General features: G+C 65.0%; 46 protein-coding genes (1 of these 46 running past the window's edge). 29 read left to right on the plus strand and 17 right to left on the minus strand.

Going from position 1 to position 57,671, the window contains the following annotated elements; all coding sequences use genetic code 11:
- Positions 1 to 117: 117 nt before the first annotated feature.
- Both lpdA and ABH924_RS16480 read right to left on the minus strand, forming a co-directional pair.
- Positions 118 to 1,500 (minus strand): dihydrolipoyl dehydrogenase, encoded by a 1,383-nt coding sequence (lpdA, locus tag ABH924_RS16475; RefSeq protein WP_234750024.1) that lies wholly within the window; start codon positions 1,498 to 1,500, stop codon positions 118 to 120.
- A gap of 234 nt (positions 1,501 to 1,734) precedes the next feature.
- The gene (locus ABH924_RS16480; RefSeq protein ID WP_404500493.1) at positions 1,735 to 3,255 is read right to left on the minus strand and encodes a leucyl aminopeptidase; all 1,521 of its coding nucleotides are present in this window, start codon (positions 3,253 to 3,255) and stop codon (positions 1,735 to 1,737) included.
- Between the two features lie 318 nt (positions 3,256 to 3,573).
- Here ABH924_RS16480 and ABH924_RS16485 point away from each other — a divergent pair, with 318 nt between their 5' ends.
- From ABH924_RS16485 to ABH924_RS16500, 4 genes are all read left to right on the plus strand, one after another.
- The gene (locus ABH924_RS16485; protein ID WP_234750028.1) at positions 3,574 to 4,512 is read left to right on the plus strand and encodes a proteasome assembly chaperone family protein; all 939 of its coding nucleotides are present in this window, start codon (positions 3,574 to 3,576) and stop codon (positions 4,510 to 4,512) included.
- 35 nt (positions 4,513 to 4,547) lie between these two features.
- Complete coding sequence (locus ABH924_RS16490) at positions 4,548 to 5,906, plus strand: nitrate/nitrite transporter (RefSeq protein ID WP_404500495.1); 1,359 nt, start codon at positions 4,548 to 4,550, stop codon at positions 5,904 to 5,906.
- Positions 5,907 to 6,000: 94 nt separating this feature from the next.
- The gene (locus ABH924_RS16495; protein ID WP_404500497.1) at positions 6,001 to 7,260 is read left to right on the plus strand and encodes a DUF4192 domain-containing protein; all 1,260 of its coding nucleotides are present in this window, start codon (positions 6,001 to 6,003) and stop codon (positions 7,258 to 7,260) included.
- A gap of 313 nt (positions 7,261 to 7,573) precedes the next feature.
- Positions 7,574 to 8,872: an RNA polymerase sigma factor gene (locus ABH924_RS16500; protein WP_404500499.1), complete on the plus strand. Its 1,299-nt coding sequence runs from the start codon at positions 7,574 to 7,576 to the stop codon at positions 8,870 to 8,872.
- Between the two features lie 78 nt (positions 8,873 to 8,950).
- Here ABH924_RS16500 and ABH924_RS16505 read toward each other — a convergent pair whose 3' ends face one another.
- On the minus strand, positions 8,951 to 10,363 hold the full coding sequence (locus ABH924_RS16505; protein WP_404500501.1) for a PLP-dependent aminotransferase family protein: 1,413 nt from the start codon (positions 10,361 to 10,363) through the stop codon (positions 8,951 to 8,953).
- Between ABH924_RS16505 and ABH924_RS16510 the strand changes: the two genes are divergently transcribed.
- Positions 10,362 to 11,303: a DMT family transporter gene (locus tag ABH924_RS16510; RefSeq protein WP_404500503.1), complete on the plus strand. Its 942-nt coding sequence runs from the start codon at positions 10,362 to 10,364 to the stop codon at positions 11,301 to 11,303. The genes ABH924_RS16505 and ABH924_RS16510 overlap by 2 nt on opposite strands.
- Before the next feature lie 50 nt (positions 11,304 to 11,353).
- Positions 11,354 to 11,980 carry an FMN-binding negative transcriptional regulator gene (locus ABH924_RS16515; protein WP_404500505.1) on the plus strand — a complete coding sequence of 209 codons (627 nt, stop codon included), beginning with the start codon at positions 11,354 to 11,356 and terminating at the stop codon, positions 11,978 to 11,980.
- An 81-nt stretch (positions 11,981 to 12,061) separates the two neighbouring features.
- Here the strand turns inward: ABH924_RS16515 and ABH924_RS16520 are convergent, their stop codons facing one another.
- The gene (locus ABH924_RS16520; protein WP_234750042.1) at positions 12,062 to 12,283 is read right to left on the minus strand and encodes a hypothetical protein; all 222 of its coding nucleotides are present in this window, start codon (positions 12,281 to 12,283) and stop codon (positions 12,062 to 12,064) included.
- A gap of 222 nt (positions 12,284 to 12,505) precedes the next feature.
- On the opposite strand from ABH924_RS16520, the gene ABH924_RS16525 reads away from it, so the two are divergent.
- Positions 12,506 to 14,614, plus strand: coding sequence for a type IIA DNA topoisomerase subunit B (locus tag ABH924_RS16525; protein ID WP_404500507.1), 2,109 nt, complete (start codon positions 12,506 to 12,508; stop codon positions 14,612 to 14,614).
- 48 nt (positions 14,615 to 14,662) lie between these two features.
- Here the strand turns inward: ABH924_RS16525 and ABH924_RS16530 are convergent, their stop codons facing one another.
- Together ABH924_RS16530 and ABH924_RS16535 are read right to left on the minus strand one after the other, a co-directional pair.
- Positions 14,663 to 15,655 carry a M56 family metallopeptidase gene (locus ABH924_RS16530; protein ID WP_404500509.1) on the minus strand — a complete coding sequence of 331 codons (993 nt, stop codon included), beginning with the start codon at positions 15,653 to 15,655 and terminating at the stop codon, positions 14,663 to 14,665.
- Positions 15,656 to 15,661: 6 nt separating this feature from the next.
- Positions 15,662 to 16,048, minus strand: a complete 387-nt coding sequence (locus tag ABH924_RS16535; protein ID WP_404500511.1) for a BlaI/MecI/CopY family transcriptional regulator — start codon at positions 16,046 to 16,048, stop codon at positions 15,662 to 15,664.
- A gap of 274 nt (positions 16,049 to 16,322) precedes the next feature.
- Between ABH924_RS16535 and ABH924_RS16540 the strand changes: the two genes are divergently transcribed.
- The 3 genes from ABH924_RS16540 to cydD are packed head-to-tail and all read left to right on the plus strand — an operon-like array spanning position 16,323 to position 22,489.
- On the plus strand, positions 16,323 to 17,936 hold the full coding sequence (locus ABH924_RS16540; protein ID WP_404500513.1) for a cytochrome ubiquinol oxidase subunit I: 1,614 nt from the start codon (positions 16,323 to 16,325) through the stop codon (positions 17,934 to 17,936).
- Positions 17,937 to 17,956: 20 nt separating this feature from the next.
- Positions 17,957 to 19,054, plus strand: a complete 1,098-nt coding sequence (gene cydB, locus ABH924_RS16545; RefSeq protein WP_404500515.1) for a cytochrome d ubiquinol oxidase subunit II — start codon at positions 17,957 to 17,959, stop codon at positions 19,052 to 19,054.
- Positions 19,055 to 19,057: 3 nt separating this feature from the next.
- Positions 19,058 to 22,489, plus strand: coding sequence for a thiol reductant ABC exporter subunit CydD (cydD, locus tag ABH924_RS16550; protein ID WP_404500517.1), 3,432 nt, complete (start codon positions 19,058 to 19,060; stop codon positions 22,487 to 22,489).
- Here the strand turns inward: cydD and ABH924_RS16555 are convergent.
- On the minus strand, positions 22,486 to 23,568 hold the full coding sequence (locus ABH924_RS16555; RefSeq protein WP_404500519.1) for an NAD(P)H-dependent flavin oxidoreductase: 1,083 nt from the start codon (positions 23,566 to 23,568) through the stop codon (positions 22,486 to 22,488). The genes cydD and ABH924_RS16555 overlap by 4 nt on opposite strands.
- Before the next feature lie 8 nt (positions 23,569 to 23,576).
- Complete coding sequence (locus ABH924_RS16560; protein ID WP_404500521.1) at positions 23,577 to 24,095, minus strand: DinB family protein; 519 nt, start codon at positions 24,093 to 24,095, stop codon at positions 23,577 to 23,579.
- 125 nt (positions 24,096 to 24,220) lie between these two features.
- Between ABH924_RS16560 and ABH924_RS16565 the strand changes: the two genes are divergently transcribed.
- Positions 24,221 to 24,607: a VOC family protein gene (locus ABH924_RS16565; protein ID WP_234750693.1), complete on the plus strand. Its 387-nt coding sequence runs from the start codon at positions 24,221 to 24,223 to the stop codon at positions 24,605 to 24,607.
- 13 nt (positions 24,608 to 24,620) lie between these two features.
- On the opposite strand, the gene ABH924_RS16570 is transcribed toward ABH924_RS16565, so the two are convergent.
- Positions 24,621 to 27,170: a DNA topoisomerase (ATP-hydrolyzing) subunit A gene (locus ABH924_RS16570; RefSeq protein WP_404500523.1), complete on the minus strand. Its 2,550-nt coding sequence runs from the start codon at positions 27,168 to 27,170 to the stop codon at positions 24,621 to 24,623.
- Positions 27,171 to 27,224: 54 nt separating this feature from the next.
- Here ABH924_RS16570 and ABH924_RS16575 point away from each other — a divergent pair, with 54 nt between their 5' ends.
- The 4 genes from ABH924_RS16575 (at position 27,225) to ABH924_RS16590 (ending at position 32,652) form a co-directional block, all read left to right on the plus strand.
- The gene (locus ABH924_RS16575) at positions 27,225 to 29,918 is read left to right on the plus strand and encodes a GNAT family N-acetyltransferase (protein ID WP_404500525.1); all 2,694 of its coding nucleotides are present in this window, start codon (positions 27,225 to 27,227) and stop codon (positions 29,916 to 29,918) included.
- 67 nt (positions 29,919 to 29,985) lie between these two features.
- Positions 29,986 to 30,714, plus strand: a complete 729-nt coding sequence (locus ABH924_RS16580; RefSeq protein ID WP_236817024.1) for a DUF5998 family protein — start codon at positions 29,986 to 29,988, stop codon at positions 30,712 to 30,714.
- Positions 30,714 to 31,943: an alkaline phosphatase family protein gene (locus ABH924_RS16585; RefSeq protein ID WP_404500527.1), complete on the plus strand. Its 1,230-nt coding sequence runs from the start codon at positions 30,714 to 30,716 to the stop codon at positions 31,941 to 31,943. Before ABH924_RS16580 ends, ABH924_RS16585 begins: the two co-directional genes overlap by 1 nt.
- On the plus strand, positions 31,936 to 32,652 hold the full coding sequence (locus ABH924_RS16590) for a thymidine kinase (RefSeq protein WP_234750082.1): 717 nt from the start codon (positions 31,936 to 31,938) through the stop codon (positions 32,650 to 32,652). Before ABH924_RS16585 ends, ABH924_RS16590 begins: the two co-directional genes overlap by 8 nt.
- A 23-nt stretch (positions 32,653 to 32,675) precedes the next feature.
- On the opposite strand, the gene sepH is transcribed toward ABH924_RS16590, so the two are convergent.
- Positions 32,676 to 34,046, minus strand: coding sequence for a septation protein SepH (sepH, locus tag ABH924_RS16595; RefSeq protein ID WP_404500529.1), 1,371 nt, complete (start codon positions 34,044 to 34,046; stop codon positions 32,676 to 32,678).
- Between the two features lie 283 nt (positions 34,047 to 34,329).
- Here sepH and ABH924_RS16600 point away from each other — a divergent pair, with 283 nt between their 5' ends.
- Positions 34,330 to 34,629, plus strand: a complete 300-nt coding sequence (locus tag ABH924_RS16600; RefSeq protein WP_078105507.1) for a DUF4193 domain-containing protein — start codon at positions 34,330 to 34,332, stop codon at positions 34,627 to 34,629.
- Here the strand turns inward: ABH924_RS16600 and ABH924_RS16605 are convergent.
- A complete protein-coding gene (locus tag ABH924_RS16605) occupies positions 34,626 to 35,126 on the minus strand; it encodes a DUF3093 domain-containing protein (RefSeq protein WP_404500531.1) in 501 nt (166 codons plus the stop codon). The genes ABH924_RS16600 and ABH924_RS16605 overlap by 4 nt on opposite strands.
- Before the next feature lie 111 nt (positions 35,127 to 35,237).
- Here ABH924_RS16605 and dut point away from each other — a divergent pair, with 111 nt between their 5' ends.
- The 4 genes from dut to ABH924_RS16625 all read left to right on the plus strand — a co-directional run bounded on the left by dut (position 35,238) and on the right by ABH924_RS16625 (position 37,745).
- Positions 35,238 to 35,750: a dUTP diphosphatase gene (dut, locus tag ABH924_RS16610; protein WP_234750095.1), complete on the plus strand. Its 513-nt coding sequence runs from the start codon at positions 35,238 to 35,240 to the stop codon at positions 35,748 to 35,750.
- Between the two features lie 111 nt (positions 35,751 to 35,861).
- Positions 35,862 to 36,611 carry a DUF3710 domain-containing protein gene (locus ABH924_RS16615; RefSeq protein ID WP_404500533.1) on the plus strand — a complete coding sequence of 250 codons (750 nt, stop codon included), beginning with the start codon at positions 35,862 to 35,864 and terminating at the stop codon, positions 36,609 to 36,611.
- A complete protein-coding gene (locus tag ABH924_RS16620; RefSeq protein WP_404500535.1) occupies positions 36,604 to 36,957 on the plus strand; it encodes a hypothetical protein in 354 nt (117 codons plus the stop codon). The genes ABH924_RS16615 and ABH924_RS16620 overlap by 8 nt, the downstream gene beginning before the upstream one ends.
- Positions 36,954 to 37,745 carry a DUF3159 domain-containing protein gene (locus ABH924_RS16625; RefSeq protein ID WP_404500537.1) on the plus strand — a complete coding sequence of 264 codons (792 nt, stop codon included), beginning with the start codon at positions 36,954 to 36,956 and terminating at the stop codon, positions 37,743 to 37,745. Before ABH924_RS16620 ends, ABH924_RS16625 begins: the two co-directional genes overlap by 4 nt.
- Here ABH924_RS16625 and ABH924_RS16630 read toward each other — a convergent pair.
- Positions 37,715 to 38,446 (minus strand): NAD-binding protein, encoded by a 732-nt coding sequence (locus ABH924_RS16630; protein WP_234750113.1) that lies wholly within the window; start codon positions 38,444 to 38,446, stop codon positions 37,715 to 37,717. The genes ABH924_RS16625 and ABH924_RS16630 overlap by 31 nt on opposite strands.
- Positions 38,443 to 39,117, minus strand: coding sequence for a TrkA family potassium uptake protein (locus ABH924_RS16635; RefSeq protein ID WP_059389103.1), 675 nt, complete (start codon positions 39,115 to 39,117; stop codon positions 38,443 to 38,445). The genes ABH924_RS16630 and ABH924_RS16635 overlap by 4 nt, the downstream gene beginning before the upstream one ends.
- A 110-nt stretch (positions 39,118 to 39,227) precedes the next feature.
- Here ABH924_RS16635 and ABH924_RS16640 point away from each other — a divergent pair, with 110 nt between their 5' ends.
- From ABH924_RS16640 to ABH924_RS16680, 9 genes are all read left to right on the plus strand, one after another.
- Positions 39,228 to 41,201: an APC family permease gene (locus ABH924_RS16640; RefSeq protein WP_404500539.1), complete on the plus strand. Its 1,974-nt coding sequence runs from the start codon at positions 39,228 to 39,230 to the stop codon at positions 41,199 to 41,201.
- Positions 41,201 to 42,598, plus strand: coding sequence for a class I SAM-dependent RNA methyltransferase (locus ABH924_RS16645; protein WP_404500541.1), 1,398 nt, complete (start codon positions 41,201 to 41,203; stop codon positions 42,596 to 42,598). The genes ABH924_RS16640 and ABH924_RS16645 overlap by 1 nt, the downstream gene beginning before the upstream one ends.
- Positions 42,599 to 42,737: 139 nt before the next feature.
- Complete coding sequence (locus tag ABH924_RS16650; protein ID WP_404500543.1) at positions 42,738 to 45,566, plus strand: aconitate hydratase; 2,829 nt, start codon at positions 42,738 to 42,740, stop codon at positions 45,564 to 45,566.
- Positions 45,567 to 45,783: 217 nt separating this feature from the next.
- The gene (dxs, locus tag ABH924_RS16655) at positions 45,784 to 47,757 is read left to right on the plus strand and encodes a 1-deoxy-D-xylulose-5-phosphate synthase (protein ID WP_404500545.1); all 1,974 of its coding nucleotides are present in this window, start codon (positions 45,784 to 45,786) and stop codon (positions 47,755 to 47,757) included.
- 93 nt (positions 47,758 to 47,850) lie between these two features.
- Complete coding sequence (locus ABH924_RS16660) at positions 47,851 to 48,411, plus strand: hypothetical protein (protein ID WP_404500547.1); 561 nt, start codon at positions 47,851 to 47,853, stop codon at positions 48,409 to 48,411.
- A gap of 30 nt (positions 48,412 to 48,441) precedes the next feature.
- Entirely contained in the window at positions 48,442 to 48,657 is a 216-nt protein-coding gene (locus ABH924_RS16665) for a hypothetical protein (protein ID WP_234750124.1), read from the plus strand.
- 39 nt (positions 48,658 to 48,696) lie between these two features.
- Entirely contained in the window at positions 48,697 to 49,674 is a 978-nt protein-coding gene (locus ABH924_RS16670) for an aldo/keto reductase (RefSeq protein WP_404500549.1), read from the plus strand.
- A 10-nt stretch (positions 49,675 to 49,684) separates the two neighbouring features.
- A complete protein-coding gene (locus ABH924_RS16675) occupies positions 49,685 to 50,773 on the plus strand; it encodes a nucleoside hydrolase (protein ID WP_404500551.1) in 1,089 nt (362 codons plus the stop codon).
- Positions 50,774 to 50,786: 13 nt separating this feature from the next.
- Positions 50,787 to 51,890 carry an FUSC family protein gene (locus ABH924_RS16680; protein ID WP_404500553.1) on the plus strand — a complete coding sequence of 368 codons (1,104 nt, stop codon included), beginning with the start codon at positions 50,787 to 50,789 and terminating at the stop codon, positions 51,888 to 51,890.
- A gap of 54 nt (positions 51,891 to 51,944) precedes the next feature.
- Here ABH924_RS16680 and ABH924_RS16685 read toward each other — a convergent pair whose 3' ends face one another.
- The 4 genes from ABH924_RS16685 to ABH924_RS16700 all read right to left on the minus strand — a co-directional run.
- Complete coding sequence (locus tag ABH924_RS16685; protein ID WP_404500555.1) at positions 51,945 to 54,095, minus strand: 3-hydroxyacyl-CoA dehydrogenase NAD-binding domain-containing protein; 2,151 nt, start codon at positions 54,093 to 54,095, stop codon at positions 51,945 to 51,947.
- A complete protein-coding gene (locus ABH924_RS16690) occupies positions 54,092 to 55,375 on the minus strand; it encodes a thiolase family protein (RefSeq protein ID WP_404500557.1) in 1,284 nt (427 codons plus the stop codon). The genes ABH924_RS16685 and ABH924_RS16690 overlap by 4 nt, the downstream gene beginning before the upstream one ends.
- A gap of 291 nt (positions 55,376 to 55,666) precedes the next feature.
- Positions 55,667 to 57,019 carry an HRDC domain-containing protein gene (locus ABH924_RS16695; RefSeq protein WP_404500559.1) on the minus strand — a complete coding sequence of 451 codons (1,353 nt, stop codon included), beginning with the start codon at positions 57,017 to 57,019 and terminating at the stop codon, positions 55,667 to 55,669.
- A 69-nt stretch (positions 57,020 to 57,088) separates the two neighbouring features.
- Positions 57,089 to 57,671, minus strand: partial view of a DUF3000 domain-containing protein gene (locus tag ABH924_RS16700; RefSeq protein WP_404500561.1) — the 3' portion only. The gene runs 83 nt beyond the window's last position; the window shows 583 of its 666 coding nt (coding positions 84-666); its start codon lies beyond the right edge, outside the window; its stop codon occupies positions 57,089 to 57,091.

A 57,671-nucleotide genomic window follows, 5' to 3' on the forward strand; every position in this document is an offset into this window, starting at 1 on the left:
TCCCCCCCGCGGCCGCCCCGGGCCTTTTGGTTCGGTTGTGGGGGTGTTGCGTGCGGCGGGGGGGGGCCCGGCCCCCGCGGGGGGGGGGCCCCCAGGACCGGGTGTCTTGCTAAAGACTTAGCCGTGGAGCGGCTTGCCTGCCAGTGCGAGGTGGACTTCGCCCAGGGTCTCGTTCTGCGTCGGGTGAGCGTGGATGAACTGCGCCACGTCCTCCGGGTGTGCTTCCCAGTTGACGATCAGCTGTGCTTCGCCGATCTGCTCGCCCATGCGGGAACCGATCATGTGGATACCGACGACCGGGCCGTCCTTCTGGCGGACGACCTTCACGATGCCGCCCGTGCCGAGGATGGAGCTCTTGCCGTTGCCGGCCAGGTTGTATTCTTGGGTCTGGACCTGATCCTCGCCGAACTTCTCCTTGGCGCCCTTTTCGGTGTAGCCAACAGTGGCGATTTCAGGTTCGCAGAAGGTGACCTTCGGGACGTTCACGTCTTCGACGACCACCGGGTTCAGGCCCGCGATCTCTTCGGCGACGAAGATGCCCTGCTGGTACCCGCGGTGGGCCAACTGGACGCCGGGGACGATGTCGCCGACGGCGTAGACGTTGCCGACGCCGGTGTGCAGGCGTTCGTTGGTGATGACGAAGCCGCGGTCGAGGGTGACGCCTGCCTCTTCGTAACCAAGGTTGGCAGTGACGGGGCCGCGGCCCACGGCAACCAGGAGGAGATCGGCCTCGAAGGTCTGCCCGTCAACCAGGGTGACCTTGACGCCGTTGTCATTCTGCTCGACGCCCTGGAAGAAGACGCCGGTGCTGAACTTGATGCCGCGCTTCTTGAAGGCGCGCTCAAGGTTCTTGACGATGGCGGTGTCTTCGTTGGGAACGAGGGAGGGGAGGCCTTCAACGATCGTGACGTCGACGCCGAAGGACTTCCACACGGAAGCGAATTCGACGCCGATGACGCCGCCGCCGAGCACGATGACGCTCTTGGGGATGTAGTCCATGGTCAGCGCTTCATCGGACGTGATGACGCGGCCGCCGATTTCCAGGCCGGGCAGGGAACGGGAGTAGGAACCCGTGGCAAGGACGATGTTCTTGCCCTTGTAGGCTGTGCCGTTCACGACGACGGTGTCGGTGCCCTGCAGCTTGCCTTCGCCTTCGATGACCGTGATGCCCTTGGACTTGATGAGTCCCTGCAGGCCCTTGTACTTACCGGCGACGATTCCGTCCTTGTAAGCGTTCACGGCAGTGATGTCGATGCTGTCCAACGTGACATTGACGCCGTACTTGGCGGAATCGCGTGCGTGGTCCGCCAGTTCGGCCGAGTGCAGCAGGGCCTTGGTGGGGATACACCCGTTGTGCAGGCAGGTTCCGCCGAGCTTTGCCTTCTCGACGAGACCAACGGTGAAACCAAGCTGAACGGCACGCAGAGCCGTGGCGTAGCCGCCGCTGCCGCCACCGAGTACCAGGATGTCGAATTCTTGCGCAGTTGCCTGATCGGCCACTAGGACGCTCCTCGCGTGAGCGATGACACGCGACTACGCGTCATCTGGTCTTGGAACTTGTACTGCCGCGATTATGCCAGCACCGAAGTTCTCTTGCATTTGTGACTACCGTGGTTCACCTTAGCGAACCACTTATCCATGCTCCACCCTGCCGAGGCTTTTGTGGGGCGCTTGTGGCCAGACTCACGTCGGGCCGTGGGGCCGGTCAAAAACCGGCCCCACTTGGGGACCGGCTTAGGCCGTGGCCAGCACGTCTTCGACGTAGGCGAGCAGCGTCCTGACGGTGCAGCCGGTGCCTTGCTTGGGCGTGTAGCCGTAGGGGCTGCCGTTGTTGAAGGACGGGCCGGCGATGTCGACGTGCGCCCAGGGGATCTGCTTGCCCTCGGCGTCGTTGCCGACGAACTCGCGCAGGAACACGGCCGCGGTCATCATTCCGCCGTGGCGTTCGCCGATGTTGGCGATGTCCGCCACCTGCGAGTCGAGGCTGGCCCGCAGTTCTTCCGGCAGCGGCATCGGCCAGACAAGTTCGCCCGCGCGGTCCGCCGCGGACTTGAGGGCGCCCGTGACGGCGTCGGAACCCATGAGGCCGGCGGTGCGGTTGCCGAGGGCGATCAGCTGGGCACCAGTCAGTGTCGCGACGTCGATGATGACGTCCGGCTGCTCGAGGCTGGCCGCGACGATTCCGTCCGCCATGACCAGGCGTCCCTCGGCGTCGGTGTTGAGGACCTCGACCGTCTTGCCGCCGTACACGGTGAGGACGTCAGCCGGGCGCTGTGCAGCGCCGGAGGGCATGTTCTCGGCGATGCAGAGCCACGCGGTCACCTTGACGGGCAACCCGAGCCCCGCGACGGCCAGGACGGCATTAAGTACCACGGCGGCGCCCGCCATGTCGCTCTTCATGTCGCCCATGCCGAGGGCCGGCTTGATGGAAATGCCGCCTGTGTCAAAAGTGATGCCTTTGCCGACAAGCGCGATCTTCTTGGTGGCCTTCGCCGGACTGTACTCCACCTTGACGAGGCGCGGCTGGCGGGTTGAACCCTTTCCGACGCCCAGGATTCCGCCGAAACCGTCCTTTTCGAGGCGCTTTTCGTCCCACACGGTGACCTTGACGGGCAGTCCCTTGGAGAGTTCCTTGGCTGCTTCGGCAAAGGACTCCGGGTAAAGGTGGCTCGGAGGCTGGTTGACCAGGGTGCGGGTGGCGTTGACCGCGCGTCCCACGAGCAATGCCCGATCGAGCGCGGGCTGGACATCCTTGCCGTCAAACGCCGTGTGGATCAGGACCTTGCCGACCGGATCCTTGAGGCCGTCCTTGCTGGAGCGGTGCTCTGTATAGGAATAGGAACCCAGCACGGCGCCTTCGGCGACAGCCGCGACGTCGGCGAGGGACGCCGTCGGGAGGGCCAGGGTGACGGAGGACAGACCGGCCAGTTGGCGGACGGCGGATCCTGCAGCCCGGCGCAGGGTTTCCTCGGCGAGGAGGGCGTCGTCGGCGACCTTGCCGACACCTGCCAGGACGAGGACGCCCGAACCGGTCTCCGGAAGACCCGGCAGACGGTGTACCTGATCGGCTGCTCCCGTGATGCCGAGCAGGCTCAATGAAGCAGCGAGGGTTTCCGCGGCCTTCGCCCCCAGCGGGTTCCCGAGCAGTACCGGCCCGTCTTCCCCCTGACCGACGGCTATCACGAGTGCGTCGCTGGGCGCCTTCTTCAGGTCCTTGGCGATAGTGCCAAGGGTGATGTCTGTAGTCTTCACCACGAGGATTTGTCCTCATCTCTCTCTGCATGGCTTGGCCGGGCTGCATGTTAGGCGCCCGGCCCTGGTACCCCTCGGTTGTCCGCTTGTGACAACGTCGGTAGTTGCTTGGGTCCGCACACGGCGGCACGTCTCGATCGTAGTCTGTCTGTTGCGCGGGAAAGCAATCAAATGAGAGTTGCGGCACATTGGCCGGCAGGAATGCGCGACCGGTCCGGGGCGTTGTACCAATACATGGAGCGTGGCCGGCCGCCGAGGCGTCTGCTGCGGTGTGCAGCCGCCCGCTCCTCCAAGAACTTGAAACTGCGAAAGGAACATGCCGTGTTTGAACGGATTTCCGGCTCACTCCTTGACCCTGAGTCGCTCTACGCGAGCAACATCGAGCTCTTCCACAGCCCGGATATCAGGGGCCTCAATATGCTGATGGGCTTCACCGGATTCGCTGATGCCGGACACGTGGTCCAGCAGATCAACCGGGAACTGCTGGATAAGCTCGAAGTCGAAACCGTGGCTGTGTTCGACGCTGACCAGCTCATCGACTACCGCGCGCGCCGTCCGCACATCAGCTTTGTCGAAGACCATCTGGAGGACTACAAAGCCCCCCAACTGGCGCTTTACAAGCTGAACGACGGCTTGGGCGAGCCGTTCCTCCTGCTTGCCGGTTTTGAACCGGACCTGCAGTGGGAGCGTTTCGCGCGCGCCGTCGTCGGGATCGTGGAAAAACTGGACGTCAACCTGGTGACTTGGATCCACTCTATTCCCATGCCTGTTCCGCACACCCGGCCGGTTGGCGTGACGGTGCACGGAAACCGCCCGGAACTCATCGAGGGCATTTCCACATGGAGGCCGACTGTCGAGGTTCCTTCGGCCATCGGCCACATCCTGGAATTGCGGTTGACCGAAGCCGCGCGGAAAGTGGCTGGGTACGTCATCCACGTTCCGCATTACCTCGCTGATGCCGAGTACCCGCCGGCAGCGGTGGCGGGACTGGAATACCTGGGGGCTGCCACGTCCCTGATGCTGCCGACGGACCGCCTTCGCGAGGCCGGCAGGGAAGTGGGCAGGCAGATCGCCGAACAAGTGGAAGCATCCGAGGACGTCCAGCAGGTGGTTTCAAAGCTGGAGTCCCGCTATGACGACAAGGCCGAGGGAACGGTCCGCCGTTCCCTGCTCGCCGACGAGAACGACGAACTGCCCAACGCCGAGGACCTGGGGGCGGCGGTTGAGGCGTATCTCGCACGTAAAGATGCGCGCCCATAAAGCAGCTTTAATACAGCCCCGGGCATAATGGAAGGGTGAACGCACCCCGCGCCTGGCTCATTTGGACGATAGGGGTGCTCGCCTACCTTGTGGCAGTCGCCCAGCGCACATCCTTCGGTGTGTCCGGACTGGAGGCTACCGAACGGTTCCATGCCAGCGCGGCGGCGATTTCGTTCTTCACGGTGCTTCAACTGCTGGTTTACGCCGGCCTCCAGATACCGGTCGGGCTCCTGGTTGACCGCTTCGGCTCGCGCGCCATGATTGCCAGCGGGGCCGTGCTCATGGGTCTCGGCCAACTCCAGCTGGCTTATGCCGACGCTGTTACGGCAGGCGTGCTCGGCCGGGTCCTCGTCGGCGCCGGTGACGCCATGACTTTCGTCTCCGTGATCCGCCTCGTGCCGATCTGGTTCGCGCCGGCACGCGTTCCGCTCGTCACCCAGCTGACGGGAATGTCGGGCCAGCTAGGCCAGCTCATCAGTGTGGTGCCGTTCGCGCTGGTGCTTCATTCGGCGGGCTGGAATACGGCCTTCCTGGCGTTGAGTTCGTTGTCCGCACTCGCCGTCGTCCTTGTCCTCGCCTTGCTCAGGGACGTTCCGCCGGGTCACCCGCCCCGGGAGAGCGCCCAGGGGCTACGCGCCACGGGTGTGACCCTGGCCCGTGCCTGGCGGCAGCCCGGGACGCGTTTGGGACTCTGGTGCCACTTCACTGTCCAGTTCAGCGGCAACGTCTTCGCCATGTCCTGGGGCTACCCGTTCCTGGTATCGGCGCAGGGCCTGAACCCGGCCACCGTGTCCGCCTTGATGGGACTCTTCGTAGTCACCAGCATTCTCGTGGGGCCACTGTTTGGAACCTTCGTGGCCCGGCACCCGATGCGGCGCTCGGCCATGGTCCTCCTGATCACGGCGGCTACCGCACTTGCCTGGGCTGCGGTCCTGCTGTTGCCGAGCAGGGCGCCCCTATGGCTGCTTGCCGTGCTGGTGGTCGCCCTGGCCATCGGCGGCCCCGGGTCCATGATCGGCTTCGATTTTGCCCGGACATTCAATCCTTCCCACAGGATCGGCACCGCCACAGGCATCGTCAACGTGGGCGGCTTCGTTGCGGCGCTCCTGACGATCTACTTGGTGGGGCTCATCCTCGATCTTCTCCACACCGGCGGCTTCTCGGGCGGGGAACTGTACGGGCTGCCGTCCTTCCGCATCGCATTGAGCGTGCAGTTCCTGTTCCTGCTTGTGGGTACGGTCTTGATCCTCATGACCCGTCGCAAAGTGCGCCGCCAGATGGCCGCCCAGGGCGTACACGTCCCGCCGCTCCTCGTGTCGTTGGCGAACCAGCGCCGGCGCCGCGTGGAATTGCGCCGGGAACGGCTCGCGAAGCAGCGGAGCTCCACGCCGTAGCCTCGGTGTTCCTCCACAGGCGCTGACGGACACCTTTGTCCACATAGGGCAATTGAGGCCTGCAGCCACCCATTATTTTGCCGATGCTGGATTCATGACAGCAGACAACCGTGTGACCATCTCCCGGCCCGAGGACATCCTCGGCTTCATTCCGCATGCCTTGGGACTCTGGCCCAAGGAGAGCCTCGTTGCGATCACGCTGCGCGGGCAGACACTCGGCGCCACCCTCCGCGTGGACCTTCCACCCGGGAGATCTGAACGCGTGCTTGCCGCGTACTCACGGAGGATCGGTGAGTATCTGGAGGCGGACCATGACGCCGACGGCGTGCTTTTGGCATTCTTCAGCGACGACGGTTGGGACCATGGGGGCGTTGTGCAACACAAGCTGCGCCTGCTGGAAGCCCTGGAACCCGTCCTGGCCCACCGTGGCCTGGCGCTGCGGGATGCCTGGTTCATTGGTTCCGACTACTGGCGAAGCGCATTCTGCACCGATCTCGAGTGCTGTCCTCTTCCCGGCCGTCCCGTGGACCAGATCCTGGACAGCCGGCTCAACGCGGAAATGGTATTCAGGGGGAGCAACGTCAGGGAATCGCCCGGGTTGGTGGACCCGGCAGACCAGCCTGTCCTTGATCCGGAGTTCATGAGTGCGGAAGGCGCCATGCTTGAAGAGTTGCTCGGGCGGTGGCGGAGCCGGAAGGCGTTCGAAGAAATGCTCGATGTGTGGACGAAGGTCCTCGATTCCAGCCGTCCAGAGGAATTCGACGGCGAGGCCGCGGCGTTCCTGCGGGCGAGCCTGAGGGTTCCTGCGTGGCGCGACGCCGTGGTGGTCCTGGCGGCTGCAGGGAAAGACGTCGCCTGCGGCGGTGCAGAGGCCTTCGGCTTCTTTGGCCATGAGGACGATGAAGAGGATGCCTTGGTCATTCCGCCCGGGCTCCGTTCCCTGGCGCCAGCAGCCGCCAGGCCGCCAGGAGGGAAGGGGTCCGCCGGTAGCAAGGAAGCTCCGCGGACTTCGGCCACGGACGTCAGTGTCCTGCGCTATGGAGACGTGCTGCTGGGCCTCTACCCGGAGAACCCCGACTGGAACCGGTTGACGAGCCTGGATCAGGTTCTGGCGATGCTCTCCCGGCACAGTGGTGGGGAGGCGCGGGCTGCAACGCTCACGATCCGGGGGTGGATCCAGTGGTGCCGGGGGAGCGGTTCATTCGCCCACGAGCTTCTTTCGCAGGCTGACGCTGAACAACAGGGCTATCGGCTTGCGGAACTACTCGCCGAGGTGGTGAGGCGCGGAACGGTGTGCGGTTGGGCCAAAAGCAAGTCGTCCGCGTGGCGGAAGTTCGGTGGGGCGGCGGCATGACCCCAGGCCCTGGGGCGACTCCAGGAGCGCGTCATTGAGGGAAATCCGTGCGGCACGTAATTGTCTGCACGGTAGCGGATATCGACCCCCGGAATCCAAAACCGTGAGACAATGGTTGCCGAGACCCGGTTGGGTCCGTGTTTCAAGTGCCGTAAATGTCCCCTGAACTCAGGGAACATTAAGGCGCCGTCGGGAGTTTTACCTAAAGACTCTGCAGTCGGCGATGGCACTTGATGTTGATCACGGACTTGACAGGGTCATAGTGGTGTTGCCCCCATGGTGATTCCACAGACCGCCGCTAGAAAGGTTTTCTGTGACCCCGTCTTCCGCCGAGAAGGAACCCGCCGCCCTGGCCGAACTGTCCGCCGAAGAAAAGAAGGCGGCTACAGCTGCGAAGCGAGCGGCAACGCGCGCTGCCAATGCTTCGACTGCAGGTGCAGAGAAGCCGGCACCCAAGAAGCGCGGGCCCAAGCCCGGCGCGAAGGCCGCTGCCGAAGCAGCCAACAAGTCCGCCGGCACCGACGAGGACTCCGAAGAAGAAGCCGAGGATTTTGACGCCGTGGTTCCCGACGAAGCAGAGCTCACGGAGGACGTCGAAGAAGGCGAAGAGGGAAAGAAGCCTGCCACGACCGGTTCCGGCTTTGTTTACTCGGATGCCGACGACGACGATGCGCCTGTCCAGCAGGTCATGTCAGCCGGCGCCACGGCCGACCCCGTCAAGGACTATCTGAAGCAGATCGGCAAGGTTGCCCTGCTGAATGCGGAGCAGGAAGTCGACCTTGCACTCCGCATTGAAGCCGGCCTCTTCGCCGAAGAGAAGATCAACGCCGACGACGGTTCCATGGACCCGAAGCTCAAGCGTGAGCTCGAGTTCATCATCCACGACGGCAAGAGGGCCAAGAACCACCTCCTCGAGGCCAACCTGCGCCTCGTGGTCTCCCTGGCCAAGCGCTACACCGGCCGCGGCATGCTGTTCCTGGACCTCATCCAGGAAGGCAACCTGGGCTTGATCCGTGCAGTGGAGAAGTTCGACTACACGAAGGGCTTCAAGTTCTCCACCTACGCCACCTGGTGGATCCGCCAGGCCATCACCCGCGCCATGGCTGACCAGGCTCGAACCATCCGCATCCCGGTGCACATGGTGGAAGTCATCAACAAGCTGGCACGCGTCCAGCGCCAGATGCTGCAGGACCTTGGACGCGAACCTACGCCTGAGGAACTGGCCCTCGAACTGGACATGACTCCCGAGAAGGTCGTTGAAGTCCAGAAGTACGGCCGTGAGCCCATCTCGCTGCACACCCCGCTTGGCGAAGACGGCGATTCAGAATTCGGCGACCTCATCGAGGACTCCGAAGCCGTTGTGCCGGCGGACGCCGTGAGCTTCACCCTGCTCCAGGAGCAGTTGCATTCGGTGCTCGATACCCTGTCCGAGCGTGAAGCAGGCGTTGTTGCGATGCGTTTCGGCCTTACCGATGGCCAGCCGAAGACTTTAGACGAAATCGGCAAGGTCTATGGAGTCACCCGCGAACGCATTCGTCAAATCGAATCGAAGACGATGTCCAAGCTGCGCCACCCCTCGCGGTCGCAGGTTCTGCGCGACTACCTTGACTAAAGCAACGGACGCCTTGCCTTAACCGGCACAGCCCGTCAAAAAGTGGACCCCCGGATTCCAGGGGTCCACTTTTTGCGTCTAGGGGCTGTTCCGTTCGAGTGCCTGGCCGAGGATGCGGGCGCCTTCCGGGAAGGCGGAGGGGTTGGGTCCTGCGTAGTTGAGCCGGATGAACGGTCCCGCCGGTTCGGCCGGGAACCATTCCGTGCCGACCGCGATCATCACCCCGGCACTCTCGCAGTCACGGGTCAACCTTTCGAGATCCGTCCCGTCGGGCAGGCGTGCCCAAAGGTTCAGCCCTCCCTTGGGGATGAGGCTGAGATGGGCCTGGGGGGCGTGCTCGCGCAGGCTTGAGACAAGGAGGTCGCGGCGTGACTGGAGCTGATGGCGGAGGCTGCGCAGATGCGTCTGCCAGGCCGGCTGGGTGACGACATCGAGTGCCGCAGCCTGCAGCAACCCGCTGACATACATCGACTCGGCCGCGCGGTCCGCGAGGATACGTTCGCGGGCGGGGCCGCGCGCGATGACGGCGGCAACGCGGATGGCGGGTGAAACGCTTTTCGTAAGGGAGCGTAGATAGACCACGTGGCCGGAGTCGTCACGTGCGGCGAGGGGTACCGGCGTCGACGTGATGCCGAAATCGTGGGCCCAGTCGTCCTCGACGAGGAACGCACCGTACTGTCGAACGACGTCCAGGACTTCTTCGCCCCGACGGGTGGACCATTGCGCTCCAGTGGGGTTGGCGTAGTTCGGTTGGGCGTAGAACAACCGTGCGCCCGTCTCCTCAAAGGCCCTGGCCAGTTCTTCGGGGTCCGGCCCATCGGGTCCGCTGGGCACCGGGACGATGCGGACTCCGGCTTGCGTGGCGGCCAGGATGGCTCCCCAGTAGCTCGGAGATTCCATGAGCAGCGGCTGCCCGTGGCCCACCAATGCAGTGAAGATGGAGCTGAGGCCGCCTTGGCTTCCAGGCAGCACGATGACGTCACTCGGTGTTGGCGGGGTGAGGCCGGCCGGCGTCGCGGTGCCGAGTTCGTGCGCGAACCAGGACTGCAACTCGGGAAGGCCAGGCGCCGGAGGCCGGGACAAAGCAGCGTCGCCGCGGGCCACGCGGGCGAGAGCGGCCCGCACAAGCCGCTCCGGCAAGAGTTCCCGGTCCGGGTATCCGGAGTGGAAGGCAATAGTAGCGTTCGAGGTGTCACGCATCGTGGTGGAGGCTGAGCGCGGAGGCGACTGCGGTGCGCGCAGTGCTGCAGTTTGCCAGCCGTAATCCGAGGGGCGTGCTGTCCGGACGGCCCGCACGAAGGTGCCGACACCGGGCCGGCTCTCGATCAAGCCCTGGGAAGTGAGCGCTCGCAAGGCTTTCTGCACCGTCACAGGGCTGGCCTGGTACTCGGCAACCAGTGACCGGCTGGACGGCAGCCGGGATCCCGGCGCGGCCCCGGCGATCCATTCGCGTAGTCGCGCCACAATCCTCGAACTGCTATCGTTGTTCATGAGAGACAATAGTAGCGCTACTACGATAATTCGCCCAGTGATACCGTCCCGCTCGGCAACGGGCCTGTGGTGGGGCCTCCTTGGAGTAGCGGCGTTCTCGTTCACCGTTCCCTTCACCCGGATGGCGGTTGGTGGCCTGTCGCCCCTGTTCATCGGCTCCGGCCGTGCCGTCGTCGCGGCGATACTCGCGGCATTCGCCCTCTCGCTCACGAGGCAGCGCCTTCCTCGAGGCAGGCAATGGGCGCGCCTTGCCGTGGTTGCCGCCGGGATTGTTGTCGGTTTCCCCTTGCTCACCTCGTTCGCACTCACGACGGCGCCGGCCAGCCACGGTGCCGTCGTCATCGCCCTGTTGCCGGCAGCAACGGCAACAGCCGCAGTGCTCCGCGGACGCGAACATCCGCCTGTCGCCTTCTGGCTGGTCACAGCCGTAGGCGCCGTTGCGGCCATCGCATTCGCATTCGCGCAGTCCGGTGGGTTCGGGCAACTTGACCGGGCGGATTTGCTGCTCCTCGGAGCTGTCATTGCTGCGGCAATCGGTTACGCAGAAGGCGGCCTGCTCGCCCGCGAACTCGGCGCATGGCAGACCGTATCGTGGGCGCTCGTCCTGGCATTGCCGCTGATGGCAGGCCTGGCTGCGCTCTCCTTGGCCCAGCAGCCGCCGTCAGCCTCACCGGGCCAGTGGGCTGCTTTTGCATACCTCGGAGTCGTCAGCATGTTCTTTGGCTTCTTCGCCTGGTACCGGGGCCTCGCCATTGGACCCATGGCCAAGGTCAGCCAGGTACAACTCATCCAGCCCGTGCTGAGCATTTGCTGGGCAGGGCTGCTGCTCGGCGAATCCCTGGGCTGGACCACGATTGTCGGTGGGCTGGCCGTCATCATCTGCGCCGGCGTCGCCGTCCGGGTCCGGCTCAATCCGCAGCGCCCGGAACCGGGCCGCTGAAGACCAACAGAACACCAAGACTGCCGTCCCAAGACAGGAAGAATAGAACCATGTACATCCCAGCGCATTTCGCGGCCGGTCCCGACGTAATCCACGACCTCCTGACGCGGCCAAGTGCGGCGAATCTGGTCACCATGACGTCGCACGGCCTGCTGGCGACCTTCCTGCCGCTCATCTACGATCCCTCGATCGGCGAACACGGCGCGCTCCACGGACACCTCGCCCGAACCAACTCCCAATGGTCGGAGCCGGCGATCGGAGAGTCACTCGTGATCATCCAGGGCGCGGACGCCTACATTTCGCCCTCCTGGTACGCATCGAAGGCAGAGCACGGGCGCGTCGTCCCGACGTGGAACTACTCCACCGCGCACGTCTACGGCAAGCTTGCCGTCCATGACGATGCCGCGTGGCTTGGGAACCATGTCAGGCAGCTGACCAAGCTCAACGAAGCCCGCTACAAGCGGCCGTGGTCCGTGGACGACGCGCCGGAGCGCTACGTTTCCGGCCAGTTGCGTGCGATCGTTGGCGTCGAGCTGGTCATCACCCGTATCGAAGCGAAGGCCAAACTGAGCCAGAACCGGCCTGACAAGGACATTGACGGGGTCGTGGCCGGGCTTGATGCCCAAGGGCACAGGGAGATTGCTGCCGATGTAGCCCGGGCCAGGCAGGGAAGTTAACGCAGAGGCCCCCTCCGTCCGGAGGGGGCCTCTGTCTCTATGAAATTTTGTCAGCCGGGCCGCTGGGCCAGCCGTTGATGGCTAGTCGGCCAGGACGGGTTCCTTCTCCTGAAGGCGAGCCGTCTCGTCATGCCAGTCCGAGCTCATCGGCCGCAGCGTGGCCTCTACTGCACGTGCGTGGTGGCCGCAGAAGAGCAGCTCACCGCCGGAGGACTCGAGTACAACGCGGACATATGCCTGGGCCCCGCAACGGTCGCACCGGTCGAGTGCATTGAGTGTGCGGTCTGCAACTGCTGTTGTCATGTTCGGCCTCCTTAGTAGTTCTGTGTATCCATATAACCAGCATTCGAAGCAAAACCATGGCAAGGATGGGTCACGTTCGCTGTCCGCGTATCACATGTGCGTAACACCGGAAAGTGGCGTCCAGCACGATTGGGAGTGGCAGCTCTCGTCCGGGCTCCGGGGCGGCTAGCCTAGGAGAAGTGTTTTTTGCCTCTGTTATACCCCCGAAGGAGCGCCCCGCCCGTGGCACCGAGTTCTGAATACAACGCCCGGCACCTTTCCGTTTTGGAAGGCCTGGAGGCGGTCCGCAAACGTCCGGGTATGTACATCGGCTCCACCGACTCACGCGGCCTCATGCACTGCCTGTGGGAGATCATCGACAACTCTGTGGACGAAGCGCTGGCGGGCTTCGGGCATGACATCCAGATCATCCTGCACGCGGACAACTCGGTGGAAATCCACGACGACGGCCGCGGCATCCCCGTGGACCTGGAACCCAAGACCGGGCTCACCGGGGTCGAAGTCGTCTTCACCAAACTGCATGCAGGCGGAAAGTTCGGTGGCGGCTCCTATACGGCGTCCGGCGGGTTGCACGGCGTCGGCGCGTCCGTAGTGAACGCGCTTTCTGCCCGTCTTGACGTGCAGGTGGACCGCGGCGGCAAGACGTACCAGATGTCATTCCGCCGCGGCGAGCCCGGACGATTCAAGGACACCGGCTCGAAGCCCAGCCCGACGTCGGTCTTCGAACCGTTCGTCGAGAACTCGGTGCTCGACGTCGTGGGCAAAGCCAAGCGGGGTGTCACCGGCACCCGCATCCGCTACTGGGCAGACCGGCAGATCTTCACCCCGGACGCGAAGTTCTCCCTCGAGGATCTTGCGGCGCGCGCCCGCCAAACGTCATTCCTGGTTCCGGGCCTCAAGCTCACGGTGCGCGACGAGCGCCGGCTCCCCGGTACCCCCGGCGAGAATGGCCCGCACCAAGAGGTCTTCCATCACGACGGCGGCATTTCCGAGTTCGTCGACTTCCTCGCCGCGGATTCGGGCGTCACTGATGTTTGGCGGCTCCACGGTGCGGGCAAGTTCAAGGAAACCGTTCCGGTCCTTGACGAAAACGGGCACAGCAAGATCGCCGAAGTGGAACGCGACTGTGAAGTGGACATCGCGCTGCGCTGGGGGATCGGCTACGAAACCAGCATGCGGAGCTTCGTCAACATCATCGCGACGCCCAAGGGCGGCACGCACCAGGCAGGTTTCGAGCAGGCACTCCTGAAGACCTTCCGCAAGGCCGTCGAAACGAACGCACGCAAGCTCAAAGCGGGCAACGACAAGATTGAGAAGGACGACATCCTGGCCGGCCTGACGGCGGTGCTGACGGTCCGCTTGGCAGAGCCGCAATTCGAGGGCCAGACCAAGGAAATCCTGGGCACCTCGGCCGTCAAGGCGATCGTTGCCAAGGTGGTCGAGGAAGAAATCACTGCGCGCCTGAACTCGGCGAACCGCAACGACAAGGCCCAGTCCGCACTGCTGCTCGAGAAGATCGTCAGCGAGATGAAGTCCCGCATCTCGGCCCGCGTCCACAAGGAAACGCAGCGCCGGAAGAATGCGCTGGAAACGTCGTCGATGCCCACCAAGCTGGCAGATTGCCGGACGGACGACGTCGGACGCTCCGAGCTGTTCATCGTGGAAGGTGACTCTGCGCTCGGCACCGCCAAGCTGGCGCGGTCCTCGGACTTCCAAGCGTTGTTGCCGATTCGTGGCAAGATCCTGAACGTGCAGAAGGCCTCGGTGGGGGACATGCTCTCCAACGCGGAGTGCGCAGCCCTTATCCAGGTAGTGGGTGCCGGTTCGGGCCGGAGCTTCGACATCGGCGCCGCCAGGTACGGCAAGGTGATCCTGATGACCGATGCAGACGTCGACGGCGCGCACATCCGTACGCTGCTGCTCACCTTGTTCTTCCGGTACATGCGTCCGATGATCGACGAGGGCCGGGTATACGCGGCAGTGCCGCCGCTGCACCGGGTGGAAGTCATCAACGCGGGCCAGAAGGCCAACGAGATGATCTACACGTACTCGGAAGCCGAACTGCACGTCCTGCTGGCCAGGCTCGCCAAGGAAGGCAAGCGCTACAAGGAACCGATCCAGCGCTACAAGGGCCTGGGTGAAATGGACGCCGAGCAGCTCGCCGAGACCACCATGGATCCGCGCCACCGCACCCTGCGCAAGGTGGGGATTGAGAACGCCAAGATGGCGGAGGACACCTTTGACCTGCTGATGGGATCGGACGTCGCCCCGCGCAAGGACTTCATTATTGCCGGCGCAGCGGACCTGGACCGGGAACGCATCGACGCCTGATCAAGTGTTGGTGCGGTCAGCGGGCCCATCAGGCCTATCCAACCCCGCTCAGCCCAGCAAACCCGGCACAATCAGCAGGCCTGTCGGCACCGCGAGCAACATGGCCGATGCCGCGAGCACCAAAGCGCGCTGAGCTGCCGGAAGTGGCGGCTTGGGTGAGAGCAGCCGGCTGACGCGCGACGCCGTCGTACGCGGTGAGTCGGCACCGCCGGTCCCGCTCAAGGTGCTGTCTTCGGGGGAAGAGTCCCGCTCGCTTGTTCCGGAAGGGGCGAATTGCTCCACAGGACGGGCGGAGCCGCTGGCCACGATCGCGATCGCCTTGATGAGCGTTCCCTTGCTCTCGCTACGCAGGGCCACATCGTCGGCCAGCATTTCGATCAGGGAGTTGACCGCAACCTGGGCGAGTCGCGTGGTGGGGAACCAGGGCAGTGCCTGGCGCCATGCCGCGAAGGCCCATAAGAGAAGGTCGTGGCGCTGGGAGAGATGGGCATTTTCGTGGATGAGGACGGCCCTCAACTCGGCCGGCTCCAGGGCGGCCATGAGGCCGTCGGACAGGACGGTCACTGACCTTGCGCCGCCCGGTAAGCAGTATGCAACGGGCGAGTCGTGGTTGATGACCACGGTGCCAGGGCCGTCGTTGGACGGTGAGGCCAGAAGTGCGAGGAGTTCGCGGTGCCTCCGCCGCTGCCGTTCGATCTTGACGTAGGTAATCAGCAGGGTAAAGACGAGATGGGCGCTCAGCAGCGCCGCGGCGGACAAAGCGAACAAGTGCCAGAAGCCCAGTGCCGTGGTGGGCTCGTTGTGAAGCACCATGCCGGCCAAGGAGCGCAGACCCGCAATGAGGTTGTCTCCGATGGGCTCAAGCCCGTAGACGAGCATGGCCCCGATCATGGACAAGCCACCGGCTAGTGCGATGGCTTGCCAGAGGACCATGGCCATGAACGGCGCGCGTGACGGCCATTCGGCGCGCGAAAGGAGGACAGGAACCGGCCAGGCCAGCACCAAAGCAAGGACCGCCAGAAAATATGAGGTCCAGAACATGGGTGCTTAGTTTTTGCCGAGCAGCTTGCGCAGCGTGGCAGCTTCACTCTCGCTCACGGAACCAATGAACCGCGCCAGCACGGCTTCGCGGTCCGGGGCAGAGCCCAGGGCCTCATGCATGAGGTCCGCCGTGTGGTCTGCGCGGCTCGAAACAGCCTGGTAGCGGTGCGGGCGGGTGCCGCGTTCGCGCTCCACGAGGCCCTTCTTCTCAAGGCGGGACAAGACTGTCAGCACCGTAGTGACTGCGAGGTCCTTGCCCTGGTGTCCTGCAATGCCATCCGTGGCGGCAGAATCCTGCGCCAGCAGATCACGAAGTCTGTTGGCTGTCGCAGCCTCCTGGCCCGCCCAAAGGAGATCCATGACCGCCCGTTCCAGTTCGCCAAGACTTGCCATCAATGCATCCCTACTTTCCGCACTTCCCTGCCCGCCGCATGGGCCGGGGGGAAGTGCGATGATCCAACATTCCACCATCAATCTACCGCTTTTCAGGCGGCGATTCTACGTGAGGTAGAACATGCGGCGCGGCGTGTCCTTGCGGCACTGTGACGCCACTGGAAGAGTGGTGAGCAGATCGCAGGGGTTTGTTCTACACTGTGTAGAAGAAGTCAGTTCTACGCAACGTAGAAAAAGGACGCCGCAAGCGGGCGTCGGGACAATAAGGACAGCCATGGACGCCTTGGAAATCGCACGCTGGCAATTTGGAATCACCACGGTCTACCACTTCATGATGGTGCCGCTGACCATCGGGCTGGGGCTTGTCGTGGCCGTCATCCAGACCCTCTGGTACCGTACGGGCAAAGTTGAATACCTGCGGATGACCAAGTTCTGGGGCAAGCTCTTCCTCATCAACTTCATCATGGGCGTGGCCACGGGTATCGTGCAGGAATTCCAATTCGGCATGGCCTGGAGCGAATACAGCCGATTCGTCGGCGACGTGTTCGGCGCGCCGCTGGCTTTGGAAGCGCTTCTGGCGTTCTTCGTGGAATCGACCTTCCTGGGGCTCTGGATCTTCGGCTGGAAGCAACTCAAGCGCGGCGTCCACCTCGCGTGCCTCTGGATCGCCGTGATCGGCTCGGTCTTCTCGGCCTACTTCATCATCGTTGCCAACTCCTGGATGCAGCACCCCGTCGGCGTCACGATGGTCAACGGGCGTCCCGTCATGACCGACGCCTGGGCAGTCTTCACCAACAACACCGCCATGGTGGCCGTACCCCACACGCTCTTCGGCGCGCTGGCCGTCGCCGGTGCGTTCCTTCTGGGCATCGCCTGGTACCACCTCTGGCGCCGCCGCCACGATGGCATTGACACCGTCGGAGCCGACGGCCGGGCCATCGCCGGCGAAGCCGACATCCCCGGGCGGGACAAGGCCGACTACATGGTGTGGATCAACTCCCTGCGGATCGGCGCCGTCGTCGCCATGATCTCTTTCGCCGGCACCGCCTTCACGGGCGATTTGCAGGGCAAACTGATGTTCGAACAACAGCCCATGAAGATGGCCGCGGCTGAGGCCGCCTGCCACGACGGCACCGGATTCTCCGTGCTGAGCGTCGGCAACCTCGGGTCCAAGAGCTGCAACGACATCGTGGCCGTGATCGAGGTCCCCGGCATCCTCTCCTTCCTGGCCAAGGGCGATTTCAACACGGAAGTGAAGGGCGTCAACAGCCTCCTCGACGAGTACAAGGCCAAGTACGGCACCCACTTGCCGAACAATCCCCTGTACGGCGATCGGGCAGGCCAGGAAATCCAGTACGTACCCGTCATGGAAGTGACCTACTGGGGCTTCCGCATGATGATCGGCTTCGGCGGGATCGCTGCCTTTGCCGCATTGCTTGCTCTATGGGTCACGCGCAAGGGCATGGTCCCGCAATCCCGCTGGATCATGCGCCTGGCAGTGTTCGGCATCCTGGCTCCCTTCGGCGCCAACGCCGCCGGCTGGATCTTCACCGAAATGGGCCGCCAACCGTTCGTCGTCGCGCCCAATCCTGATGCCAGCGGCGTCGACCAAGTGTTCATGTTCACGGCCGCGGCCGTCTCACCAGGCGTCTCTGCCGCCGAGCTCATCACCTCGCTTGTCGTATTGGCCTCCATCTACGCGGTTCTGCTGGTGGTGGAAGTCCGGCTGCTGGTCAAATACGCCCGCGGCGGTGTGGTGTCCGCGATGCCGGAGCTCGCCGAAGCCCGCCACGGCGAGAAAAAAGAAAAGAAGGACGACGACGGCGGGACCCCGGGCGCCCCGGGCCAGCCCGGCGACAGCGACGACGTCCTGGCATTCGCCTACTAGGAAGCAAAGGGATCTTTCGAATGGAACTGTTGCCTACCGTCTGGTTCGTGGCCATCGCCGTGCTGTGGACGGGATACCTCTTCCTGGAGGGCTTCGACCTCGGCGTCGGAATGCTCATGAAGCTCTTCGCCCGGAACAACACCGACCGCCGGGTGCTGCTCAACACGGTCGGCCCGGTGTGGGACGGGAACGAAGTGTGGCTGCTGACCGCGGCCGGTGCCACCTTCGCGGCCTTCCCGCTGTGGTACGCCTCGCTGTTTTCGGCGCTTTACCTGCCGCTCCTGATTGTCCTGGTGGCCCTGATCTTCCGGGCTGTGGCTTTCGAGTACCGGGGCAAAGTGGACAGAGCGCGCTGGCGGACCGTCTGGGACTGGGCGATTGCCTTGGGCTCGTTCACGGCCGCGTTCGGCATCGGCGCCGCGCTGGCGTTGACCACCACCGGGCTGCCGATTGACTCGAATGGCGACCGCCAGGGCGGCCCCTTTGCCTGGTTCAGCGGATACGCCGTGCTGGGCGGTTTCGCCGTCGTCGCGTTCGCCCTGGTGCACGCCCTGGCGTTCCTGGCCCTGAAGACCGACGGCGAGGTGCGCCACCGTGCGCGCCGCTGGTTTGTGCGGCTCGCTCCTCTCGCATTGCTGCCGATGCTGGCATGGATGGTGTCCCTCCAGCTGCTCAGCGGCAAGCCGTTGACGTGGATTCTGGTGATCCTCGGAGTCCTGGCTGCCGCGGGAGCCTGGGTCCTTGCCCGCAAGGGAGCTGAGGGCAAGGCCTTCGGGGCCCTGGGTGCTTTCCTGGTGTGCGCCACCGCCTCGATCTTCGGTGCGGCGTTCCCCGTGGTCATTCCCTCCACCCTGAACCCCGCCTTCAACCTCACCATTTCCAACGCCTCCTCGTCCGCCTACACCCTGGGGTTGATGAGTATCGTGGCCGCCGTCGGGCTGCCCCTCGTCATCGCCTACCAGGCCTGGACCTACTGGGTGTTCCGCCGCCGCGTGAGCGCAGCACATATTCCCGCCGCACATGGCTTCCTGCCGGCCATCGCGGCCAAGGTCCTGGTCGGCCATGCGGCGCCGGGCGGACCAACTGCCAAACACGCACCCCACGACGCCGGCGAGTAACGGATGAAGCCCCAGCTGCCCGCAGGACCTGCCACCCGATCCGCTTTGTACTTCCTTGGTCTGCTGTCCTCACTCAAGGCTCTGTCCCTGATCCTGATTGCACAGGCGATCGCCGGGATGTTGTCCGGACTTGCTGGGGGCGGCCTGGGATGGCGCGAAGGACTCCTCTGGGGTGCCGCCGGTGCGGTCCTGCGGTCGCTGACTGTCTGGGGCCAGGGAGTCGCGGCGCGCCGGGCGGCCCTCGGGGTCAAGGAAGAGCTGAGGTCCAGGCTGCTGGGGCGCGCCCTCGGCGCCGGGGCTGCGGGACGGGTCGGCGAAGTGAACGACGGCGGGCTCGCCGTGCTCGCGACCCGCGGACTTGATGCACTGGACAACTACTACACCCAGTTCCTGCCCGCCTTGGTCAATTGCGCCGCGTTGCCCCTGCTCCTCGGCGCGAGGATCCTCTTCGCGGATTGGGTCAGTGCTGTGGTTGTGGTGCTGACCTTGCCGCTGGTCCCGCTGTTCATGGTGCTGATCGGCCGCCACACCGAGGACCGGGTCCACGAAGCCCAATCCACGCTGCGGAGGCTCTCGGGGCACATCCTGGAGTTGGCCAAGGGACTTCCCGTGCTGGTGGGACTGGGCCGCGCGGGCGAACAACGCGCAGCCCTTGAGGACCTCTCGGAGGAATACCGCTCGCGCACCATGGGAACACTGCGGACTGCCTTCTTGTCCGCCCTCGCCCTGGAGCTGATAGCCACCATCTCCGTCGCGGTGGTGGCCGTCTTCATCGGCGTGCGACTCGTGGCGGGCGACATGGGCCTGGAAGCCGGCCTGCTGGCCCTCATCCTCGCCCCCGATTGCTATCTTCCCCTGCGCGAGCTGGGCACGGCCCACCACGCCAGCGACGACGGGCGTGAGGCGTTGGCCGCAGCCAACGCCGTGCTGGAGTCGCCGGCGGGCCTTCCGCTGAATGATGGGTACGACGGCGGGGCGCCAGCCAGCAACAGGGCGCCCGGCGGCGTCGCGGTCACCGGACTGACGGTGAGGTATGCGGGAAGGGCGGTTGCCGCCGTCGGACCCATCGACTTCAAGGCGCCGGCCGGACAGATCACCGCCCTTGATGGCCGCAGCGGTTCGGGCAAGAGCACCATCCTGGGTGTCCTCGCCGGAACGATCGGCGACGGGCCGCTGGCAGCCATTGAAGGATCGGTTACTGGATTGGATGCCGGCGCGGTGGCTTGGGTACCGCAGCATCCCGTCATGGTGGCCGGTACGGTGCTGGACGAGATCGTCCTCTACCTGGACGGCGGGTACCAAGACGTTTCGTCGATGGACCCCGGGTCCACGCCGGACGCGGACATCGCGAGGGCGATGCGTTGCCTGGAGCGGGCTGCCGCGGAGCATCTCGCGTTCAAACATCCTTCCGAGTTGAGCCCTGGCGAGGTGCGGCGGGTGGCCGTCGCCCGCGGTTTGGCGCGCCTCAACGCGGGAGCCACGGTCCTGCTGCTCGACGAACCCACCGCGCATCTCGACGTCGCGTCCGCGGACGCGATCCGTTCGGCCATCGCGGGGCTGCGTGGGGCCGCGACTGTCATCCTGGTGGCCCACGACGCCGCGACCCGGAAACTTGCGGACAACGTGGTGAAGGTCGGCGGCGGGGCGGTCGACGGCGGGACAGCGCAGGAGCAAGCCGGTCCCGTGATCCTGGAATCCGCCGCATCCGCTGCATCCGCGCCAGCTCCGGTCGAGCGGGACACGAATCCCGGAGCCGCACCGGGCGGGGGAATTGAACCCCCCACCGCCGTCTCCACACTCAGGGCCCTCGCGCGTATCCTGGCGCCTGTCCGTTACAAGTTCGCCGGTGCCGTGCTGCTCGCGGCGCTCGCCGCCTTGTTTGCCGTGGCGTTGTCCGGACTCTCCGGGTGGCTCATCATCCGGGCCAGCGAACAACCGCCTATCCTATACTTGCTCGGCGCCATCGTGGGCGTTCGGTTCTTCGGCATAGGCCGGGCGGTCCTGCGGTATTCCGAGCGGCTCGTCGTCCACGACACGGTCTTCGCGGCGATGACGAGGCTCCGGGGCGCGCTCTGGGCGAGCCTCAGCGCAAGGGCACTGTCCTTGCGACGGCTCCTGCAGGGCGGCAATGTGCTCGCAGCGGTGGTGGACGACGTCGATACGCTGCGCGACGTGTTGCCGCGCGTCGTCCTTCCACCCCTTTCCGCCCTTGCCGTCGCAGCATCGGCGATGGTCGCCTCGGCCCTGCTGGTTCCCGCCACTGTGCCGGCGGTTGTCGCGAGCGCCGTGGTTGGCCTTGTGCTGGCTCCTCTTCTCGCTCTGGCGGCGGACCGCAACGCGGCCCGTTCTGAGCAGCAACTGCGCTCACTTGTGCTGCTTGATGTTGCCGCAGCCCTCGACGCCCGCGCGGAGCTCAGCGCCAACGGCGTGGCCGGCACAGTCCTGTCGTCCTTGACCCAGAGGGACAACGCGGCCACCGCTGCCGCCCAGCGTTCCGCCTGGGCTGACGGCATAGGCCAGGGATTGACCGTGCTGGCCTGCACCCTGGGAGCGCTGGGGGCGGGCATTCTCGCGGCACCGTCGGTGCAATCCGGAACTGTTGCGCCGGCCGTGCTCGCCGTCGTCGTCCTCGTTCAGCTGGCGCTCGCGGAGCCCTACGGGGCGGTAGTGTCTGCCGTGCGGCAGGGTCCGGCGTTGGCCGCGGTGCTGCGGCGGATCGCCCAGTCAGGGGCCTTTGACGCCCCAGAAGCCGACGGCGGTGTGCTCACGTTGCCGGAGCGACCCGACGGCTCTGCGGGGCTGCTGCTGGATGGACTCGAAGCGTCATGGCCCGGCCGCGCGCCCGTGTTCAGCGGGCTCAGCGCCGAAGCGGCCCCCGGGCATTTGCTCGCGGTCACGGGCCCCTCCGGCTCGGGGAAGTCCACGCTGCTCTCCGTACTGCTTGGCTTCCTGCCCGTATCATCCGGAAGGGCCTACGTCAGCGGGAATGCTGCTTGGTGTCCCCAGGAGGCCCACCTCTTCGACTCCACGATCCGAGGCAACCTGCTGCTCGCCCGCCCGGCGGCCCGCAAGCCTACCGAAGCGGACATGGACAAGGCCTTGGACGCCGTCGGGCTTTCCGGACTGGTGTCCGGGCTTCCCGGGGGCCTTGACAGCCGCATAGGCCCCTCGGGTTCGTTCCTGAGCGGCGGCGAACGCCAACGGCTCGCCATGGCCCGTACACTCCTCACCGGCGCAGCTGTCCTCCTTCTGGACGAGCCAACCGCCCATCTCGACGCCGAGGCCGGGCGCCTCATGATGGCGGAGCTGCGCGCCGGGCTGAAGGACGTCACCGTGGTCCTGGTGACCCACAACCCGGCCGACATCGCCGGGGGAGACTCCCGGTTGGATCTGGGCTCGCCGTCGGCGCTCCCGGCGCTCGTGCGCGGAAACTAGCCGAGGAGCCGCCCGAAGGTGGCGTCCACGGACTCGACGATGTTGTCCACGAGTTTCCGCGCGTCGTCCTCCCTGATGAGCGGCGTCGATTGGCCTGCCCACAGGGACATCAGGTCCGGGATTCCCTGTGCCGCCGCAGCGGGCCGGAACTTGCCGGTCAGCCAGTTCTGGATCGGGAACGGGGCATGCGTGGCGGGATCGGAGAGCTCGGCGATAATCCGGTTGGGGATACCGCGCGCCAAGCGACCGCTGAGGGCGCGGGTCAGGACAGTGTGGGCGGCGTCGGGTCCGCGCATCGCGGCCAGGTGCGCCGGACTGATGGCTGATTGCCGCGTGGCCAGGAAGGCTGAACCGATCTGGACCGCGTCCGCGCCAAGCGCAAAGGCGGCAGCGACTCCACGGCCATCAGAGATACCGCCCGCGGCGATGACCGGAACCGGGACGGCATCCACCACCTGGGGCACGAGGGCCATGGTCCCGACGAGCGAGTCCTCCGGGGCGCGGAGGAAGGAAACCCGGTGTCCACCGGCCTCCATCCCTGTGGCGACGATCGCGTCTACGCCGCCGGCAGCCAGGGCCACGGCTTCGTCAATAGTGGTTGCAGTACCCACCACTACGATGCCGTTCCGGTGGGCCTCCTCGATGACAGCCTCGGACGGAACACCGAACACGAAGCTCAGCACGGCCGGTTGGGCATCGAAGGCCGCCTGGATCTGTTCCTGCAGATCGGGAAGGTAGGTGTCCGGTTGCGTGGGTGGTTCCATGCCCACCAGCTCGAAATACGGCCGGAGGATGTGCACGTAGGTGGCGAACTGCCGGGCGTCCGGGGTCGGCGGCTCTTCGCCCTCGATGGGGAGCCAAAGATTCAGCGCGAAAGGTTTCCCGGTGGCTTCCCTGAGTTCGCGGGCCGTGGCGGCAATCCGCTCCGCATCGTATCCGTAGAGGCCGTAGGAACCGAGCCCGCCGGCCTCGCTGACCGTGGCCGACAGTTCCACCGATGACAAGCCACCGAACGGACCGAGGACAATGGGCAGGTCAATATTGAAGAGGCGGGTTGCCCGCGTGTCTTTCCACGACATCGCAGCGCCTAGCCGTCCACGTCGTGCAGGTGATGGACGACGTCGTGCAGGAAGTACTGGGCAAAGGTCAGCACGGTGAACGTGGAGCCGTTGCTGCGGACCCCCGTGCGTGGCCAGTCATCTTCGTGGACAGCGGCAAAGGAGTTGGCAATTTGTTTGCCCTCGGCGGCCAGCTGTGCAGCGACTTCCGCGGGGTCCGCATTGGCGTAGTCGCCGTCGATCGCGGCCTTGTCCTGGTCCCAGTTGGCGAAGCGGGCGTCGTCCTCCCGTAGCATCAGGTTGAGGCGCTGGTCGAAGAGGCTGAAGACATCCCGCACGTGGCAGGCATATTCCAAGGGCGACCACGTGTGTTCGTCCGGGCGGGTAGAGGCGTCTTCCCGGCGCAGCACGGCCCGCCAACGCGGCAGCATGTTCAGGACTGTCCCCGGGACGGTGGACGGGGTCACAGTGGCGGCGTCGAAGCCGCATTCGGGACAGGGCGTGGACAGGACCCAGGTCCAGTCCTTGTCATCGGGAATGATCGGCATGGCAGTAGTCTAGGGCGCGGATTCCTGATCCGGTCACACAGCCCGGAGAGCGGCCCGCCCCAGCTCTGATCCGCCCGATCAGGAGTAAAGTTATGAGCTGGGGAAGCCTGGAAAGTGAAATTGCCATGCTTAAGGATCTAAGCGTCGCCGCGGTGCTCCCTGCCAGCGACATAGCCCGCGCACGTGACTTCTACAAGGACAAGCTAGGCCTCGAACCGAACAACCCGGAGGCCACTGACAATCTGGTCTACAAGTGCGGAAACGGCACTTCGTTCCTGCTCTATTCGACGCCCAACGCCGGAAGCGCCAAGAACACTCAGATGGGTTGGGATAGCACTGACCTGGATCAAGACATGGCCGATCTCAGGGCACGCGGAGTTGTCTTCGAAGAGTACGACTTCCCGGGCCTGAAGACCGAGAACGGCGTTGCCACCTTGCCGGATGGTGAAAGGGGAGCCTGGTTCCTCGATTCGGAAGGAAACATCCTCAGCATCGCTACCGTGCCCGTCTAAGCGAGCGGAAAGGTCAGCCTTCAGCGGCGGTTTCCGGCCCGCTTCCTTCTTCCCACGCCATGCTCGCACCAATCGCATCCACGGGCTGGGAGAGGGGAACACCGGAGCCGTCGCGGCGGCCGTGCTCTTGTGGGAGGGCACGGGCAACGCCGGCGCTGGATGACGCCTTCGCCGGGCCGTGACCCGCCCACCCGAGCAGCAGCGTGTCTTCACCCTTGAGGAAACGGTGGGCCCGTACGCCTCCCGTCGCCCGGCCCTTGGCCGGGTATTCCTCGAACGGGGTGATCTTCGCCGTGCCCGGAGCAGTCCCCGGCAGCGCGCCGTTGCTGCCCGCGATCGTCACGACGACGGCGGCAGGGTCGTTGGCGCGCACAGTGCCGAAATGGATGACATCGTCGCCGTCCCCAAGCTTGATGCCCGCCATGCCGCCCGCGGTACGGCCCTGCGGCCGAACGGCAGAGGCGCTGAAACGCAGGAGCTGCGCAAGCCGGGTCACGAAGACGAGGTCGACGTCGTCGTCGGGGGCGGGCTCCACGCCCACCACAGTGTCCTTGTCCTTGAGGGCAATGATTTCCCAGTCTTCCCGGTTCAACGGGTAGTCCGGCTGGACGCGCTTGACCACGCCCTGGACCGTTCCGATGGCCAACACGGCATCCAGCGGCACGAACGCCACGAGCGCTTCGCCCTTGAGCAGGGTGATGAAGTCTTTTGCCGCGACGCCCCCGGCAAGATTGGGCAGGCCGGACATGGGCGGCAGCGCCGGCATGTCCATGACCTGCACCCGCAGCATGCGGCCCTGGGAGGTGACTGCGCCGATTTCGCCGCGCGCGGTCGTCTTGACCACGGAGCGGTAGACATCATGCTTGCTCCGCGGGCCTGATTCGGCCAGCGGCTCCTGGTTGGAGGTCCGTGCGATCTGGCCGGAGGCGCTCAGGAGTGCCCAGCAAGGGTCGTCGGGGATCTCAAGCGGGAGTGCGGCGGCCTTGCCCTTGCCTGCCGGGACGTCTGCTGCGAGCGCCGCGGCGACGGTGGGGGAGACAGCCTCGGACTCGAGGAGAACCGTGCGTCGCGGGGTGCCGTACTTCTCGGCCACTTCGGCCAATTCTCCGGACACCAGCCCGCGCAGGAGCACGTCGGACGCCAGGATCGCTTCGAGTTCGGCGATCTCCCGGCGCAGTTCTTCCTGCTCTTTCTCGAGTTCGATGCGCGAGTACTTTGTCAGCTGGCGCAGGCGGAGTTCCAGGATGTAGTTCGCCTGGATCTCGGACAGATCGTAGATGGACATCAGCCGTTCGCGGGCCGCAGATGCCTCGTCCGAGGAGCGGATGATCTGGATGACCTCGTCGATGTCCACGATCGCGATCAAGAGGCCCTCCACCAGGTGGAGGCGGTCCTTCTTCTTTCCCAAGCGGAAGGCCGTGCGACGGCGTACGACCGATATGCGGTGGCCGACGTACACCTGCAGGAGCTGGAGCAAGCCCAAGGTCTGCGGCTGCCCATCCACCAGGGTCACGTTGTTGATGCCGAAGGAGTCTTCCATCGGGGTGAACCGGTAGAGCTGCTGCAGCACGGCGTTGGGGTTGAAGCCGTTCTTGATCTCGATCACGAGCCGCAGTCCGTGCTTGCGGTCAGTGAGGTCCATGACATCGCTGATGCCCGTCAGCTTTTTGGCGTTGACGGCATCCTTGATCTTCTCGATGACTTTCTCCGGACCCACCATGTAGGGGAGTTCGGTCACCACCAGGCCGGTGCGGCGCGCGGTCAGCTGTTCGATCTCCACCTTGGCGCGGGTCTTAAACGATCCGCGTCCCGTGGCATAGGCATCACGGATCCCGTCCAGACCCACGATCCTGCCGCCTGTGGGCAAGTCCGGGCCGGGTACGAACCGCATGACGTCTTCCAGCGTGGCGTCTGGATTGGCGATGAGGTGCCGGGCGGCCGCGATGACTTCCACAAGGTTGTGGGGAGCCATATTTGTGGCCATGCCGACTGCAATGCCCGTGGTGCCGTTGACCAGCAAATTGGGGAAGGCCGCGGGCAGGACATCCGGCTGGGTGAGCTGGTTGTCGTAGTTGGGGACGAAATCCACCACGTCTTCGTCGAGGTTCTCGGTCATCGTCATCGCAGCCGCGGCGAGCCGGGCTTCGGTGTAACGCGGTGCTGCCGGGCCGTCGTCGAGCGAACCGAAGTTGCCGTGCCCGTCAATCAGGGGCAAGCGCAGCGAGAAGTCCTGTGCCATGCGCACCATGGCGTCATAGATGGCGGTATCGCCGTGGGGGTGCAGCTTTCCCATGACTTCGCCCACCACGCGGGCGCTCTTCACGTGCCCACGGTCCGGGCGCAGGCCCATGTCGCTCATCATGTACAGGATGCGTCGCTGAACGGGTTTGAGGCCGTCGCGCGCATCGGGGAGTGCGCGGGAATAGATCACCGAATACGCGTACTCCAGGAAGGAGCCTTCCATTTCGGAAGTGACGTCGATATCGATGATGTTCTCGGTGAAGTCCCCGTCGACGGCGGCCGAGGCCGCGTTTGCGCGGGAGGGACTTTGGCTTCGTGCCATGGAGTCGGTGGATCCTTAAACGTGTACTGCGGAAGACTTAGCTAGGCTAAGCCTATGGTGGATCAGCCCGGCGCCGGCGTATATCCGGAATATTGGGAGGCCGATGTCGTGCTTCGCGACGGCGGAACGGCCCATTTGAGACCTATTTCACCCGAAGATGCCGACGCGCTCCAGGCCTTCCACACGGCGCAGTCCGAGACTTCCATCTACATGCGGTTCTTCTCGTTCAAATCGAGGCTCTCCAGCAAGGAACTTCGCCGCTTCACCGAGGTGGACCACAAGGACAGGGTGGCGTTCGTCATCACCATCGGCGGAGAGATCGTGGGCGTCGGCCGGTACGACCGGCTTGATGATCCCACCGAAGCCGAAGTGGCCTTCAATATTTCCGATGTCCAGCAAGGCCGGGGCATCGGCTCCATCCTGCTCGAGCACTTGGCTGCGGCTGCCCGGGAGAACGGCATCCGCCGCTTCACGGCCGAGGTCCTGCCCGAGAACCGCAAAATGCTCCGGGTCTTCGCTGATGCCGGCTACGAGCTTGTGCGCAAATTCGACGACGGCGTCGTCAGCGTCGAATTCAACATCGACCCCACCGCAAAATCCCTGGCCGTCATGGAATCGCGGGAACACCGCGCCGAGGCCCGCAGCGTACGGGACTTGCTGGCGCCGTCGTCGATCGCGGTAGTGGGCGCCAGCCGCCGGTGGGGGACCGTCGGGCACCAGTTGCTTGAACACATCCTGGAGGGTGGCTTCACCGGCACGGTCTATGCGGTCAACCCTGAAGCATTCGAACTGGCCGGCATGAAGTCCTTCGCCCGGATCGCCGACGTCCCCGGACCGGTGCTGCTCGCCATCATCGCGGTCCCTTACGAGGAAGTGCCGAAAGTCGTGGACGAGTGCGGGGTGGCCGGGGTCAAAGGCCTGGTGGTCGCCACAGCCGGCTACGCGGACGACGGCGAGCGGGGGCTGCGGAAGCAGCGCGAGCTGGTGCGCCAGGCCAGGTCCTATGGGATGCGCGTGATCGGCCCGGAGTCCCTGGGGATCGTGAACACGAATCCGGAGGTTTCACTCAACGCGTCGATGGCCCCGAGCCTTCCCCGGCGCGGGGGATTGGGGCTGTTTTCGCAATCCGCCGCCATTGGGGTTTCCGTCTACGCCGCGGCGAGCCGCCGGGGACTGGGCCTTTCCTCGTTCCTGTCCGCCGGGAACCGCGCCGATATCTCCGGAAACGACGTCATGCAGTTCTGGGAAGACGATCCCGATACCGTCGCCGTCGGGCTCTACTTGGAGTCGATCGGCAATCCCCGCAAGTTCTCCCGCCTGGCCCGCCGTTTGTCGCGGAGCAAACCGGTCATCGTTGCCAAATCGGATGTCACCGGGCTGCGCCTTCCGCCGGGGCATGTCGTCAGGACCACGCTGGCGCCTGTGGCGGCCCTGGACGCGATGATGCGCCAAGCCGGGGTCATCGCCGTCGAAACGATCGAACAGCTCATGGATGTGGCGCAGATCGTTTCCAGCCAGCCCCTGCCCAAGGGCCCGGCGCTCGCCGTCTACAGCAATTCCGCGGCCTTCGGGAAGGTCGTGGCGGACAACGCGGCGCCCCACGGACTCGTCGTCGACAGGATCGTCACCGACGTGGACCTGGACGCGGGGACGTCCGCATCGCGGGAAGGGCTGCAGCGCAGCCTCCGGACGAATCTTGCGGACGATTCCGTGCATGCGGTGGTGGCGGCCATGGTGCCGTCCCGCAGCCTCACGATGGAAGCGATCGCGGGAGTGCTCGCCGAATGCGCGGCTGAGGCTGGCAAGCCGGTCGTGGCTGCCTTCACAGGGATCCTCGATACTTCCGTGCAGCTGGATGGATTGCTCGCCCCAAACGGAGAATCCGGGCCGTCCCTTCCTTGCTACTCCAGCGCGGGCAGCGCGGTGGCGGCCTTGGCGGCAGTGGTCCGTTACGCGAAGTGGCTGGACCGGGACCAGGGCATGTTCGTGGAGCCTGCGGGTTGCGACCGCGAGGGTACCCGCGAACACATCGAACGGCTCCTGTCTTCTGTCCCGGGGGAACAATTGCTCCGGCTCGACGACGGCGAATCGGCCGCGCTGCTGTCCCGCTACGGCATCCCGGTGGTGCCCTCAGCTGTGTTCGAGAGCGACGACGATGCGGTCGCCGCTGCCGAACGGCTCGGCTGGCCCGTGGTGCTCAAGACCACGGATCCTGCCCTCCGGCATCGCTTGGACCTGGGAGGCGTGCGGCTGGACATCGAGGACGCGGACTCGCTGCGGCGCAACATCGCGCAGATGCGTCGCGCCCTCGAGCCCTACGGTTCATCGGCCATAGAGGTGCAGGCCATGGTTTCCGTGGGGCAGGCCTGCACGTTCCGGGCCATCGAGGATCCTCTCCTGGGGCCCGTGGTGTCCTTCGGTTTGGCGGGAGACGCCGTGAACCTCCTGGACGACTGGGCGCACCGGGTGCCTCCCTTGTCTTCCACCGATCTCCACGACTTCATCAGGGCACCCCGGGCTTCCCTGAAACTGTTCGGCTACGAAGGGCTGCCTGCGGTGGATGTGGCGGCCCTCGAAGACCTGGGAGCACGGCTGGTCCGCCTCAAGGATGAACACCCCGAGATTGCCCTGGTGGAGTTCAATCCCGTCCTGGCCGGGACCCGGGGCGCGAAAATCCTTGCCGCCGAGGTGTGGATCGGGAACGCCGCACAGCGTACGGACAGCGCCCGCCGTGCGATGCTCGGCTGAGCTGACGGTTGGCCGCCGTAGGGCCGGACGGTTATGAAGTCCCCAGCCGATCTGTGAAAATGGGGGAATGAGCTCGAAGTCCCCGACGCCTCCGTCCGGTCCGGCTACCACCGGGCACCATGCAGCACACAACCACAGCTCGCAGGGGCAGAGCCTGGACCAGGCACTTCAACGGGCGGGTTTCTATCCTGTCCTTGTTGCCGATGTTGTGGCCGATGCCTTGGACGGGCGCGACTGCCTTGCGCACCTGGTGCATTTGGAAACGCATTTCGACCGTGCCGAGGTCCGGCGGCACATCACGGTCCTGGTCCTCACCGAGGACATGCTGGTGATCACCCACGTCGACGACCAGCAGCTTGACGAAGCGGGCGAGCAGATCGTCGCCCAGATTTCCACGGAGTCCGTGCCCGTGGCACAAATCCGCTCGGTGGTCCTGAGCTACATGTATGCGCAGCCGCAGAACTACACTCCAAGCGACCCCGTCAGGGAGCTGACCCTGTCCATTGCCTGGTCAGGAGGCCAGCGCCTGGATGTGGGACCCGCCAGTTGCGGCGATCCCCAGTGCGAAGCCGACCATGGATACACGGGCACCATCTCCCAGGAGGACATCGTGCTGCGGATCAGTTCCGAGGCCGACGGACCCAGGGCTGTCCAGGACGCGAAGGTCTTCGCCCGCGCGCTGCGGGCTGTGAACACGGGCGCTCCCGGGCCCTCAGTCCACCCGGGCACCATCTCCGCTCCACGACTCCGCTCGGGCGTCTTCGGCAACAGGCTGAGCCGCGGGCACCAGCGCTGATGGCGACTTCGGAACCCGTCGCCCAGGAAACCGTCCCCGTTTCGAGCGCCGTCCCTGAGCTTCCCGGCGCGCCGCTGTATGGCAGCAAATCGATCGCCGAGGTCTTCACCAGCGCTGCAGCGAGCATGGGCCTGCCCGGCTTCGAAAACAAACTGCAATTGCCTGCATCGCAACGCGTGTGCGTGGTTCTCGCTGATGGCCTGGGGCGCAATCTTCTGAAGCAGAAGGCCGCTCACACTCCGTTTCTGAGGTCAATTGCGAATTCGGGACAGGGAGCCGTCCCGGTGTGGCTTGATTCGGCGTTTCCTTCCACCACGGCATCGTCCTTGGCCAGCCTTGGAACCGGCCGTACGCCCGGCGAACACGGCATGGTGGGCTATGACGTCCTGGATCCTGACCAGGACAAGGTAGTCAACCTGCTCGGCAATTGGGACGCTGGAGTCGACCCCCTGCGCTGGCAGCCCTTCCCGACAATTTTCGAACGCGTGGCTGCTGACGCCGACGTCGTCACAGTGAGCCTGCCCCAGTTCGGTGCGTCACCGATGACGCGCGCGGCGCTCCGGGGAAGCCGGTTCGTGGGCGGCAGCTCGCTCCATGCCCGGACGGCCGCGGCGGGGGAGGAAATGGCCGCGGGAACCGCCTCGCTCATGTACTTCTACGTCAATGAACTGGACAAAGCCGGGCACCGCTACGGCTGCCAGTCCGATCGCTGGGAGCACCAGCTCGAAGAAATCGATTCAACGGTCAAGAGGCTCTCTGCCGCACTGCCCGCGGGGACAACCATCCTGCTCACCGGCGACCATGGAATGCTCGACGTCCCCGAGTCACAGCGCATCGACTACTCCGCCGATCCCGCCCTTATCGCCGGGGTCCGGCACACGGCAGGCGAGCCGCGCATGGTCCACCTGTACCTCGAACCCGACGCCGGATCGCGTCACCGGGAAGCCCTGTTGGATGCCTGGCGCGCCCGCTTCGGCGAGCGGATCTGGGCCTTCACCCGCGAGCAGGCCCTTGACGCCGGACTCTTCGGGGTCTTCCGAGCAGAGGTTTCCCCCCGGATCGGGGACGTCATGATTGCCGCCCGGGACACTTTGGCGCTCTACGACGTCCGCCGCGTCCGTCCGACTGCTTTGGAGGTGGTGGGGCAGCATGGTTCGCTGACCAAGGCGGAGCGCGAAGTTCCGCTGCTTTGCTTCCAAGCCGGAGGTCCCGAGGGCCGCCGTGGCTGAGCTTATTTTCTTCTCCGGAACCATGGACTGCGGCAAGTCCACCCTTGCTTTGCAGATGGACTACAACCACCGTGCACGCGGCCGGGGCGGGGTGCGCTTCAGTTGCAACGACCGCGCCGGTGGCTCCGTCATCTCCAGCCGGCTCGGGCTCCAGACGGACGCCGTGGAAGTCATTGACACCACCGATTTCTGGGACGAAGTTGTCCGACGCCGGACCACGGGCCTCAAGGTGGACTACCTGATCTGTGATGAAGCCCAGTTCTACTCACCCGGGCAAGTGGAACAGCTGGCGCGCGTGGTTGATGAGATGGGGGTCGACGTGTTCGCTTTCGGAATCACGTCCGACTTCCGCACCCGGCTGTTCCCCGGATCCCAGCGTTTTGTGGAGCTCGCTGACAGGGTCCAGGTCCTGCAGGTCGAAGCCCTTTGTTGGTGCGGCCGCCGGGCAACACACAATGCGCGGACCGTGGACGGCATTATGGTGGTCGAAGGCGAGCAGGTCGTGGTGGGAGACGTTGCCAGGGATGCCGACCGGGCGGAAGCTACCCCGGAGCAAGTCGACGCGTCGCACCCGGTCGTCGGATACGAGACCCTGTGCCGCAGGCACTACATGCGCCGGGTCACGGCACACGGGGCCAACCTCATGGCGAGCCGGGATCAGTTGCTGCCGTTCGACGTCGACGCTTGCCTTTGGCACGGCGCTAGCTGAAGCCGCAATGAACTGAAAGCTGCCTAGTCTCCGCGCGTCCCGAAGACGATTTCATCCCAGCTGGGAATACTGGAGCGCTTGGGCCGTGACGGCTGGCGCTCGGCCGCCCCCGCGTCGGAAGATTCTTCATCCTTCTGCCCGGCACGGCTGGGCTTCGGCTCTTCGCGTTCCCGCCGGGGAGCGCCGCCGAGCAGTTCGTCCAGGCCCGCCCGCGGTGATGCTGCTCCCGGGGTTCGTGCCTCGTCCTGGCCGGTCTGCGTGTCGTTGTCGTTCCTGCCGCGCAACATGGTCACGGGGCGCAGGGCACCGGGGATCACCGTGATTTCACGGGTGTCCGTGCTGACGCCGTCGTGAAGATGGAGGGAGTCGTCTTCCTTGTCGTCATGCTTCGGGGCCAGGCTCAGCCGCGACAGCATGGATGCACGCGCGTCACGGCGGCTGGGGGCGGGTTCGGCTTCAAGCTGCTGGTCCGTGTCTGTGTCGGCTGGCTCTTGGTCGCCTGTTTCGCTGTCCGCAAGTCCGTCTTCGATGTCGCCGGGCCGCGGATGCGCAGCCGGAACGCCGCTGCTCAGAAGCAGCGCCAAAGCGTCGTCACTGTCTTCGTCAAGTCCCAGTCTCTGTCCGCGACGCGAGCGCAACATGTCAAGGAGCCCATCGGCTTCCTTCGTCGCAGCGGCAGCCGCCGCACGGGCGGCGGTCCCGGCGTCGGCCTCGAAGTCAAAGGGCCGGTCGGAGACGGCCGCGAGCCGCCGGGCCGGTACAGGTCCATCAAGGGGTTCCAGTTCGCTGAGCTGCTGGGCCCAGCGGTTGGCATTCTGGATGGATTTGCGGGCGGGATGGAAGGTCCACATCGCGGGTGGCTCTTCGCCGATGCTTTCCAGGCTGCCTGGCTTGGTTTCGAAGCGTGCGACGACCGTCCACGTGCCATCGATCCTGCGCCAGGAATCCCATTCCACCGTAGAGGAATCGATCCCGTGGGCCCTGAGCCGGTGTGCAACCATTTCGCCCAGGCTTGCGGGTTCGTCGCCGAACGCCGCGCGGTAGGTGTCCTGGCCGGGGGCCGGGGCAGCGACTTCGACTTTGCGGGCCTGCTGGGCGATGTACTCGCGCTCGGCAAGCACCGGACCCTCATAGCGCTGCACGTTCGCGAGCGGCAGGCCTGACAGCTCCGCCACTTCCGCGGCTGTAGCTCCGCTGCGGATACGTGACTGAATGTCACGGGGGGACATGGCGACGGGCGTAATGGAAGCGCGTGCGGCCACCTGGGCAGGTGTCCGGCTCGCTGCAACCCGCAACGCCTCATCAATCGGAAGCTGGAACATCTCGCCGCCGGTACCGCTCAACAGGAGATGTCCGCCGTCGTCGTGGACGCCAACCAGCCGTAGATCCCGCATAAAATCCTCCACCATGGCCTATCTGACATTCGAAACTCTGCCACCCGCTACGGCCTTTTCCTACTAGGACAAAGGGCGCGCCGCGATATTCCGCGATTTCCGGCATTCTCTGGGCAGGCGATCGGAACCAGGGTATGGACATCCGAGTCTGCCGGGAGGACAATCTGCCCGGTATCGGGCACAAAAAAGCGGCCTGCCGCGTTACATCCTTAGACCGGAGCAGGCTCTGGTCGACAGGACCGCAAGCCCTGCGTGAAGTACAAGGGAGAACGAAGAAGGGACCATGGCAACGGACTACGATGCCCCTCGGAAGACGGAAGAAGACACCGAGGACTCGATCGAGGAACTCAAGTCGCATCGCACCGAGAAGCAGTCATCATCGGCTGTTGACATCGATGAGACTGACCTGGCAGATGCCTACGAGCTCCCCGGGGCGGACTTGTCCGGCGAAGAGCTGCTGGTCCGGGTCCTGCCTCCGCAGGCGGACGAATTTACCTGTTTCAATTGCTTCCTGGTCAAACACCGCTCCCAGATTGCGCGGGAGAAGGACGGGCATCTGTACTGCAAGGAATGCGAAAGCTAGCCTCGGGAGGCCTGCTTGGACAGTGCTGCCAGAAGTTCTTCGGGGCGGCGCGTGGATGTCAGCCAGTACGGGGTGCGGTCGGCCGGGTCGGTGATTTCAATGCGCACCACGGGATCTATCCAGCCGCGGAGGCACAGGAACGCCAGTCCGTGGAGCCGGGTGCCGCGCTCCGCGGTGGCTTCGTCCTTGCGGTATGCGGTGACGGCCCCGACAAACTCGCGCTGGATAGTGGCGCGTCCCACTTGGACGGTGTCCCGGTCCACCACAATCGCGGGGGTGGACAACACCAGCATGGTGGTCATGATCGCGAAGAGAACCAGCGCGGCGATAATTCCCGCGGTGATGCTGATCGGCGCGAACATCAGGATGCCCGCGGCGGACAAGCCGACCACGATAATCCAAATCCAGGGGGACGGCCAGAGCTTTTCCGTAAACAGGACGCCCGTTCCACTCGAGGAATGGTGCGGCACGGGTACGGAGGCAGTCGATTCAGGCATGCCACCAGCTTATCGGGACTGTGACCCCTGGAATTAACGCTCCTTTATGCTTTGGGACTGGCCTGCGGCCGCAACCGCGGGAGTATTCCGTGGGCGATAGAATATGTGACTGTGAGCCACGAGACAGCAGTAGCCAACCCAGCCGACACCTCCGCCGAATACGGTGCGCCGACCCTTCAGGTCCAACTGAAAATGCTCGACGCCGGTTTGGAAGCGCCGTCGTACGCCCACCCCGGTGACGCCGGCGCGGACTTGCGGGCCCGGGCGGACGTATCCCTCGCCCCGGGAGAGCGGAAGCTCGTTCCCACGGGCGTCTCAATCGCGCTGCCGAACGGCTTTGTGGCACTGATCCACCCGCGGTCAGGGCTGGCAACCAAGCACGGGCTCACTCTGGTGAACGCTCCCGGGACGGTTGATGCCGGCTACCGAGGTGAAATTTCCGTGACGCTTTTGAATACCGACCAAAACCACGCAATCGAACTCAAGCGCGGCGATAGAATTGCTCAAATGGTGATCCAGCGCGTCGAGTATGCGCAGTTCGTTTCCGTGGAGGAGTTGTCCGACACCTCGCGCGGCACCGGCGGCTTTGGATCCACCGGAGGCTTCGCGCCGGCCGTGAGCTAGCAACAACCCTCGACAATCGGCGCTGCAAGGAGCTGATTGCCATGCTGCCCGCGAGTTGACGGGCAGTCTGCGGTTTACTGGGGGATAGACCACTACTAAGGAGACAACCCGATGCTTTTTGGGCGCGGAAAGAAGTCCAAGGCTGAGCAGCCGAAAGACGACGGTACTGAGCAGGCCAATGCCGCGACGACGCGGCAGGACGCCGGCCCGGTAGCCGGTGGAGCCGCCAAGGGCGACTTCCGCCTGTCCAAGGGGCCATTGGATGCCAGCGAAATTGATAGCCAGGATGGCTACGTGGATCTTGGCGCCCTGCTGATCGAACCTTCCGAAGGCCTTCAATTGCGCCTCGAAGTAGAAGAGGCAACTCAGCGGGTAGTGGCGGTCACCATGGACCTCGATGGCTCGAGCCTCCAGCTCCAGGCGTTTGCCGCTCCACGTTCCGAAGGGTTGTGGGACGAGATCCGCGAACAAATCGGCCAGTCCGTGTCCAGCCAAGGAGGCGAAGTGGAGGAGATCATCGGCACCTTCGGCACGGAACTCATCGCCAAACTTCCTACAGAATCCGCAGACGGCGGACGTGGCTTCCGGGCTGCCCGGTTCATGGGCGTGGATGGGCCCCGGTGGTTCCTTCGTGGCGTCATCGGCGGCAACGCGGCTTTGGACAGGAAAGCGGCCGAAGGACTGGAGAACCTCTTCCGCAAGGTTGTGGTCATTCGCGGAGACAACCCGATGCCGCCCCGTGAGCTGCTTCAGCTGAAGCTGCCCAAGGACGCTGTAGCCCCCGGGCAGCACGGTGCTCCCCATGAAACGCCGGAGCTTCAGCGACCCGAACGCGGCCCGGAGATCACCCAGATTGGCTGACAATGCGGCGCGTGCCGCTGCCGCCCAAGGCAGCCCGGCGTCCCTGCCCCTCTCTGAGCTCCCCGTCCGGGGCCGGGTCGACTGCACGGGTTTCATCGAGTCGGTGACCTACCAGCCCGCCAACGAGCAAGCACACTTTTCGGCGATCGTCGTCGACCGGATAGCGCACAGGGGAGACACGGGTCCGTTGACCCGACTGCGCGTCATCTGGCTCGGGCGCCGCAAAGTGCCCGGTATCGAACCCGGGACTGTCCTGCGGCTCGAAGGCATGGTCACGCCGCGGGACGGGATGCCCACCATGTTCAATCCGCGCTATGAAATCCTCTCCCGGCAGGAGCACCAATGACCGTCGCCAACGGATCCGGCCCCCACGAAAAACCAGCGCAGGAAAAGCCTGGCTCGGAGGAGGAGCCCCTGCAGGTCACCCAAGGGCCGAGCATTGCGGACATCGCTGCCGGCTACGCAGAAAAAGCGGGACTCCAACGCAACAGCCACGGGCACGTGGACATCCTCAAATCGGCCGGGGGTGTTCAGGGGATAGCCGAGAGCATCGTGCCCGGCCTCGTCTTCCTGATCGCTTTCATGGTCACCCGTGACCTTCCGGCGTCCCTGATTGCCTCCCTCGCGGCGGCAGCCGTCTTCACCGTGGTCCGGCTGGTCCAACGGCGCCCGTTGACCCAGGCGCTTGCCGGGATCGCCGGCGTCGCCATCTCCGCTTGGCTCGCGAACACCACCGGCAAGGCCGAGGATTTCTACGTCCTGGGTTTCTACACGAATATCGCCTACATCGTGGGAATGGTGCTGTCGATCCTGCTCAAGTGGCCGATCGCCGGCCTGCTGTTCGGATTCGTCCGCAACGAGGGCTTCGAATGGCGGAAGAACCCGGAGCGCTTGCGGGCATACGCCATCGGCACATGGGTGGTCATTGCCGTGCTCGCACTACGGCTCGTGGTCCAGGTGCCCCTGTATTTCATGGGCGAACCCGGCCTGGCCGCGCTCGCTACCATGAGGCTGATCATGGGCGCTCCGCTGTATATCCTGGGTCTCTGGATTGCCTGGCTCCTGACCCGGCCGGCGCCGGCCCAGAAGCCGAACCGCGACCCTCAGCCGTCGAAACCGTCGTCGTCGGACTGATCCGAAAACTCTTCCTCGACGTCAACCGAGCCGTGGTCCGCGGCGGACGGGGAGAGCAAGGCCCTGAGGCCGTCTTCGGCAACAATGGTCGTGACGAAGAACAGTTCGTCGCCGCCGTCGATCACGTCGTCGCGGCTTGGTGTGATGGGCGCATGGTCCCGGAGGATCGCCACCAGGGTGGCGTCGTCGGGCCATTCGATGCCGCCCACGGTGCTCCCGATGATGTGCGAGTCGTGGGGAACCGTGAATTCGACGAGCGAGGACACGCCCGTCTGCAAGGTCAGCAAGCGGACGAGGTCACCGATTTCCACGGCCTCTTCCACGAGCGCCGTCATGAGCTGCGGGGTGTTGACTGCGACGTCGACGCCCCAGGAATCGTTGAACATCCAGTCGTTCTTGGGATTATTGACCCGGCCCACCGTGCGGCCCACACCGAATTCGGTCTTGGCCAGCAAGGACACCACAAGGTTGACTTTGTCGTCGCCGGTCGCGGACACGACGACGTCGGCCCCTTCCAATTTCGCTTCCTGCAGCGTGCTCAATTCGCACGCATCGCCCACCAGCCAGCGGGCCCCTCGGAGCCCGCTGCGCCCGATGACCTCCGGTTTGAGGTCGATCAGCATGATCTCGTGTTTGTGGGCAAGCAATTCCCGCGCGATCGATGAACCGACGCTGCCTGCGCCGACAATAACGACTTTCACTCAGACTCCTTGGCGGGTGCGCTGGAAAGGATGCGCGCCACCTCGGCGCTGCGGTCCAGATTCAACATGGCGTGCACGGTGTCGCCCTCCTGGTACGCCGTTCCGGCCTGGGGCAGGACGCCTTCGCCAAAGCGGGTAAGGAAAGCGACACGGATTCCGGATGCCGCCTCGATGGCAGTCAACGGGTGCCCGATCCAGCCTTGGTCAAGGTCGACTTCGGACAAAACCAGCCGACCCGAGGGTTCGCGGTAATCGCCTGCCAAGTGCTGCTCGGGCAGGATCCGGCGCAGTACCTGGTCCGCGCTCCAACGTACGGCGGCTACCGTGGGGATGCCCAAACGCTGGTAGATTTCGGCGCGGCCGGGATCGTAGATGCGGGCAACAACATGCGAAACATGGAAAGTCTCCCGGGCTACCCGGGTGGCGAGGATATTGGAATTGTCACCGCTGGAGACGGCGGCGAAGGCGTACGCCTCCTCGCAACCTGCCTGCTTAAGGGTGTCCCGGTCGAATCCGACGCCCGTGACTTTCCTACCGGTGAATCCGCTGCGCAAGCGGCGGAAGGCACGGTCGTCCTGGTCGATGATTGCCACCGAATGGCCGGCGTCTTCCAAGGTGTGCGCCAACGTTGCGCCAACTCGTCCGCAACCCATGATCACAAAGTGAGCCACGGTTTCTCCTTCACTCTTATGCTTGCCGCTCGGTAAGACTCTACCGGGGCAAGTCGCGGAAGCCAGTCCGCCGTCATGACATCGCGTTCGATTCAGAGTAGCTTTGCGGAGTGCTGACAATTCTCAACGCCGCGAAGCGGGTGTTGGTGGGGCGGCCGTTCCGGAACGACCGCCTGGCCCACACCCTGCTTCCCAAGCGCATCGCGCTGCCGATTTTCGCTTCGGATGCCCTGTCCTCCGTGGCGTACGCCCCTGACGAAATCCTGCTGACGCTGGCCCTCGCGGGCGTGAGTGCCGTGGCCATTTCGCCGCTCGTAGGCCTCGCAGTCATGGTGGTCTTGCTCACGGTTGTTGCCTCGTACCGGCAGAACGTGCACGCCTACCCTTCAGGTGGCGGCGACTACGAAATCGCCAACGTCAATCTGGGGAAGTTCGCGGGCCTGACGGTCGCCGCGGCTTTGTTGGTGGACTACGTCCTCACCGTCGCCGTGTCGATGTCCTCCGCGGCGGCGTACCTGACCACGGCGATCCCTTCGCTGCATGGGCAGCAGGCGCTCATCGCCACAGTGGGCGTCATAGTCCTGGCACTCGTGAACCTGCGCGGAATCAAGGAAGCCGGCAGTGTCTTCGCGGTTCCCACCTACATCTTCATGTTCTCCATCCTGGGCATGACGGCCGTCGGTATCTTCCAGGCGGCCACAGGCCAACTCGGCCAGGCTCCCTCGGCAGCCTTCACGATCGTCCCGCAAGAGGGATTCGACCAGGGACTCGTGGGCCTGGCAGGTGCGTTCCTGCTCCTGCGGGCCTTCTCCTCCGGCGCGGCCGCCCTGACCGGTGTGGAGGCCATCAGCAACGGCGTGCCGAACTTCAAGAAGCCCAAGAGCAAGAACGCGGCCACCACGCTCTTGCTGCTCGGAGTCATCGCCTCGGCCATGCTCGCGGGCATCATCTACCTTGCGAATGCCACCAAGGTCCACATCGTGCTGGATCCGGCCAAGGAATTCCTCCTGCATGGCCAACCGCCCCCGGACGACTACATCCAGAACCCTGCCATCAGCCAGATTGCACAGACGATCTTCGGCGCCGGGTCCATCCCGTTCTACGTTGTTGTCGCCGCCACCGGCGTCATCCTCGTCTTCGCCTCCAACACGGCGTTCAACGGATTCCCGGTCCTGGGGTCCATCCTCGCCCAGGACGGCTACCTTCCCCGCCAGCTTCGGACCCGCGGAGACCGCCTGGCCTTCAGCAACGGCGTCCTGGCCCTTGCGGCCGGGGCCTTGGTCCTCATCATTTCCTTCAACGCCGATGTCACCAAGCTCATCCAGCTGTACATCGTTGGCGTCTTCATTTCCTTCACGATGAGCCAGCTAGGCATGGTGCGGCACTGGGGCCGGGAACTCAAACTTGCGCAGGACAAAGCCGTCCGCCGCAGGATCGTGAAGTCCCGCACCATCAACGGACTGGGTTTCGCCATGACGGCGCTGGTACTGACCATCGTGCTGATCACCAAGTTCGGGCAGGGCGCCTGGATCGCCCTCCTGGCGATGTTCATCCTGTTCCTCATCATGTGGAGCATCCGCGCCCACTACGACAATGTGGCCAAGGAACTGGCCGTTGACGAGGATTCTTCCCCGCGTGCATTGCCTACCCGGGTCCACGCCGTGCTGCTGGTGTCCCATGTCCGCAAACCGGTGCTGCGCGCCCTCGCCTACGCCCGGGCATCGAGGCCGTCCCGGCTGGACGCCATCATCGTCGACATCGACCACGAGGAAACGGCTCACACGGTCGAGGCCTGGGACAAGCTGGACATGCCTGTCCCGTTGACCGTTTTGGCGAGCCCGTACCGGGAAACCGTCACGCCCATCCTGGACTACGTCAAGAACATGCGCCGCGATTCCCCGCGCGACCTGATCGTCGTCTACATCCCGGAGTACGTCGTCGGCAAGTGGTGGGAACAGCTCGTCCACAACCAGACCGCCCTCCGCATCAAGGCCCGGCTCCATTTTGAACCCGGCGTCATGGTGGCCAGCGTTCCCTGGCAATTGAAGTCCTCCGAAGAAGCAAAGGCATTGCAGGATACCTGATGACCCACCCCAGCAACCCCGAATCCAGCTCGCCCACGGCCCAGGACGGAGCTGCCACGGAGCTGGTGGTGGACGTCGGCCCCATCGCCCACGGCGGCCACTTTGTCGCACGGCACGAAGGCCGGGTCATTTTTGTCCGGCACGGCATCCCGGGGGAGAAGGTCCGGGTCCGGCTGACCGACGCGGGTGAGTCTTCCCGTTTCTGGCGTGCCGACGTCGTCGACGTCCTGGAAGCATCAGAGGACCGGACACGCCATTTCTGGCCGCTCGCCGACTCGCTTGCCGCCTGGCGCAAGGGCGGTCCGCCCGTGGGCGGGGCCGAACTCGGGCACGTAACACTGGAACGGCAGCGCTTTCTCAAAGCCGAAGTCCTCGCCGAGCAGCTCAAGCGGCTCGCCGGCGTCGAACTCGATGTCGAAGTGGAGCCGGCGGCCGCCGGTGATTCGGGCTCCGCCGGCGATACAGGGTCCGACGGCGATACCGGGCTCGGCTGGCGGACCCGTACCAGCTTTGCTGTCACCCCAGGTGGCCGGCTCGGGATGCATGCCCACCGCTCCGACGTCGTGATTCCGGTCCACGAGATGCCCTTGGCACTGCCGGGGATCAACGAGTTGCGGCTCTGGGACATCGACCTGCGGGGGATCTCACGGGTGGAAGTGGCCGCGCCTGCCAACGGATCGCGTCCGCTCGTCCTTCTCGCCCCGGAAGAAGGTACCGATGCCCGGCGCCTCAACCGGATCCTGGGCCAGCTCCCGCATGACGTCTCAGTGGCAAGCTTCGACCCCGCGGGCGGCGAAGTCCTGCAGCTGCGCGGCAGGACGTGGGTCCAGGAATCGGCTGCCGGTCACGACTACCGTGTGACGGGAGAAGGGTTCTGGCAGATCCACAAGGATGCGCCCGGGACCCTGGTGGGGGCGGTGACCGGATTCCTGCACGACGGCGGCTACCTCCTTCCGGGATCGGCCGTCGCCGATCTTTACGCGGGAGCCGGATTGTTTACGGCGCCCTTGGCGGATGCTGTGGGGATCACCGGTTCGGTGCTCTCCGTCGAAGGATCGCCCGGGACCAGCCGGGATGCCCGCAAGAATCTGCATGGAGAGACCCAAGTGGAAATTGTCCAGGGCAGGGTGGAACGCGTGCTCAGGCAGCGCCCCCGGAGCTTCGATGCCTTGGTGATCGACCCGCCGCGGGCCGGAGCGGGCAAAGCCGTGGTCAGCCAGCTCATCGAGTCCGGGCCGCGGGCAATCGCCTATGTGTCGTGTGATCCGGCCTCCTTCGCGCGTGATCTGGGGTACTTCCGGAACGGCGGATGGCAGCTTGAATCCCTCCGGGCCTTCGACTTGTACCCGCACACACATCACCTCGAGACCGTTGCGTTGCTGGTGCCCGCGGCATAGCCGCCACTACGATGGTGGAGAAGTCCTACGTCGCGCTTCACTTCTCCACCGACCGCACGATGCCCAGATTAGGTTTGCCTAACTAGCTAGCGGTCAACCACGCGACAAAGATGAAAGCTGTTGCGAGAGGAGTCCTGCCATGAGCACTGTGGACAGCTTCGGTTCCAAAGGCGTACTGAATGTAGCCGGCACCGATTATGAAATTTTCCGGTTGAACTCCGTTGAGGGCGCAGACCGCCTTCCGTTCAGCCTTAAGGTATTGCTTGAAAATCTCCTGCGGACGGAAGATGGCGCCAATATCACGGCCGACCACGTCCGCGCCCTGGCTGGCTGGGATCCAAATGCCCAGCCGGACACCGAGATCCAGTTCACTCCGGCCCGGGTCATCATGCAGGACTTCACCGGGGTTCCCTGCGTCGTTGACCTTGCCACCATGCGTGAAGCCATCAAGGACCTCGGCGGCGACCCCAAGCGCGTCAACCCGCTGGCTCCGGCTGAGATGGTCATCGACCACTCCGTGCAGATCGACGCCTTCGGCAACTCCGGCGCCCTTGAGCGCAACATGGAGATCGAATACCAGCGCAACGGCGAGCGTTACCAGTTCCTCCGCTGGGGCCAGACTGCTTTTGACGACTTCAAGGTTGTTCCCCCGGGAACCGGCATCGTCCACCAGGTCAACATCGAATACCTGGCACGCACCGTCATGACCCGCGAAGTTGACGGCGTCCTCCGCGCCTACCCCGACACCTGCGTCGGCACGGACTCCCACACCACCATGGTTAACGGCATGGGCGTGCTGGGCTGGGGCGTCGGCGGCATCGAAGCCGAGGCTGCGATGCTGGGCCAACCCGTCTCCATGCTGATCCCGCGCGTTGTCGGCTTCAAGCTCACGGGTTCCATCCCCGCGGGCGCTACCGCCACGGACGTCGTCCTGACCATCACCGAGCAGCTGCGCAACCACGGCGTGGTCGGCAAGTTCGTGGAGTTCTACGGCGAAGGCGTTGCGGCTGTGCCGCTGGCCAACCGCGCCACCATCGGCAACATGAGCCCGGAGTTCGGTTCCACGGCAGCGATGTTCCCGATCGACGACGTCACGCTCGAGTACTTGCGCCTCACCGGCCGCTCCGATCAGAACGTCGCCCTGGTCGAGGCCTACGCGAAGGAACAGGGCCTCTGGCACGATCCCTCGCACGAGATCAAGTTTTCCGAGTACCTCGAGCTGGACCTGTCCACGGTTGTTCCCTCCATCTCGGGCCCGAAGCGTCCCCAGGACCGCATCATCCTCACGGAGTCCAAGGCCCAGTTCCGCGAGGACCTGCGCAACTACGTGAAGGAAGACCTGGCCGACGGAAGCCTGGACGAAGCGATTGACGAGAGCTTCCCGGCCTCCGATTCGCCGTCGTTCACCGCCTCCGCGACCCACCTGGCCGACGTAGCGCCGCACGCACACGGCCCGAAGTCCAACGGTCGCCCGTCGACCAAAGTGAGCGTCACAACAGCTGACGGCCGCGAATTCGAACTGGACCACGGTGCAGTTTCGATCGCCTCGATCACCTCCTGCACCAACACGTCCAACCCTTCCGTGATGCTGGCTGCGGCGCTGCTCGCCCGCAACGCTGTCGACAAGGGCCTCGCCTCCAAGCCGTGGGTCAAGACTTCGGTCGCTCCCGGCTCCAAGGTTGTCACCGACTACTACGAGAAGTCCGGCCTGACCCCATACCTGGAGAAGCTCGGCTTCTACATCGTGGGCTATGGCTGCGCGACCTGCATCGGCAACTCCGGACCGCTCGACGCCGAAATCTCCGAGGCTATCCAGGCCAACGACCTTTCCGTCGCGGCTGTCCTCTCCGGCAACCGCAACTTCGAAGGCCGCATCAACCCGGACGTCAAGATGAACTACCTGGCCTCGCCGCCGCTGGTCATCGCCTACGCCCTGGCCGGAACCATGGACTTCGACTTCGACGCGGATCCGCTGGGCCAGGACCAGGACGGCAACGATGTCTTCTTGAAGGACATCTGGCCCAATCCTGTCGAGGTCCAGAAGGTCATCGATTCCTCGATCGACAAGGAAATGTTCGCCCGCGGCTACGAAGGCGTCTTCGACGGCGACGACCGCTGGAAGGCACTCGAGACCCCGGCAGGCGACACCTTCGCCTGGGACGCCAAGTCCACGTACGTGCGGAAGCCCCCGTACTTCGAAGGCATGAAGGCACAGCCGGAACCGGTAACGGACATCGCCGGCGCCCGCGTGCTGCTGAAGCTCGGCGATTCGGTCACCACCGACCACATCTCCCCGGCCGGCTCCTTCAAGTCGGACACCCCTGCAGGCCAGTACCTTCTGGCCAACGGTGTGGAGCGCAAGGACTTCAACTCCTACGGTTCACGCCGTGGCAACCACGAGGTCATGATCCGCGGAACCTTCGCGAACATCCGCATCAAGAACCAGCTGCTCGCTGACTTCAACGACGGTGCGGGCGTCGAGGGTGGCTTCACCCGCGACTTCACCCAGGCGGACGGACCCCAGGCCTACGTCTACGACGCTGCCCAGAACTACCAGGCAGCCGGCACCCCGCTGGTGGTCCTGGCAGGCAAGGAGTACGGCTCCGGCTCTTCCCGTGACTGGGCTGCCAAGGGAACCGCGCTGCTGGGTGTGAAGGCTGTCATCGCCGAAAGCTACGAGCGCATCCACCGCTCCAACCTCATCGGCATGGGCGTCCTCCCGCTGCAGTACCCGGCCGGTGAATCCGCTGCGTCGCTTGGCCTGGTCGGCACGGAAACGTTCTCCGTCGAGGGCGTCACCGAGCTGAATAACGGCACGACGCCGAGGACGCTCAAGGTCACGGCAACGGCAGAGGACGGCAGCACCAAGTCCTTCGATGCCGTGCTGCGCATCGATACCCCGGGCGAAGCGGACTACTACCGCAACGGCGGCATCCTGCAGTACGTTCTGCGCCAGATCTCCGCGTAAGGGCCCGAAGTAAACCCGGCAACGCTTTTCCGCCGGGTTTACTTCGGAAGCGCGGAGATCGTTTCGGCACACTAGCGCGAACTCTGCCTGAGCTATAAGGCAACAGCTACAGCCCCGGCTGGTCATCGACCGGCCGGGGCTGTAGCCTTTCCTGCGGCTTGGTGCCGGCCAAGGCGTTAGAGTTGTATAGCACGTCAATCACCTTAAGGAGGGGCCGTTGGGACTTTTGGAGACAATCCGGAACCCGCAGGACCTGAGCAAGCTCACCAGTCAGCAGTTGGAGCAGCTTGCAGGCGAGATCAGGACTTTCCTCATCACCAACGTCGCTCAAACGGGTGGTCACCTTGGACCGAACCTTGGCGTGGTGGAACTCACCATGGCCATCCACAAAGTCTTCGATTCGCCGCGTGACAGCATCGTTTTCGACACCGGCCATCAGTCCTACGTCCACAAATTGTTGACCGGCAGGCAGGATTTCAGCACCCTCCGGCAGCAAGGGGGCATGTCCGGCTACCCCGATCGTGCCGAGTCCGAGCACGACATCGTGGAAAGCTCCCACGCCTCCTCTTCCTTGTCCTGGGCCGACGGTATCTCCCGGGCCCGCCAGTTGACCGGTGAGGGCGATCGCTGCGTTGTCGCCGTCGTCGGAGACGGCGCCCTGACGGGCGGCATGGCGTGGGAAGCGATCAATAACATCGCCGCGGACAAGCGACGCCGCGTAGTGATCGTCGTCAACGACAACGGACGCTCCTATGCCCCTACCGTGGGCGGTGTGGCAGACTACCTCGCTTCACTACGCCCCACGATCGACTCCCTCCGGGCAGCACCCACCTACGAAGTGGTGTTGGACTGGTGGAAGAAGAAACTTCAAAGCGGCGGACCGATCGGCCAGTTCACCTATAAGAGCCTGCATGCCATGAAGAAGGGCATCAAGGATTGGTGGGCTCCGCAAGGCATGTTCGAAGACCTCGGCATGAAGTACATCGGCCCTGTCGATGGCCACAACGTGCGGGCCCTTGAGCACGCGCTCACCACTGCCCGCAACTATGGCGGCCCCGTGATCGTCCACGCGATGACCGAAAAGGGGCACGGTTACGCGCCCGCCCTCGCCAACGAGGCGGACCAGTTCCACGCCGTCGGGATCATCGATCCCGAAACCGGCGAACCCACCGAAGCCGGTGGAGCCCGCTCGTGGACCTCGGTGTTCGCCGAGGAAATCGCGGACATTGCCGATGAACGCGAAGACATCGTAGGCATCACCGGGGCCATGCTGATCCCCGTCGGTTTGCACAAGTTCGCGGAACGGCACCCGGAACGAGTGATCGACGTCGGCATCGCCGAACAGCACGCCCTCACCTCGGCCGCAGGCATGGCCTTTGGTGGACTGCACCCTGTCGTCGCCGTTTACGCCACGTTCCTGAACCGCGCCTTTGACCAGCTCCTCATGGACGTTGCCCTGCACAAAGCCGGAGTGACGGTTGTGTTGGACCGCGCCGGCGTGACAGGCCCGGACGGAGCCAGCCACCACGGCATGTGGGACATGGCGATGGTCCAGATCGTTCCGGGGCTGCACCTCGCGGCTCCGCGGGATGCCAGCCGCCTGCGGGAAGAGCTCCGCGAGGCGGTCGCCATCGCCGACGCACCCAGCGTGGTGCGCTTCTCCAAGGGCAGCGTCGGAAGTGAGATCGAAGCGATCGAACGGCTTTCCGACGGCGTCGACGTGCTGGCGCGCCGCCCCGAAGGCTCCACGGAGAACGATGTCCTGATTGTCAGCGTCGGCGCAATGTCCGAGCTAGCCCTCGACGTCGCGTCCCGGCTCGGATCCCAAGGCATCAGTTCCACAGTGGTGGATCCGCGGTGGGTCCTGCCTGTTCGCAAGTCCATCATTGCCCTCGCGGCCCGGCACCGATTGGTGATCTGCATCGAAGACGGCGTCCGAGCGGGCGGCGTCGGATCCCGGATCCGCCAGGAGATGCGCGCGGCCGGCGTGGACACGGCCCTCAACGAGGTGGGGCTTCCGGTCGAATTCCTCGACCATGGAACCAGGAGCCAGGTCCTTGAGCGGGTGGGGCTCACCGCCCAACAGATCACGCACGACGTCGTCGCGCAGGTTCTGGGGACAAAGGTGCCTTTCGCGCGGCCCCTGCCAGGACAAGAACACCCCAGCACAGGCAGTCTCCCCAAGCTGTGAACGGCCTGTTCCGGGCGATATCCAACAAACAGCACCCTTCGACGGCACAGGTCCAAACAGTACCTGCGCGGAGTGGTTCAGAAAAGGACAGGCATGAGCGGCATCATCCGCACGTATAAGCGCGACGACGAAGCGGTCCTGCATTTCCGGGAGGCTTGGTATGACGACGAATTCAAGCAGTTCGTCATCAACCACGGGGTCGTAGGACACCAGAGCAGTACTGACGAAACCGACGTCGAGGACGAATCCGCCGTCGAAGGACTTATGACGGCCTTTGCCGTGCAATGCGAAGAGGACGGCTATGCGGAGATTCCCGAGGAAGAGCAGTTTTGGGTGGTCGCGCAGATTGCGCTGAAGACGAAGGACGGCACCGACCGCGACCGTTACCTTGAACGCAAGGCCAAGGCCGCTTTGATGAGCGAACTGGCCTGGCGGGGACTGGGTACCGTGGATCGTTCCGAGATCGGCGACTCGAAGCTCAACATTTTCTGCCTGTGCCCGGACGTCAACAAGGCCGTGAACGCGATCAAGGTGTGCATCCGGGGAGAAGACCTGGACTTCACCAAGCTGAGCATCGCTGCCGCAACCCATGCTGAACCCACCGCCTTCAAAGTGAAACACTCGCCGAAAACCGGCGCGGGCTTTACCCTCTAAGGACCATATCTCCGCTTCGAAGGGACAAACATGGCGCCCAAGAGCAACTGGCCCGGACATACTCCGCTGCCGAAGGGCTTGTCCGCTCCGGCACGAAGGGCACTCGCCCACGAGGGTCTGGAAACCTTGGAGCAGCTCGCCGAATTCGGTGAGGCGCGGGTGGCGGCCCTGCACGGCATGGGCCCCAAGGTCATGGCCCAGTTGCACGACGCGATGGAAGAGGCAGGAATAGCCTTCGGATCCTGAGCGGCGGATCGGCCAGTGCGGGCGTTGTAGGGTGAAACCATGACTGAATATCGCCGTCTTGGAAATTCCGGATTGACCGTCTCAGTAGTCGGTTTGGGGTGCAACAATCTCGGCCGGGCCAATACGGCCACGGAATCGCAGGAGGGTACCAACGCGGTAGTGCATGCCGCCTTGGATGCCGGCGTGACCCTTTTCGATGTTGCGGACGTCTATGGCCGGGAGCCAGGCCTCAGTGAGACCATGCTGGGCGTCGCCCTCAAAGGTCGCAGGGACGACGCCATCGTGGCCACGAAATTCGGCATGGATATGCACGGCGCCAACGGCAACGATTTTGGTGCCCGGGGATCGCGCCGCTACATCATCCAGGCCGCCGAGGCATCGCTGCGCCGCCTCGGCACAGACTGGATTGACCTGTACCAATACCACACGCCGGACCCTCTCACCCCGGTTGACGAGACCCTCGCCGCCCTCGATGACCTCGTGACAAGCGGCAAGGTCCGGTACCTCGGCCATTCCAACCGTGCAGGTTGGCAGATCGCCGAAGCCGAATACGTCGCCCGGATGCAGGGCGGTGCGCGGTTCATTTCGACGCAAAACCACTACAACTTGCTGGACCGCCGCGCGGAACTCGAAGTGCTGCCGGCCGCCCGGGCTTTCGGGCTCGGTGTCCTGCCGTATTTCCCCCTGGCGAACGGCCTCCTGACGGGCAAGTATGCTCCAGGCAACGCCCCGGAAGGATCGCGCCTCAGCCACACACGGACCAACATGGTGAACGACGCCGACTGGGTCCAGCTGGGCCGCTTCAGCCAATTCGCCAAAGAGCGGGACCTGAACGAACTGCAGGTGGCCTTCTCCTGGCTGGCCGCCCAGCCCGCAGTCAGCAGCGTTATTGCGGGAGCCACCCGCCCGGAGCAAATCTCCGAGAACGCGAAGGCGGTGCGCTGGGTGCCCACGGCAGAAGAACGCGCCGAATTGGATGACATCTTCCCCCGCACGCCCAAGGTTGCCCTTTTCTAAGGAGCGTTCCATGAGCGGGGAGCAGGCAGCGGTTGCAGGCCAGCGCGAGTCCGTGAGCTTGCTCGTGGACTGCGACACGGGAATCGACGACGCCCTTGCCTTGGCCTATTTGTGCAGCCAGGCGCATGTGGAGCTTGTATCCGTGAGCAGCACCCCGGGCAACGTCGCGGCGGAGCAGGTGGCACGCAACAACCTGTCGCTGCTCGAGTTGTGCGGCCGCCCCGAGGTGCCCGTTGCCATCGGTGCCCGGGCTCCGTTGCGGATCCCGCTGACCACCACTCCGGAAACCCACGGGCCCCAAGGCGTCGGCTACGCCGAGCTGCCGGAACCGCACGGAAAAGTGCACGCCGTCGACGCCGTCGAGCTCTGGGTCGAAGCGGCCCGGTCACGGCCGGGGGAGCTGACCGCCCTGCTGACGGCGCCCCTCACCAACTTCGCCCTCACTCTGCGGGCCGAGCCGCGGCTACCGGAGCTGCTGCGCGGCGTCGTGATCATGGGTGGCAGCTACTACTATCAGGGCAACACGACACCCACTGCCGAATGGAACACCCACGTTGATCCGCACGCAGCGGCCGAGGTGTTTGCGGCCTTCTCCGGACTTCCTGAGGAACGCCTGCCGGTGGTGTGCGCCCTGGAGACCACGGAACGGATCGAACTGACACATGAACACGTGGCCGCCCTGGCTTCCGAGGCGGGTTGCACCGAGCCGGAACTTGTCCTTCCGGAGCAGCCGGAGGGGCGGCGCAGCATGGCTTCGAACGAACTCGTGCGGCACGTCAGCGATATGCTTCGCTTCTATTTCGAGTTCCATCGCCGTTACGGCCAGGGCTACGTGGCGCACATCCACGACTATTTCGCCGCGTCCGTCGCCGCCGGAACCGCCAGGTACGGCACCCGCACGGCAACAGTGCACGTCGAGACGGCGGCCCCAAGACTCATCGGAACCACCGTGGCGGACTTCCGCGGACTGTGGGGCGAGCCTCCCAATGCGCGCATCGTCTCGGAGAACCACCCAGGGGAGGCCTTTGCCGAATTGGTGAGCTCATTGGGCGGCCTTGCCCGGAGGCTGCCGGACACTACCGGATGGGAACGTCCCTGAAACGAGGTGGAACATGACGGATCCGTTGGCGGCCCCGCCGCGCTGGCGTCACCACCTCAAACGCGCTTCCAGTGCAGGACGCGACGTGATTGTCGACGCGACGCGCTGGAAACGGGTCGAGATCAACCTGGTCCACGTCCTGACCGCGGGACTCTCACTCGGGGTCCCGATTGTTTTGGGGATCGTCCTTGGTGACATCGGGGCGGGAATGGTTGCCGCGCTGGGCGCGTTGCTCGTCTCCGGCATCGGTCACGTGGGCGGCCTGAAATACAGATCCGCGGAACTGCTCAATACCTCCCTGGCCGGAGCAGGCGGAGCAGCGGCGGGCATGCTGAGCAGTGCCATGCAACCGTGGAGCGGCATCCTGATCGTCGCTCTCGCTGCCATCGCCACTGTCTTTGGCGGTCTTCGACCGAGCGCAGCCAAGGCAAGCACTCAAGCCATCGTCTTCATGATTATCGGCGCGTCCCTCGCCTCAAGTGCCGTGCCGATCGACACCCTGCTATGGTTCTTCGCGGCCGGTGCGCTCGGGGGAAGCTTGTTGGCGCTGCTGGTGTTCGGCGTCGAATACGATCTCCTGGGCAAAACCGCAGCGGAGGTGGCCCCGGCCCGCCGTTCCTGGCCCAAGGACCTCGGCGCATGGCGACGCCGTTTGGCAACCCTGTCCGGATGGCAGTACACCCTGCGCTTGGCGAGTTGCATGATCGTCGCCCAAGTTGTGGCCAATCTCGTGCGCGGTCCACACTCCCAATGGATCCTGCTGACGGTTGTCCTCGTGGTCCAACGCGACCGCCGGGCCGGACTATCGCGCACCTTCCAGCGGGGCCTGGGTACGGCGCTGGGTGTCCTCGTGGGCGGACTGCTTCTCGGTGCCCTCCCCATCTGGGCGACGGTCGGCATCATCTGCATCGTCGGGGCAGCCCGGCAATACCTCAAGGCCGCCAACTACACGGCCTATGCCCTGGTCATGACTCCGCTTGTCGCTGTGCTCAGCGGCCTGGGGCACCAGCTGTCCCCGTCGCTCCTGGGAGAGCGACTGATCGACACCACCATTGGCTGCCTCATTTCGCTGGTCATCGGCTATGCCGCCTGGCGCCGTGCACGGCAGGCGGCATAGCCGAATTCACGGCCGGCCGGGACGGGAAATCGTCCCGCGGCAGGCGCCGGAAAGCTACCCGGCTACCGGCTTCGAAGCGATCCCGGGTGCCAGGAAGCGTTTGCCGTTGACGCGCTCGGAGGCTCCCACCCGGTCCAAATAGGGCGTGATCCCGCCCAGGAACATCGGCCAGCCTGCACCGAGGATGACGCAGAGGTCAATGTCTTCCGGCCCGGCCACCACGCCTTCGGACAGCATGAGCCCGATTTCCTCGGCAAGGGCGTCCTGCGTGCGACGCAGGACTTGCTCGGCCGTGGAAGGCGTGGTGCCGAAGGACATGAGCGCCAACGTCTCCGCCGGGATGACCGGCTTTCCCTCAGGACCCGGGGCCCAGAGTGACTTCACACCGTTGTCAACCAACTTCTGCAGGTTCTGGGATACCGCAAAACGCTCGCCGAAGGCAGCGTGCAGCGATTCCTGGACGTGCTGGGCGACCGGAAGGCCCACCATCGCGCTGAGGGTGAACGGACTCATCGGCAGGCCCATGGGGCGCAGCGCCGAGTCGGCGACTTCCGCGGGCGTGCCTTCGTCGAACGCGGCAATGACTTCGCCCATGAGCCGCAGCAGGATCCGGTTGACGACGAAAGCGGCCGCGTCCTTGACCAGAACGGCTGACTTCTTCAAGCCCTTGGCGAGCTCGAACGCGGTGGCCAGTACTGCGTCGTCGGTCTTCGGAGCCCGCACGATCTCCAGGAGCGGCATGACCGCAACCGGGTTGAAGAAGTGGAATCCGACCAGGCGCTCCGGGTACTGCAGATCCTCAGCCATCGCGGTCACGGACAGCGAGGAGGTGTTGGTGGCGAGGACGCATTCCGGGGAGACGATGGCCTCCACTTCCGCGAAGACCTGCTTCTTGACATTGAGTTCTTCGAAGACAGCCTCAATGACAAAGTCGGCATCGGCGAATGACTCTTTGGAGACGGAGCCGGTGACCAGGGCCTTGGTCCTGTTGGCGGCGTCGGAGCTGATCCGCTTCTTGCCGAGCAGCTTGTCCACCTCCGCATGGACGTAGGCGACCCCTTTGTCCACGCGCTCCTGGTCGATGTCCGTCAGGACGACGGGCACCTTGAGCTGGCGTGCGAACAGCAGGGCGAGCTGGCTCGCCATCAGGCCGGCACCGACGACGCCGATCTTCGTCACCGGACGTGCGAGCTTCCGGTCGGGCGCACCGGCAGGCCGCTTGGACCGTTTCTGCACGAGGTCCAGGAAAGCGTAGACGGTGGAACGGAACTCGTCCGTCTGCATCAACTCTGCGAGCGTCTCGCATTCCAGGGCCGCGGATTCCGCCTTGCGCATGGTCCGGTTGGCCTCGAGGATATCCAGCACCTTGGCCGGAGCCGGTGATGCGTTCGAGGTCTTAGCTTCCACCAACGCCCGGCCCGCTGCCACCGCGCCGGCCCAGCGTTCGGCAACTGCGGGATCCGCCGGATCCACGGAGTTGCTCCGTTCCGGGACGACCTCGCCCGCGATCACCTTCGCGGCCCAGGCAATGGACTGCTCCACGAAATCCGCGGGTTCGAAGATGGCGTCGGCAATGCCTAGCTGGAAGGCTTGGGGGCCGGTGAGCGTGCGGTTGTTGCTCAGCGGGTTCTCGATCATGACCTTGACGGCGTTTTCCGGGCCGATGAGTCGCGGCAGGATGTAGACACCGCCCCAGCCGGGGACGAGCCCGATGAAGGCCTCGGGCAAAGCGAGAGCGCCGGCGCCGGTTGAAACCGTGCGGTACGTGGACTGGAGGGCGATTTCGAGACCACCACCGAGCGCGAGGCCATTGATGAAGGCGAAGCTCGGAACACCCAGATCGGCGAGCGTCGCGTAGACGTCGTGGCCCAGCTGCGCCATCCAGAGGCCGTGTTCGCGCTCTTCGAGCTGCTTGACCGCTGAAAGGTCCGCTCCGGCCACCAGGAAGTACGGCTTGCCCGTGACGCCGACGCCGACGATCCCGCCGCGCGCAGCGCGATCCTTGAGCCCTTCAAGTACCGTCCCGAGCTCGACGAGGGTATTGGGTCCGAGGGTGGTGGGCTTGGTGTGGTCCAGGCCGTTGTCGAGGGTGATCAGGGCGAACGTTCCGGCGTTGCCGGGGAGTTCGATGTCCTGCACGTAGGAGTGGGTCACGGTCTCGTCCGGGAACAGTCCGGCCAGTTTCTGGAATTCGGCGGCGCTCATGCTGCGGCTCCCTTGCTCTCGGTGTCGGCGGAGGTCTCTGTTCCGCTGTTGTAGCTGTTGTAGTCGGGGTGGTGCGGGTTCTCCCAGATTACTGTGGCGCCCATTCCCAGGCCGATACACATGGTCGTTATGCCGTACCGGACTGACGGGTCTTCTTCGAACTGGCGGGCCAATTGGTTCATGAGCCGCACGCCGGACGATGCGAGGGGATGACCGACGGCGATTGCCCCGCCGTAGCGGTTGACGCGCGGGTCGTCGTCTGCGATTCCGAAGTGGTCCAGGAAGCTCAGGACCTGAACCGCGAAGGCCTCGTTGATCTCGAAAAGGCCGATGTCCTCGATGCCGAGCCCGGCGTTCTTGAGCGCCTTCTCGGTGGCCGGGACCGGTCCGATGCCCATGACTTCGGGTTCGACGCCGGCGAAGGCATAGGAGACGAGGCGCATCTTCACGGACAGGCCGAGCTCCTCTGCAGCCTCCGCGGAAGCCAGGACTGCCGCCGTCGCGCCGTCGTTCAAGCCGGCGGCATTGCCTGCGGTCACCCGGCCGTGGGCCCTGAACGGCGTGCGCAGCTCCGCAAGGTCATCCACCGTGGTCCCGGGGCGTGGAGGCTCGTCGACGGTGTTCACTGTCCAGCCCTGTCCGGGTTTCATCGTGGCGACCGGGACCAAGTCGGGCTGGATCTGGCCCTTGCCGTAGGCGGCAGCAAGCTTGGCCTGGGACGCCGCGGCGTAGGTGTCCGTTCGCTCTTTGGTGATCGACGGGAAACGGTCGTGCAGGTTCTCGGCGGTGTTGCCCATGTTCAGGGCGGCCGGATCCACGATCCGCTCGGACATGAACCTGGGGTTGGGATCCGCGCCCGCGCCCATGGGGTGGTTGCCCATGTGCTCTACGCCGCCGGCAATCACGACGTCGTACGCGCCGAAACCGATGCCGCTCGCCGTCGTCGTGACCGCGGTCATTGCTCCGGCGCACATGCGGTCGATCGCAAAGCCGGGCACGCTGCGGGGGAGGCCGGCCAGGAGGGCCGCGGTGCGGCCGATGGTCAAGCCCTGGTCGCCGGTTTGCGTCGTAGCGGCGATGGCGACTTCGTCAACGCGTTCGGCGGGCAGGCCTGGGTTGCGACGCATCAGTTCGCGGATGCACTTGACGACGAGGTCATCGGCACGGGTGCCCGCATAGATGCCCTTTTCGCCCGCTTTGCCGAACGGTGTCCGGACACCGTCCACGAAGACGACGTCGCGGACTGCCCGCGGCTTGGCGCTGTTCCCGGTGTGGCTCATGTGTGGCTCCTCGTTGAGACATGGATGCCGGACAGCCCTCACAAGGGAAGCCGGTGTCATTGACGGCAATGTTACTCGCCGGTAACTTAGCGCGCAAGGAGACCAATACCGATCCTCGCTCACATATGAGGCGTTTCCGGCGGACTCTCGCTCACATATGAAGGGTTTCGAGCGGACCCTCGCTCAGATCTTTAACGAATGCCCTTGGAAAAGGGCCTATATGTGAGCGGGCGTTGTGCCGGAAGGGCGTATATGTGAGCGGGCGTTGCGGAGGGACGCGGGAACCTCGGTCTAAGGGGCCGGGGTCCGTTCTTTGGAAGCCGGGTTCCGTGGCTCTTTGGGTTCCTTGGGCGGCAGCGGTTGCGGATTCAGTGACGCCTCGGTGAGGATCGGCGCCGTGATGGCGATTTGCCACTCGCGGGCGCCGAGGGTGCGCAGCTCTTCCGACACGGACTCCACAGTGATGTCCGACGGCGGCCGCCACAGCACGCGCCTCATGTAATCCGGAGTGAGCAGGTTCTCCACCGGAAGTTTGAGCCCCTCGGCGGCCTCTTGAAGCCGGGGCCGGGCGGTCCCCAGGCGGGCCGCGGCTTCGGGATCGCGGTCTGTCCAGACGCGTGGTGGCGGGGGAGCGTTGGTTGGAAGATGCAGCGGTGGAACGTCTTCGGTGTTCCGCCCGCCGGCAATGCAGCGCAGCCAGCGGGGTGCTTCGCGCTGTGCGGCCCGCCCATGGAAGCCTTTGGTGGCGAGGAGCTGCGGAACGGTTGTGGGCATGGCCTTGGCCGCGGCGACCAGGGCGGAATCGGGAATGAGGCGGCTGGGAGCAACATCCCGTTTCCGCGCGAGCTGATCCCGTTCATACCAAAGCTCGCGCACGGCAGCCAACTGACGGCGGTCACGGATCTGGTGCAGTCCGGAGGTCTTGCGCCACGGGTCCACCCGCGGGGCTGGAAGGCCTGCTCCGAGGATGCCGGCGAATTCCTGTTCGGCAAATTCCAGCTTGCCATCCGCTTCCAGGAGTTCAATGAGTTCTTCGCGCAGTTCGGCGAGCACCTCGACGTCGAGGGCCGCGTACCGCAGCCAAGGTTCGGGGAGGGGGCGGGTGGACCAGTCGGCGGCCGAGTGTTCCTTGGCGAGGCCGAAGCCCAGGAGCTGCTCGATGACGGCTGCGAGGCCCACGCGTGGCAATCCGGCAAGGCGTGCGGCGAGTTCCGTGTCGAAGAGCTTGTCGGGCCACATGCCAAGCTCGGCCAAGCATGGAAGATCCTGCGTCGCGGCGTGCAGGATCCACTCGACGCCGCGCAGCGCTTCGTTGATGATTTTCAGGTCATCGAAGGGTTCCGGGTCGATCAGCCAGGTGCCTGCGCCGTCGCGCCTGATCTGCACAAGGAAGGCACGCTGCCCGTAGCGGAAGCCGGAGGCACGTTCGGCGTCGACCCCGGCGGGGCCGGATCCCGCGGCGATGGCAGCGGCGCATCGCTCGAGGCCGGACAGGGTGTCGATGACAAGGGGCACGCCCTCGCGCGGGGCATCCAGATCGATGATCTCGGGTATCCGGCCTTCGAAGCCGTCTACCGTGATGTGTGGTGTCGGATCAGCAGCCGGAGCGCCGGCCGTGGTGGGTTCCAGGTTTTCAGGGGTCATGGTGCCTTCAGTTTACCGACTCTGTGCGGGGCCGGTCCGGTCAGGGATTCGAGCGGACTCTCACGGACTTCATGTGAGCCGCCGATTAGGCAGCGGAGTGACGCCGGGAGGCATAGGAGGGAGCCCCGCGAATGTGCAGACCATGTCGCACCATGCCTCCAGATGGGCCTGGACATCTGAAGACGCAGGTGTCCATGAGGCACGGAGTTCGATGTCGATGGTTTCCGGTCTTTCGGCCAGGGTCCCGAAACTCTCGGACAGGATGCGTGTGGCAGTTCCCCCCGCCGCGCGGTACTGGGCTGAATGGTTTTCAAGGGCGTCCACGAGCCATGTCCAGGCCACGGAACCGAGCATGGCATCGTTGCCCATGTCGGCTTCCAGCTGGGCCCGGATATAGGTGACGATCCGGAATTCCCCGTCCCATACAGCCGAGCCGTCGGGATCGTGGAGCAAGATGAACCTGCCTGTTGCGAGCTCATCGTCTTCATCATCGGCCGTGCCGGGGGAGCCCGGGGTGTTCTCCTTGGAAAATGCCATGGCAGCGGGGCCATGGACAGGGGTCCGGCCGGGACGCATCGACCGGCTGAAGACCTCTGCCCCCAAGGCCACGGCGTAGGGGGCCAAGCGGGAGGGGGCCGGGATTTCCGCGAGC

This window comes from Arthrobacter sp. GAS37 (genome assembly GCF_044908325.1).
GTDB classification, from domain to species: domain Bacteria; phylum Actinomycetota; class Actinomycetes; order Actinomycetales; family Micrococcaceae; genus Arthrobacter; species Arthrobacter ramosus.

Bases quoted from the DNA above. Each gene is read 5' to 3' on its own strand.
- ABH924_RS16570 (WP_404500523.1), bottom strand. From the start codon at position 27,170: ATGGCACGAAGCCAAAGTCCCTCCCGCGCAAACGCGGCCTCGGCCGCC.
- ABH924_RS16565 (WP_234750693.1), top strand. From the start codon at position 24,221: ATGCTTAAGGATCTAAGCGTCGCCGCGGTGCTCCCTGCCAGCGACATA.
- ABH924_RS16515 (WP_404500505.1), top strand. From the start codon at position 11,354: ATGTACATCCCAGCGCATTTCGCGGCCGGTCCCGACGTAATCCACGAC.
- ABH924_RS16675 (WP_404500551.1), top strand. From the start codon at position 49,685: ATGAGCGGGGAGCAGGCAGCGGTTGCAGGCCAGCGCGAGTCCGTGAGC.
- ABH924_RS16600 (WP_078105507.1), top strand. From the start codon at position 34,330: ATGGCAACGGACTACGATGCCCCTCGGAAGACGGAAGAAGACACCGAG.
- ABH924_RS16535 (WP_404500511.1), bottom strand. From the start codon at position 16,048: ATGGCAAGTCTTGGCGAACTGGAACGGGCGGTCATGGATCTCCTTTGG.
- ABH924_RS16665 (WP_234750124.1), top strand. From the start codon at position 48,442: ATGGCGCCCAAGAGCAACTGGCCCGGACATACTCCGCTGCCGAAGGGC.
- ABH924_RS16560 (WP_404500521.1), bottom strand. From the start codon at position 24,095: ATGCCGATCATTCCCGATGACAAGGACTGGACCTGGGTCCTGTCCACG.
- ABH924_RS16530 (WP_404500509.1), bottom strand. From the start codon at position 15,655: ATGTTCTGGACCTCATATTTTCTGGCGGTCCTTGCTTTGGTGCTGGCC.
- ABH924_RS16625 (WP_404500537.1), top strand. From the start codon at position 36,954: ATGACCGTCGCCAACGGATCCGGCCCCCACGAAAAACCAGCGCAGGAA.
- cydB (WP_404500515.1), top strand. From the start codon at position 17,957: ATGGAACTGTTGCCTACCGTCTGGTTCGTGGCCATCGCCGTGCTGTGG.
- ABH924_RS16660 (WP_404500547.1), top strand. From the start codon at position 47,851: ATGAGCGGCATCATCCGCACGTATAAGCGCGACGACGAAGCGGTCCTG.
- ABH924_RS16520 (WP_234750042.1), bottom strand. From the start codon at position 12,283: ATGACAACAGCAGTTGCAGACCGCACACTCAATGCACTCGACCGGTGC.
- ABH924_RS16580 (WP_236817024.1), top strand. From the start codon at position 29,986: ATGAGCTCGAAGTCCCCGACGCCTCCGTCCGGTCCGGCTACCACCGGG.
- ABH924_RS16690 (WP_404500557.1), bottom strand. From the start codon at position 55,375: ATGAGCCACACCGGGAACAGCGCCAAGCCGCGGGCAGTCCGCGACGTC.
- ABH924_RS16650 (WP_404500543.1), top strand. From the start codon at position 42,738: ATGAGCACTGTGGACAGCTTCGGTTCCAAAGGCGTACTGAATGTAGCC.
- ABH924_RS16645 (WP_404500541.1), top strand. From the start codon at position 41,201: ATGACCCACCCCAGCAACCCCGAATCCAGCTCGCCCACGGCCCAGGAC.
- ABH924_RS16510 (WP_404500503.1), top strand. From the start codon at position 10,362: ATGAGAGACAATAGTAGCGCTACTACGATAATTCGCCCAGTGATACCG.
- ABH924_RS16585 (WP_404500527.1), top strand. From the start codon at position 30,714: ATGGCGACTTCGGAACCCGTCGCCCAGGAAACCGTCCCCGTTTCGAGC.
- ABH924_RS16605 (WP_404500531.1), bottom strand. From the start codon at position 35,126: ATGCCTGAATCGACTGCCTCCGTACCCGTGCCGCACCATTCCTCGAGT.
- sepH (WP_404500529.1), bottom strand. From the start codon at position 34,046: ATGCGGGATCTACGGCTGGTTGGCGTCCACGACGACGGCGGACATCTC.
- ABH924_RS16685 (WP_404500555.1), bottom strand. From the start codon at position 54,095: ATGAGCGCCGCCGAATTCCAGAAACTGGCCGGACTGTTCCCGGACGAG.
- ABH924_RS16680 (WP_404500553.1), top strand. From the start codon at position 50,787: ATGACGGATCCGTTGGCGGCCCCGCCGCGCTGGCGTCACCACCTCAAA.
- ABH924_RS16670 (WP_404500549.1), top strand. From the start codon at position 48,697: ATGACTGAATATCGCCGTCTTGGAAATTCCGGATTGACCGTCTCAGTA.
- ABH924_RS16695 (WP_404500559.1), bottom strand. From the start codon at position 57,019: ATGACCCCTGAAAACCTGGAACCCACCACGGCCGGCGCTCCGGCTGCT.
- ABH924_RS16615 (WP_404500533.1), top strand. From the start codon at position 35,862: ATGCTTTTTGGGCGCGGAAAGAAGTCCAAGGCTGAGCAGCCGAAAGAC.
- ABH924_RS16575 (WP_404500525.1), top strand. From the start codon at position 27,225: ATGGTGGATCAGCCCGGCGCCGGCGTATATCCGGAATATTGGGAGGCC.
- ABH924_RS16495 (WP_404500497.1), top strand. From the start codon at position 6,001: ATGACAGCAGACAACCGTGTGACCATCTCCCGGCCCGAGGACATCCTC.
- cydD (WP_404500517.1), top strand. From the start codon at position 19,058: ATGAAGCCCCAGCTGCCCGCAGGACCTGCCACCCGATCCGCTTTGTAC.
- ABH924_RS16505 (WP_404500501.1), bottom strand. From the start codon at position 10,363: ATGAACAACGATAGCAGTTCGAGGATTGTGGCGCGACTACGCGAATGG.
- ABH924_RS16555 (WP_404500519.1), bottom strand. From the start codon at position 23,568: ATGTCGTGGAAAGACACGCGGGCAACCCGCCTCTTCAATATTGACCTG.
- ABH924_RS16540 (WP_404500513.1), top strand. From the start codon at position 16,323: ATGGACGCCTTGGAAATCGCACGCTGGCAATTTGGAATCACCACGGTC.